The organism is Streptomyces sp. XD-27 (genome assembly GCF_030553055.1).
In the GTDB taxonomy this organism is placed as follows: Bacteria; Actinomycetota; Actinomycetes; order Streptomycetales; family Streptomycetaceae; genus Streptomyces.
This window is the reverse complement of sequence record NZ_CP130713.1, coordinates 4,793,738-4,846,374: the sequence shown is the minus strand read 5'-3', so window position 1 is coordinate 4,846,374 and position 52,637 is coordinate 4,793,738. Positions and strand designations below refer to the sequence as shown.

Genomic DNA, 52,637 nt, shown 5'->3' with positions numbered 1-52,637 from the left:
CCACCGGCACCGTCGCGGCGCCCTTGGCCCGTACCGACTCCAGCGCCAGCTCGGGCAGGACCGCGACCCCGAGCCCGGCGGCCACCAGGCCGATCACCGCCGGGTAGTCGTCCGTCGCGAAGTCGATCCGCGGGGTGAAGCCCGCTCCCTCGCAGACCTCCACCAGGTGGCGGCGGCAGCGCGGACAGCCCGCGATCCAGGATTCCCCGGCCAGTTCCGCGATGCCCACCGCACCGCCCCCGGCCAGCCGGTGCGTCTCCGGGACGACGCCCACCAGCCGGTCGGCGAGCAGCGGGCGCACCACCAGGTCGTCCCACTCCGCCTCCGCCGCCGGATCCGATCCGCGCACCTCCGGGTACCGGAAGGCGAGGGCGATCTCGCAGTCGCCGGCCCGCAGCATCTCCGCCGAACGCGGCGGTTCGGCCTCGACCAGCGAGACCCGGGTGCCGGGGTGCGCGGCCCGCATCCCGGCCAGCGCGCAGGGCACCAGCGTCGAGCTGCCGCTGGGGAAGGAGGCCAGCCGGACCCGGCCCGCCCGCAGCCCGGCGAGCGCCGCGACCTCCTCCTCGGCGGCGGTCAGTCCGGCGAGGATGCCCGCCGCGTGCCGCACGAGCGCCTCGCCCGCCTCCGTCGGCCGCATCGCGCGGCCCGTACGCACCAGCAGCGGCGTGCCGACGGACTGCTCCAGGGCCTTCATCTGCTGGCTGACGGCGGGTTGTGTGCAGCCCAGTTCCCGCGCCGCGGCGGAGAAGGAGCCGGTGGCGGCCACAGCGCGCAGCACCCGGAGATGACGAGCCTCGATCACGCATCGAGCATAAGCCGTGCTTGGAGTCAGCGGCGAAATCTCGGTCGACCCTTTGGCCCGGGTCCCTTACCGTGCTCCTATGCAGCTGCTCTCTGTGAACCTCGGCCGCCCGCACTCCGCCGACTACACCAGCATCGAGTTCACCGGCATCGACAAGCGCCCGGTCACCCGTTCGGTGGCGGTGGCCGCGCCCGGCCCCAAGGGGACGGCCGGCAGCGGCGTCGCGGGAGACGCGGTGTGCGACCTGCGCCACCACGGCGGGGACGACCAGGCCGTGTACGCCTTCGCCCGCGAGGACCTGGACGACTGGGAGAAGGCCCTGGGGCGCGAGCTGCCCAACGGCGTGTTCGGCGAGAACCTCACCACCCTCGGACTGGACGTGAACAGCGCGCTGATCGGCGAGCGCTGGCGGATCGGCCGCGATGTGATCCTGGAGATCACCTCGCCGCGCATCCCGTGCCGTACGTTCGCGGGCTGGCTCGGCGAGAGCGGCTGGATGAAGCGGTTCACCCAGGCGGCCGCGCCCGGCGCGTATCTGCGGGTCGTCGAGCCGGGCGAGATCCGGGCCGGGGACCCGGTCGAGATCGTGCACCGGCCGGACCACGAGGTGACGGTGTCCTTCCTGTTCCGCGCGGAGACAACGGAGCGGACGCTGCTGCCGAGGGTCCTCGCGGCCGGTTCCTCACTGCACCCCGAGGCGCTGGAGAAGGCCCGGGAGTACGTGGCCAAGTACGGGGCTCACCCGGAGGTCTGACGCGGCTTCCGGATGCCGGTCGCCACCGCTGTGGTTAGCGTGCGTTTTATGACGACTGCACTGATCACGGGATCGACTTCGGGTATCGGCGCCGCCTTCGCGCGCCGTCTGGCGTCCGACGGGTACGACCTGGTGCTCGTCGCGCGCCGCGAGCAGCAGCTCCGGGAGCAGGCCGCCGAGCTGCACGACCGGCACCGCGTGGAGGCGGAGGTGCTCCGCGCCGACCTGGCCGAGGACGACGGGATCACCGCGGTCGAGAAGCGGCTGGGGGACACCAAGCGCCCGGTCGACCTGCTGGTGAACAACGCGGGCTACGCCAACCGCGGCACCTATCTCGACGTCCCCCTGACGGACGAGCTGAGAATGCTCAAGGTGCACTGCGAGGCGGTGCTGCGGCTGACGACGGCGGCCGTCGACCCGATGAAGGAACGCGGGAACGGCGGGGTCATCAGCGTCGCGTCCACCGGTGCGTTCCTGCCGCGCGGTACGTACGGGGCCAGCAAGGCATGGATCGTGCAGTTCATGCTGGGTGCGCCCGCGGACTTCAAGGCGCGCGGGGTGCGGATGATGGCGGTGTGTCCCGGCTACGTGCGGACGCAGTTCCACGAGCGGGCCGGGATGGTCATGGCCGAGGTGCCGAACTGGATGTGGCTGGAACCGGAGCAGGTCGTCTCGGCCGCACTCAAGGACTTCGCGAAGGGCAAGGCGCTGTCCGTCCCGGCTCTGCGGTACAAGGCGATGCTGGGCATGTTCAAGATGGCGCCGCGCGGTGCGATGCCCCGGCTGTCGCCCAACCACGGCCGCTACTACGGCAACCGGAACGAGAAGTAGCCCACGGCAGCCCGGCCCGGAAACGGCTGAGGCCCGACCTCCCGGAAAGGGAGGCCGGGCCTCAGCCGTGTCGTACGGGCCCTGACTCGAGGTCAGGGCGCGAGGACCCGAGAACTAGTGCGCGTGGCCGTGACCGTGGCCGTGGCCCGCCTCGGCCTCCTCCTCCGCCGGCTTCTCGACCACGAGCGTCTCGGTGGTGAGCAGCAGGGAGGCGATGGACGCAGCGTTCTCCAGCGCGGAGCGGGTGACCTTGACCGGGTCGATGACGCCGGCCTTCACCAGGTCGCCGTACTCGCCGGTGGCGGCGTTGAAGCCCTCGCCCTTGGCCAGCTCGGCCACCTTGGCGGTGATCACGTAGCCCTCGAGGCCGGCGTTCTCGGCGATCCAGCGCAGCGGCTCGACCGCGGCGCGGCGGACCACCGCGACACCGGTGGCCTCGTCGCCGGACAGGCCGAGGTTGCCCTCCAGCACCTTGACGGCGTGCACCAGCGCGGAGCCACCGCCGGAGACGATGCCCTCCTCGATCGCGGCGCGCGTCGCGGAGATGGCGTCCTCCAGGCGGTGCTTCTTCTCCTTGAGCTCCACCTCGGTGGCGGCACCGACGCGGATCACGGAGACGCCGCCGGCCAGCTTCGCGAGGCGCTCCTGGAGCTTCTCGCGGTCCCAGTCGGAGTCCGTGGCCTCGATCTCGGCCTTGATCTGCGCGACCCGGCCCTGCACGTCGTCCGTGTTGCCCGCACCGTCGACGATGGTGGTGTCGTCCTTGGTGACGGTGACACGGCGGGCGGTGCCCAGCACGTCCAGACCGGCCTGGTCGAGCTTGAGGCCGACCTCCTCGGCGATGACGGTGGCACCCGTGAGGGTGGCGATGTCACCGAGGATCGCCTTGCGGCGGTCGCCGAAGCCCGGGGCCTTGACGGCCACCGCGTTGAAGGTGCCGCGGATCTTGTTGACGACCAGCGTGGACAGCGCCTCGCCGTCGACGTCCTCGGCGATGATCAGCAGCGGCTTGGAGCCACCGGCCTGGATGACCTTCTCCAGCAGCGGCAGCAGGTCCTGGATGGAGGAGATCTTGCCCTGGTGGATCAGGATGTACGGGTCGTCGAGGACGGCCTCGAGGCGCTCCTGGTCGGTGACGAAGTACGGCGAGAGGTAGCCCTTGTCGAAGGCCATGCCCTCGGTGAAGTCCAGCTCCAGGCCGAAGGTGTTGGACTCCTCGACGGTGATGACACCGTCCTTGCCGACCTTGTCGATCGCCTCGGCGATCAGCTCGCCGACCTGCTGGTCCTGGGCGGACAGCGCGGCGACGGCGGCGATGTCGGACTTCTCGTCGATCGGGCGGGCGGTCGCGAGGAGGTCCTCGGAGACGGCCTTGACGGCGGCGTCGATGCCCTTCTTCAGGGCGGCCGGGGAGGCGCCCGCGGCGACGTTGCGCAGGCCCTCGCGGACCAGCGCCTGGGCCAGCACGGTGGCGGTGGTGGTGCCGTCACCCGCGATGTCGTTGGTCTTAGTCGCCACCTCCTTGACGAGCTGGGCGCCCAGGTTCTCGTACGGGTCCTCGACCTCGACCTCGCGGGCGATGGTGACGCCGTCGTTGGTGATGGTCGGGGCGCCGAACTTCTTGTCGATGACGACGTTGCGGCCCTTGGGGCCGATCGTCACCTTCACGGTGTCGGCAAGCTTGTTGACGCCGCGCTCAAGGGCACGACGGGCGTCCTCGTCGAACTTCAGAATCTTCGCCATGGGAGCGATTCAGTCCTCTCGTTGCGATCCCCGGCCGCCCTGGCAGCGGCCGCCATCGCGCGAAACGAACTGCGCCCCTGCCCCGTCCGTGTCAGAGCGGGAACCAGGGGCGCACTTCAAAAGCAAACTTCGGTGAATTACTTCTCGATGATCGCGAGCACGTCGCGGGCCGAGAGGACGAGGTACTCGTCGCCTTCGTACTTCACCTCGGTGCCGCCGTACTTGCTGTAGAGCACGACATCGCCGACCTTGACGTCGAGCGGCAGGCGCTCGCCGTTCTCGAAGCGGCCCGGGCCCACGGCCAGGACAGCGCCCTCCTGGGGCTTCTCCTTGGCGGTGTCCGGAATGACCAGGCCGGAGGCCGTGGTCTGCTCGGCGTCGAGCGGCTGGACCACGATGCGGTCCTCAAGCGGCTTGATGGCAACCTTGGAGCTGGTGGTCGTCACGATCCGACCTCCCCCTTCGGAGATCTCACGGGGTTAACTGATCTAGAGGTGGCGACCAGGTCGATCCGTCGTCGCGGGTGCCGGATCTGCCCGTCGCTGTGTTGGCACTCCCTGGTGCGGAGTGCCAGCCCTGAGACTAGGACGCGGTTAGCACTCAGTCAACTAGAGTGCCAACCCGCCGGGCGCGTCGGCGTCGCCGCGCGCCCCCCTGCGCACGCCGCAGCCGACTCCTCGTGCCCCGTTCCCCAGGGAAACGGCCCGGTCCGCGGCCGGGTTCCGGACGGGGAGAATGAGGGAGTGGATGTTGACGCCTTCGACCGACTGCTCTCCCCCGAGGGGCAGGAGCTGCTGGCCGCGCTCCGGGACTACGACCCGGCCCGCGAGCTGGCCACCGCCACCCGGCTGCGCCGCGACCACCCGGCCGAGCTGGTCTCGGCGGCGCTGACCCAGGCGCGGCTGCGACAGCGCGCGGAGGCGAAGTTCGGCGCGGACGCGTACCGCATGTACTTCACCCCCGACGGGGTGGAGCAGTCCACGCGCGCGTCGGTGGCCCGGTACCGCGCCGAGCGCTTCGCCGACCACGGGCCGGTGGAGGTCCTCGACCTGTGCTGCGGCATCGGCGGCGACGCCCTCGCGCTCGCCGCGCGCGGCTTCGTCGTCCCCGCCGTCGACCGCGACCCGCTGACCTGCGCGGTCGTACGGGCGAACGCCGAGGCGCTCGGGGTCTCCGAGCTGCTGCACGCCGTCTGCGCGGATGTCACGGCGTACGCGGACGCCACGGCTTACGAGGCCGTGTTCATCGACCCCGCCCGGCGCGGCGGCCGGGGCCGGATCTTCGACCCGGAGGCGTACTCCCCACCGCTGTCCTGGGCCGTGGAAACAGCCCGCGCGGTCGACTTCGGCGCCATCAAGATCGCGCCCGGCATCCCGCACGAGGCGATCCCCGACGACGCCGAGGCGGAGTGGATCTCGGACGGCGGGGACGTGAAGGAGGCCGTGCTGTGGTTCGGCGCCGAGCCGGGCGTGCGCCGGGCGACGCTGCTGCCCCAGGGCGTGTCGCTCACCGGCCGCGGCCTGCCCGACCCGGACGTGCGCCCCGTGGGCCGCTACCTGTACGAGCCGGACGGCGCCGTGATCCGCGCGCATCTGGTCGCCGAGGTGGCGGAGGAGGTCGGCGGCGGGCTGATCGACGCCACGATCGCGTACGTGACGGCGGACGAGCTGACGCCGACCCCGTACGCGTCGGCCTACGAGATCACCGACGTGCTGCCGTTCAACGTCAAGCGGCTGAAGGCGCTGCTGCGGGAGCGCGGCGTGGGCGTGGTGACGGTGAAGAAGCGCGGGTCGGCGGTGGAGCCGGAGGAGCTGCGCAGGAAGCTGAAGCCGGCGGGACCGAACTCCTGCACGGTCATCCTGACCCGTGTCGCGGGCGCGCCGACCATGCTGCTGGGGCACCCGGTCAGCCGGTGAGGCGGCGGGCCACCAGGCGGTAGTAGTCGACCGACTTGAGCAGGCCCAGGGCTCCTGTGGTGGTGAGTATGCCGGTGATGGCCAGGACCGCGGGGTACATCGCGTCGGAACCGGATCCGGAGACGACCAGGGTGCCGGCCAGGGCGAGGCCCGCGCAGCACAGCACCAGGGACGGCAGGAACCAGAAGAGCGCGCGGGCGGGGGTGTGCCAGGCGGTGACCGCCACCGCGTCACCTGCCGCGGCCTCGTCGTGCAGGCGGTCCCTGGCGTCGGCCTCCTCGCGTATCCCGTCGGCCAGTATGAGGACCGAGGGGACGGTCAGCGCCAGGGCGATGCCCAGCAGCACCGCGCCGACGACGACGCCGAACGGCTCGCCTTCCGCCATGTAGCCGAAGCCCGGCACGGCCAGGACGCAGCCCAGGACCAGCAGGGCCGTCAGCAGCCACAGGCCCAGGGCCCGGCCCGGGGCCAGGTATCTCCGCGCCAGCTGCGGCAGCTCCGGTGGCTGCGGCGCGGCGGGGGGTCGCGGTGCGGGCTCGATCAGGGGGGCGGTCACCGTTCAAGTGTCCACCCCGGCCCGGGGGCACCCGCGGGTGGGGCGTCAGACCTGCTCGAACCGCCAGCGGTGCACGGCCCGGCGGGCCAGGTCCTCGGGGGGTTCCGGGAGCTCCGGGAGCTCGGCGTCGTACGCGGCGTCCCACCAGGTGACGACCAGCACGCGGTCCTCGGGCGCGCGGAACGTCTCACGGCGCGACGGGGCGGGGGCCAGCTCCTGCCGCCTGGCCCACTCCAGCAGCTCCACGCCCCGGCCCTGCGCCGCGCGCGCCTCCCACATCAGCGCGACGGTCATGAGTAGAGGTTGTCCTTGCTGAGCTCATGGAAGTGGTCGTGATCGTGCTCGTGGCCGGGGACGTGGGGGTCGGTCACCGGCAGCGACGAGTCCGCCGACAGGTCCCACGACGACGCGGGCCGGTTACGGGCCACCATCTCCGCGCCGAGCGCCGCCACCATCGCCCCGTTGTCCGTGCACAGCTTCGGCCGCGGCACGCGCAGCGTGATGCCCGCGTCCTCGCAGCGCCGTTCCGCCATCGCCCGCAGCCGGGAGTTGGCCGCCACGCCGCCGCCGATCATGAGGTGGTCGACGCCGTTGTCCTTGCAGGCGCGGACGGCCTTGCGGGTGAGCACGTCCACGACCGCCTCCTGGAAGGACGCGGAGACGTCGGCCACGGGCACGTCCTCGCCCGCCGCCCGCTTGGCCTCGATCCAGCGTGCCACCGCCGTCTTGAGGCCGGAGAAGGAGAAGTCGTACGCCGGGTCGCGCGGACCGGTCAGGCCGCGCGGGAAGGCGATCGCGGCCGGGTCGCCCTCGCGCGCGATCCGGTCGATGACGGGGCCGCCGGGGAAGCCGAGGTTCAGCACCCGGGCGATCTTGTCGAACGCCTCGCCCGCCGCGTCGTCGATGGTGGAGCCGAGGGGGCGGACGTCGCTGGTGATGTCCGGGGCCAGCAGCAGGGACGAGTGGCCGCCGCTGACCAGCAGCGCCATCGTCGGCTCGGGCAGCGCGCCGTGTTCGAGCTGGTCGACGCAGATGTGCGACGCCAGGTGGTTCACCCCGTACAGCGGCTTGCCCAGCGCGTACGCGTACGCCTTGGCCGCCGAGACGCCGACCAGCAGGGCGCCCGCGAGCCCGGGGCCCGCGGTCACCGCGATGCCGTCCAGGTCGGAGGCGGCGACCCCGGCTTCCTTCAGGGCGCGCTGGATGGTGGGGACCATCGCCTCCAGATGCGCGCGGGAGGCGACCTCGGGGACCACGCCGCCGAAGCGCGCGTGCTCGTCGACGCTGGAGGCGACGGCGTCGGCGAGCAAAGTGTGGCCGCGCACGATGCCGACGCCGGTCTCGTCGCAGGAGGTCTCGATGCCGAGAACGAGAGGTTCGTCAGCCATGGGTGTGGGTTCCTTGTGTTCCGTGCGTTCCTGGGGTGGGACCGGGCGTGGTGCCGGAGGGGGCGCCGGGCGTGGCGGCGGAGGTGGGGCCGGGCGTGGCGGCGGTCGTCAGCCGCATCACCAGGGCGTCCACGTTCCCCGGCTGGTAGTAGCCCTTGCGGAAGCCGATCGGCTCGAAGCCGAAGCGCTCGTAGAGGCGCTGCGCGCGGGTGTTGTCCACGCGCACCTCCAGCAGCACCTCATGGCACTCGAAGGCGGTCGCGGCCTGGAGCAGGGCGGTCAGGAGCCGGGCGCCCAGGCCCGTACCCCAGTGGTCGCGGGCGGCGCCGATGGTCAGCACGTCGCCGGTGCCGTCGATCGCGGAGAGCCCGGCGTAGCCGACGATGCGGGCCTCCCCGTCCTCGGCCTCCTTGTCGGCGATCTCCTCCGCGACGACGTAGCGGCGGTTCGCGTCCGGGCCGCGGGCGTGGGCCAGGTCGGACCAGAACATGCCGCGCGACCAGGCGTCCTCGGGGAACAGGTCGTGTTCGAGCACCAGCACCGGTTCGATGTCCCACCAGCGCATCTCGCGCAGTACGACGGTCACTTCGGGGTGACCACCTTGTAGTTGGCGGGCACCTGGGCGTCGGGGCGGCGCAGGTACAGCGGGCGGTCCGGCAGGAAGCCGCCCGACGCCACCGACTCCCCGGCGGCCAGCTTCTCCGCCGCCAGAGCGGCCAGCGCGGCCGCCGACTGGTGTTCGGGCATGCCCGCGGGGACCTCGCCGAAGGCGTCCGGGTACAGCAGCGCGCCCGCGCCGACGGCGGGCAGCTCGGCGATCCCGGGGAATCTCCCGGCGATCTCGGCGGGGCGGTCCACGGCGGGCTCGGTGGCGCGCGTGCGCGGGTCGTCGTACCGCGCCCAGTACACCTCCTTGCGGCGCGCGTCCGTCGCGACGACGAACGGCCCGGTCAGGCCCGCCTGCCCGGCGGCGTACGCGATGCCGTCCAGCGAGCACAGCCCGTGGACGGGGACGCCGAGCGCCGCCCCGAAGGTGGCGGCCGTGACCAGGCCGACGCGCAGCCCGGTGTAGGGGCCGGGCCCGACGCCGACGACGACGCCGGTCACCTCGGCCAGGGTGTGCCCCGTCGTCCGCAGGACGCGGTCCACGGCGGGCAGCAGCAGCTCGCCGTGGCGCCGGGCGTCGGTCCGACTCGACTCGGCGACGACCTGCGTGCCGTCGTGGAGGGCGGCGGTGACGGCGGGGGTGGCGGTATCAAGGGCGAGCAGCAGCACGGGACCAGCCTACGGCGCCCGGCGGGCCGCCGGTCCCGCCCTCTCCCCCACGGCCGTCCGGGCGACCCCAACGGGCTGGATTTTCCGGCCCGTCCGGCACTTGAGGACCGGAACCGCAAGGGGTGGAGTGCTACGGTCGCGGTGACGGGACGCGGGATACGGGAATACGGTCATACGAAAGGTGGCACAGCCGTGGCACGCAGCAGCACCGGGACCGCCGTGGCCGCACTCACCGCGGCGGCGATAGCCGCCGTCGGCTTCCTGGCGTACCAGGCCAACGCGACCGCCCCGGACCATCCCACCCAGACCCGCTCGGACTCCCGCAGCAGCGGCCCCAAGGAGGGCGGCAAGGAGAAGGAAGGGCGGGACCCGAAGAAGGTGCCCGCCGACTCGGGCACCGGCCGGCGCGTGGTCTACGCGCTGGAGGCGAAGCGGGTGTGGCTGGTCGGCGCGGACGAGCGGCCGCTGCGCAGCTTCAAGGTCGCGCCCAGCTCGGTGGACCCGGAGCCCGGCGCGTACGGCGTCACCTCGCGGTCGGCGGGCCTGGTCGGCTCGGACGGGGTGCAGGTCGAGCACGTCGTGATCTTCCACCAGGCGAGCGGGATAGTGTTCGGGTTCAGCTCGGCGCTGGACGGCTCGACACCCAATCCGAACGCGCGGAAGAGGACGGGCGGCATCCGGCAGAGCCGTGAGGACGGCTCGGCGATGTGGGACTTCGCGACGAACGAGACCAAGGTCGTCGTCGTCCCGTAACCGGTCCCGGCAGCCGTCGCTGCGCGCGAACCGCTCGTCAGCGTGACCCGGCGTCGGCGTTACACGGCGTCAGCGTCACGCATGCAAGCCTTACGCGGCGTCCCGTTCCTCGTCGTGGTCGCGGCACTCGTCGACCGGCTCCGACTGCTCCTCCGGTGGCGTGGAGACCGCGTTCGCCGCCGCGCAGGACGCCAGCAGATCACGCATCGACGGCTGCTCGCCTCGCCGGATCGGCACGGCGGCGGGGGGCTTCTGCGCCGACATGGATGCCTCCTGTTCGGAGTCGAGAGTTAGGCACGCCTAACCCGCTCTCTCACTCCATGTGACCACGCTCGGTACCGCGCGCGCAACATCTTGCCGACGGCTCGTCGGAAACTATGAGAGAGCTGTTCGGGTGTCGCCGGCCGTCACCCGGCCAGGACGGAGAGGTCCGCCGTCGCCCAGCGCGCGCCGACGCCGGTCACCGCCACCTCGCGTACGTCGTCCGGGCTCGGGTCGGTCACGTGCGCCGCGTCCGCACTCGCGGCGGCGGCCGCGTCCGAGCCCACCGCGCGCGCGATGACGACGTGCAGGCGGTCCTCCGAGAGCTCCTCGACCTTGCCGTCGCCCCACTCGACGGCCACCACCGAATCCGGCAGCGACACGTCGAGGTCGAGGTCCTCCATCTCGTCCAGGCCGCCGCCGAGGCGGTACGCGTCGACGTGGACCAGCGGCGGACCGTCGACGAGGGACGGGTGGACGCGGGCGATGACGAAGGTCGGCGAGGTGACGGCGCCGCGGACGCCCAGCCCCTCGCCGAGGCCGCGGGTGAGCGTCGTCTTGCCCGCGCCGAGCTCGCCGGTGAGCAGCACCAGGTCGCCGGGGCGCAGCAGCTTCGCGAGCCTGCGGCCCAGGTCCCGCATCTCCTCGGCCGTACTGACCGAGAACCGGGCCGTGACGGCCGCGGCGGTGGGGACGGGGGTGGCGAGCGTCGGTGCGGTGCGCGGGTCCTTCATACCCGCCGATGGTACGGGGACGAGGCGGCGCGCGGGGCCGCACCGGCTCCCGCCGCCTGCGCGGCGCCCACGCCCGCCCGGGCGAGGAGGTCGGCCAGGTGCGCGTCCACCACCTCGGGGTGCTCCAGCATCACCAGGTGCCCGGCGTCGGGGACGATGACCAGCTCCGCGCCCGGCAGGGCCTCCGCGATCGCCTCGCTGTGCCCGCTGGGGGTGATCTGGTCCTTGTCGCCCGCGAGCACCAGCACCGGCAGCCCGTCGAAGACGGCCAGCGCCTCCGACTTGTCGTGCTCGACGAACGCCGGGTAGAACTCCGCGACCACGTCGATCGGGGTCGCCTCGATGAGCCGCTCCGCGAAGCGCGCCACCGCCGGGTCCACGTCTTTCGACCCGAACGAGTACCGCTTGACCAGCCCGGCGAAGAGGTCGGCGGTGGCCCGGCGGCCCCGTTCGACGAGCTCCGTCTGCGAGCCGAGGGCCCTCAGCAGGCCGGGCAGGACGCGGCGGACCGCCTTCACCCCGGCCACCGGCAGCCCGAAGCTGACCTCGGCGAGCTCGCCCGCCGAGGTGCCGACGAGGGCGACGCCCGCCACGCGCTCGCGCACCAGCTCCGGGTACTGCGCGGCCAGCGCCATCATCGTCATGCCGCCCATGGAGTGGCCCACCAGCACCAGCGGGCCCTCGGGCGCCGCCGCGTCGATGACGGCCTTCAGGTCGCGGCCGAGCTGGTCGATGCTGACCGGGTCGCGCGTGTCGAGCTGGGTGTGGCCGCGCCCGGACCGGGCGTGGCTGCGCTGGTCCCAGTAGACGGCGCGGACCTGGCCGCGCAGCGCCGCGCGCTGGAAGTGCCAGGAGTCCTGGCCGAGGCAGTAGCCGTGGCTGAACACCACCGTGGGCGGGGCGGGGGCGGCGGCGCGGCGGCCGAAGAGCCGGGTGGTGAGGGACGGCGCGGGCGGCTCCGGCGCCGGGGCCTCCTCGACCTCGTAGTGCAGCTCGGTGCCGTCGTCGGCGACCGCGGTGCCCGGGGTACCGCGGAGCGTGCCGAACGGGCCCTCCGCGTCCAGGGCCAGTCGCGCCTTCCGCCGTACGTCGCGGCCGACCGTCAGCCGCTCCAGCGCGACACCGGCCGCCGCGCCCGCCGCGACGACGCCCAGCGCGGCACCGGCGAGGCCCGCGCCGCGCCGCCAGCCGCCGCCGTTCACCGCCGGTGCCCCGGCCGTGGTCTCGCCCATGCCCTTCACGTCCCCATGCTCGCGTGCCGTGCCCCGTGCCGTACCCAGTGCGCCTGGGTTCTGCCCCGTGCCCTGCCCGTGCCCAGTGCGCCCATGCCTCGAACAGCCGCCTCGGGCATGCGCCTCGGACGAGCCTCACGACGCCCCGTGCCGACGCCCGTGTCGGCGGACGTCTCAGCGCTCGTCGACGTAGACGCGCGGCACCCGGGCGCCGATCCGGGTGACGATCTCGTACGCGATCGTACCGACGGCGCGGGCCCAGTCCTCGGCCGTCGGCTCACCCCGGTCGCCGGGGCCGAAGAGCACCGCCTCGTCGCCGGGCGCGGCGCTGTCGCCGCCCAGGTCCACGACGAACTGGTCCATCGCCACCCGGCCCGCGATGGTCCGCCACTTGCCCGCGACGAGCACCGGGCCGGTGCCCGAGGCGTGGCGCGGGATGCCGTCCGCGTAGCCGACGGGCACGAGGGCGAGGGTGGTCTCGCCGGGGGTGGTGTAGTGGTGGCCGTAGGAGACGCCGTGGCCGCCCGGCACCCGCTTGACCAGGGCGAGGGCGGCGGTGAGCGTCATGACCGGGCGCAGGCCGAAGTCGGCGGGGTCGCCGATCTCGGGGCTCGGCGAGACGCCGTAGCAGGCGATCCCGGTCCGTACGAGGTCGAAGTGCGACTGCGGGAGGGTGAGCGTCGCCGGGGAGTTGGCGAGGTGCCGGACCTCCGGGGCGACGCCCTGGCCCTCGGCGTACGCGGTCATCTCCCGGAACGCGGTGAGCTGGGCCTCGATGGACGGGTGCCCCGGCTCGTCGGCGCAGGCGAAGTGCGACCACAGGCCGGTGACGCGGACGGTGCCCTCGGCCTCGGCGGCGCGGGCGGCGGCGACGAGCTCGGCCCAGTCGGCGGGCTGGCACCCGCTGCGCCCCAGCCCGGTATCGGCCTTGAGCTGGATCCGGGCGGTACGGCCGGCGGCGCGGGCGGCGGCGGTGACCTCGCGCAGCGCCCACATCCCGCTGACCGACACGTCGATGTCCGCCTCGATGGCCTCCCGCCAGGGGCCGCCCGGCGTCCACAGCCAGCACATCAGCCGTCCCCGGTCGCCCGCGGCCCGGAGCGCGAGCGCCTCCTCGGGGGTCGCGGTGCCCAGCCACGCCGCCCCGGCCTCCCGCGCCGCGCGGCCGCAGCGGACCGCGCCGTGCCCGTACGCGTCCGACTTCACCACGGCCATCAGCTCGGCGCCCGACGCCCGCTCCCGCAGCGCCCGGACGTTGGCCCGCAGCGCGGCCAGGTCGATCTCGGCACGGGCGCGCGGGGCGGGCGCGCCCGGGGTGGCCGGCGCGCCCGGGGCGGCGGCCGCGCCGGCGACGGAGGCGGAGGCGCTACCTCCGGAGTTCGTAGTCATCCCCGCCAGTGTCTCAGGGCGCGGCCGGGATCCGGGCCCGGGCGTCCGGGCGGGCCCCGGACCAGGTGCTCCACCTTTCGATCACCCCGGGTGGGCATGACAGCGGTCACGCGGGGCGCCGGGGCGACAACTCCTTCAAGACCCGCTGAGCCTCGCCGAGTTTCTTGGGGCCTACCCCGGCAGCCCATTGGAGACACTGGTGCCCATGAGGACCGGATACCGCGTCGAGACCGTACGGGCCGCCGAGCGGGCGCTGATGGCCCGTCTGCCGGAGGGCACGCTGATGCGGCGGGCCGCCGCCGGGCTGGCGGCCGTCTGCGCCGAACTGCTGGGCCGGGTCTACGGGGCACGGGTCGCGCTCCTCGTCGGCAGCGGCGACAACGGCGGCGACGCGCTCTACGCGGGCGCGCTGCTGGCCCGGCGCGGCGCCGGGGTCACCGCCGTGCTGCTCGCGCCGGAGCGGGCACACGCGGGCGGACTGCGGGCCCTGCGCGGGGCGGGCGGCCGGAGCGTCCCCGCCGACTCGCTCGACGCCCTCACCGCCGTCGGCCGCGCCGACCTCGTCGTCGACGGCATCGTCGGCATCGGCGGCAAGGGCGGGCTGCGCCCCGACGCCGAGCGCCTGGTGCGGGCCGTACGGGGCGTCCTCGTCGCCACCGACCTGCCCAGCGGCGTGGACGCCGACAGCGGCGAGACGCCCGGCGCCGCCGTCCGCGCCGATGTGACGGTCACCTTCGGCACGTACAAACCGGGCCTGCTGATCGACCCCGCGCGCGAGTACGCCGGGGCGCTGCGGCTGGTCGACATCGGGCTCGCACCATGGCTGCCGCCGACCGCGGACGTGGAGGCGCTGCACCACGCGGACGTCGCCGAGCTGCTGCCGCGACCGGCGGCGGAGAGCGACAAGTACCGGCGGGGCGTGGTCGGCGTGGTCGCCGGTTCGGCGCGCTACCCCGGTGCCGCGGTGCTCGCGGTCGCGGGCGCGCTGCGCGGCGGCGCCGGTGCGGTGCGGTACGTCGGCCCGGCGGCGGACGCGGTGATCGCCCGGTTCCCCGAGACGCTCGTCCACGCCGGGCCGCCGCACAAGGCGGGCCGGGTACAGGCGTGGGTGGTCGGCCCCGGGCTCGGCGACGGCGCGGTCGCACGGCAGGCGCTGGAGGACGTCCTGGCCTCCGACGTGCCCGTACTCGTCGACGCCGACGGGCTGCGGCTGCTGCCGCCCGACCTGGCGCGGACGGCGCCGACGCTGCTCACCCCGCACGCCGGAGAGGCGGCGGCGCTGCTGGGCACCTCGCGCGAGGACGTCGAGGCCAACCGGCTGCGGTCGGTGCGGGCGCTGGCCGACCGCTTCGCCGCGACCGCGCTGCTCAAGGGTTCCACGACGCTGGTCGCCGCCGCGGACGGCGGCCCGGTACGGGTCAACCCGACGGGAACCGGCTGGCTGGCGACGGCGGGCAGCGGGGACGTGCTGTCCGGCCTGACGGGCTCGCTGCTGGCCACGGGCCTGAACCCGCGCGAGGCGGCGTCGGCGGGCGCGTACCTGCACGGCCTGGCCGCCCGCCGCGCGACGGGCCGCCCGGGCGCCCCGATCACCGCGTACGAGGTGGCCACCGCCCTCGCCGACGCGTGGGCCGAGGTCGCCTCGGCCTGACCGCGCGGGCCGCGACCCTGGGGTGCCCCGTCTCGGGGGCTCTCCCCTGCCCCGCCCCTTCCCGAAACGGGGGCTCCGCCCGGAGCCCTTCGCCGCCACCGGCGGTCGGCCGCCGAACGGCGGGAGGGGACGCGCCGGGGCACGGCACCGGCACCGGCACCGGCACCTGGGACAGCAGCCCACGTCGGCAGGCGCTACGGCTACCCCTCCGCGATCACCACCGCCGACGCGACCCCCGCGTCATGGCTCAGCGAGACGTGCCAGTGCCGTACGCCCAGTTCCGCCGCGCGCGCGGCCACCGTGCCGCGGACGGCGAGTCGCGGGCGGCCGCTGTCCTCCGTCACCACCTCGGCGTCCGTCCAGTGCAGGCCGCCCGGCGCGCCCAGGGCCTTGGCCACGGCCTCCTTCGCGGCGAAGCGGACGGCCAGCGACGCGATGCCGCGCCGCTCGCCGCTCGGCAGGAACAGCTCCCGTTCCAGGAACAGCCGCTCCGCCATGGACGGCGTCCGCTCCATCGCGTCCGCGAAGCGGTCGATCTCGGCGACGTCGATGCCGACCCCGATGATCACGCGCCTGCTCCCGTACCCGTACCCGTCCCCGTCCCCGTACGCGCTCCCGGCCTCACTCCACCGTCACCGACTTCGCCAGGTTCCGCGGCTGGTCCACCTCGTTGCCGCGGGCCGTGGCCAGCTCGCACGCGAAGACCTGGAGCGGCACGGTCGCCACCAGCGGCTGGAGCAGGGTCGGGGTGGGCGGGATCTCGATCAGGTGGTCGGCGTACGGGGCCACCGCCGCATCGCCGCGCTCGGCGATGACGATCGTGCGGGCGCCGCGGGCCCGGATCTCCTGGATGTTGGAGACGATCTTGTCGTGCAGGACGGACCGCCCGCGCGGCGACGGCACCACGACCACCACCGGCAGGTCCTCCTCGATGAGCGCGATCGGGCCGTGCTTCAGCTCGCCCGCCGCGAAGCCCTCGGCGTGCATGTACGCCAGCTCCTTGAGCTTGAGCGCGCCCTCCAGGGCCACCGGGTAGCCCACGTGGCGGCCCAGGAACAGCACGGTGTTCTTCTCCGCCAGGGTGCGCGCGAGCTCCCGTACCGGCTCCATCGTCTCCAGCACCTGGTCCACCTGGGTGCCGATCTCCGACAGCTCGCGGATCACCGCCTGGACCTCGTCGCCCCACTTGGTGCCGCGTACCTGGCCGAGGTACAGGGCCACCAGGTAGCAGGCGACGAGCTGGGTGAGGAACGCCTTGGTGGAGGCCACGGCGACCTCCGGGCCCGCGTGCGTGTACAGCACGGCGTCCGACTCGCGCGGAATCGTCGAGCCGTTGGTGTTGCAGATGGCGAGCACCTTCGCGCCCTGCTCGCGGGCGTGCCGCAGCGCCATCAGCGTGTCCATCGTCTCGCCGGACTGCGAGATGGCGACGACCAGGGTGCGGGAGTCCAGGATCGGGTCCCGGTAGCGGAACTCGCTGGCCAGCTCCGTCTCGCACGGGATGCGCGTCCAGTGCTCGATGGCGTACTTGGCGATCATGCCCGCGTGGTACGCCGTACCGCACGCCACGATGACGACCTTGTCGACCTCGCGCAGCACGGAGACCGGGATGCGGATCTCGTCCAGCGACAGCGAGCCCGAGGCGTCGATCCGGCCCAGCAGCGTGTCGGCCACGGCCTTCGGCTGCTCGGCGATCTCCTTGAGCATGAAGTAGTCGTAGCCGCCCTTCTCGGCGGCGGAGGCGTCCCAGTCCACGTGGTAGTGCCGGACGTCGGCGGGCGCGCCGTCGAAGTCGGTGACGGTCACCCCGTCCCGGCGCAGCTCGACGACCTGGTCCTGACCCAGCTCGATGGCCTCGCGGGTGTGCGCGATGAACGCGGCGACGTCGGAGGCGAGGAACGCCTCGTCCTCGCCGACACCGACCACCAGCGGCGAGTTGCGGCGCGCGCCGACCACCACGTCGGGGGCGTCGGCGTGCACGGCGACCAGCGTGAACGCGCCGTCCAGCCGGCGGCAGACCTGCCGCATCGCCTCGGCGAGGTCGCCGCAGGAGGAGAACGACTCGGCCAGCAGGTGCGCCACGACCTCGGTGTCGGTCTCGGACGCCAACTCGTGCCCGCGGTCGGTCAGTTCGGCGCGCAGGGCGGCGAAGTTCTCGATGATGCCGTTGTGGACGACCGCGACCCGCCCGGCGTTGTCCAGGTGCGGGTGGGCGTTGGCGTCCGTCGGCCCGCCGTGGGTGGCCCACCGGGTGTGGCCGATGCCGGTGCCGCCGGTGGGCAGCGGCCGGTCGGCCAGCTCCTTGTCCAGGTTGGCGAGCTTGCCCGCCTTCTTGGCGGCGGCGAGCCCGCCGTCCGCGAGGACCGCCACCCCGGCCGAGTCGTAGCCGCGGTATTCGAGCCGCTTGAGGCCGGCGAGGACGACATCGAGGGCGGACTGCCCTCCCACATAACCAACGATTCCGCACATGGACGCAGCGTACGGCTCGCCCCGGTGCCGGATGACCACCGCCCTCGTGTCGTCCGCGGGTGCATAATGCGCGCGTGCGGCCCATGGCCGAATCCGTCGCGTCCGCTTGGGGGAAATGTGCGCCGCTCCACCGTCACCGCCGGCACCAGCACGCTACTCGCCGCCGCCCTGCTCGCCTCCGTCGCGGCCTGTTCCGCGGGCGGGGACGACGACGGGGCCAAGCCGAAGAGCACGCCGACGCCCTCGGAGCGACCGGTGAAGGTGCCCGACACGCCCGTCAGCAGGGCTGCCGCCAAGAGCGCGGACGGCAGCGCCCGGATCGACGAAACGATTCGGCTCACCAGCCAGGGCAGCACGCTCACCATCTCCGTCGCGGGCCCCTTCGACATGGCCGGCGACAAGGGGAAGCTGTCCGTGGAGTCCCCCGGCGGGGAGATCGACCACGTGGACGAGATCTTCGGCGGCGGGAAGGTCTACCTGCGGCCCCTGGACGACCTCGGCAAGAAGAAGTGGGCGGTCGTCGACCGCGACCAGGCCAAGGCGCACTTCATGCTCCGGGCTCCGCTCAACGACCCCGAGCACGTGCTGCGCCAGATCTCGACCATGCGCCATGTGGCCGAGAAGGGCAGCGAGAAGATCGGCGGGGCCGCCACCACCCGCTACACCGGCACGCTCGACCACGCCACACTGTCGATGCGGCTGGAGGCCACCACCCGCGGCAAGCTCGACGCGCTCCGGCAGAAGCAGGGCAAGGACCTGCCCGTGGTCGCCGACGCGTGGGTGGACGGCAAAGGGCGGCTGGTGCGGGCCCGGATGTCCTGGCACATGGGCGACATGACGGGGCGGATCACGATGGACCTGTCCGGCTTCGGCGTCAAGGTGAAGGCCCCCGTACCGGATTCCTCCGCCACCGTCCCGGTCGAGGCGCCCGAGGGGCTCCTCCTGGGCTGACGGCTCGGGCCGACGGCTTGGGCCGACGGCCGGCGGCCCTACAGCCGCGCCCGGTACGCCCGCATCGCCAGCGGGCAGAACACCACGGTGATCCCGGCCGCCCACGTCAGCGACCACAGCACCGGACCCGCCAGCTCGCCGCCGATGAGCAGGGCCCGGAACGCGTCCGACAGATGGGTCACCGGGTTCACGTCCACCCACGCCTGGAGCCAGCCCGGCATGGTCTCCACCCGTACGAACGCGCTGCTGGTGAACGTGATCGGGAAGATGAGGGTGAACGCGAAGACCTGCACCTTCTCCGGGTCGCCCGCCAGCATGCCGATGAGCACGGCCGTCCACGACACCGCGGCCGCGAAGGTGACCAGCATCAGCGCCGCGAACACCAGGCCCCCGGCGCCCTGGTGGATGCGGAAGCCCAGCAGCGAGCCGAGGCCGATCATCAGCAGCATCGCCCACAGCTGCTTGCACAGGTCGGCCGCGATCCGGCCCATCAGCGGCGCGGACCGGGCGATGGGCAGGCTGCGCAGCCGGTCGAAGACGCCCTTGGTGAGGTCGGAGTTGAGCGCCATGGCCGTGTACATGCTCATGAACAGGGTGTTCTGGACGATGATCCCGGACAACGCGTACTGGAGGTAGGCGTGCGGCGACCCGGCCATCTGCCCGCCGAAGACATAGGCGAACAGGGCGACGAACATGATCGGCGTGATGCTGTAGTCGACCAGCTCCAGCGGGTTGTGCTTGACGGACACCAGGCTTCGCCAGGCCATCGTGCCGGTCTGGCGCAGCGCGGCCAGCGGACGCACCCGACCGCCCGCGGACAGCGGTGCGGTGGCCGGCACGGCCGGCGCGGCGGTCACGGCGCGCGCTCCACCGCCTCGTAGGGCCCCCGGAGTCATCCCCCGAGCCATCTCCCGAGTCGGCACGTCCGGAGTCGGCGCCTCCGGCGTCGCCCCTCTCGGGGCGGCACCCCCAGAGGCGTCGGACCGGTCGTTCTCCGGCTCCGGGCGGTGCCCCGTGAGCGCCAGGAACACCTCGTCCAGGCTGGAGCGGCGCAGCGCCAGTTCCGCCACCGCGATGTCCGCCTGGTCCAGCCGTCGCACCACGGCGGGCATCAGCGCGGGGTCGCCCACCGGGGCGGTGACCAGCTCGCCCTCGATCCGGGTCTGCGGGCCCGCCGCCTCGGTCAGCAGCCCGTGCGCGGCCGCGAGGTCGGCCACGTGCAGCGGCCGCACCTCCAGTACCTGCCCGCCGACCTGCCGCTTGAGCTCGTCCGAGGTGCCTTCGGCGATCACCCGGCCCTTGTCGATCACCACGATGTCGTCGGCGAGCCGGTCCGCCTCGTTCAGATACTGGGTGGTCAGCAGCGCCGTCATGCCCTCGGCGACCAGCCCGCGCAGCATGTTCCACAACTCGCCGCGGCTGTGCGGGTCGAGTCCGGTGGTCGGTTCGTCGAGGAAGAGCACCCGCGGCCGGCCGACCAGGCTCGCCGCGAGATCCAGCCGTCGCCGCATACCGCCGGAGTACGTCTTCGTGGCCCGGCCCGCCGCCTCGCTCAGCTGGAACCGCTCCAGCAGCTCGGCGGCGCGCCTGCGGGCGGCGCGCCGCGACATGCCCAGCAGGCGGCCGATCATCAGCAGGTTCTCCGTGCCGGTGAGGTTCTCGTCCACGGCCGCGTACTGCCCGGTGAGCCCGACCATGGACCGGACCAGGCCCGCCTCCCGCTGCACGTCGTGCCCGCCGACCTCCGCCCGCCCCGCGTCGGGCCGCAGCAGCGTGGCGAAGATCCGCACCGCGGTCGTCTTGCCCGCGCCGTTGGGCCCCAGCAGGCCGAGCACGGTCCCCGTGCGGACCGCCAGATCCACCCCGGCCAGCGCCTCGGTCTTCTTGAACCGCTTGACCAGGCCCTCCGCCTGTATCGCGTACGTCATGGACGGGACCTCCCGCATACCGACCGCACCGACCGCCAGGGCCGCACCCCTCCACTGTGACCCACACCACGGGCATTCGGCGCGCCAAGCGGAGCTGCGCCGTCGGAGTGAACCGGCCTCCTGGGCGCTCCCCGGGCGTGACCGACCCCACGCCCCACTGCCTCCGCGCAGCCCCGACAATGAAGGGGTGATCAGCTCTCCAGCGCGCACGGCGCAGCGGCGCACCGAGTCGAGTCCGTACGTGGACCTGTCACGCGCGCAGTGGAGCGCGCTGAGAGAAAAGACCCCGCTGCCGCTGACCGCCGCGGAGGTGGAGCGGCTGCGCGGCCTGGGCGACGTCATCGACCTCGACGAGGTGCGGGAGGTGTATCTGCCGCTGTCCCGGCTGCTGAACCTGTACGTCGCCGCCACCGGCAGCCTGCGCGGCGCGCTGAACACCTTCCTCGGCGGCACCACGAAGGGCAGCGGCGCCCAGCCCGGCACGCCGTTCGTCATCGGGGTCGCGGGCAGCGTCGCGGTCGGCAAGTCCACCACCGCCCGACTGCTCCAGGCGCTGCTGGCCCGCTGGCCCGAGCACCCGCGGGTGGAGCTGGTCACCACCGACGGCTTCCTCTACCCCAACGCCGAGCTGCACCGGCGCGGGCTGATGTCCCGCAAGGGCTTTCCCGAGTCCTACGACCGCAGGGCGCTGACCCGCTTCGTGGCCGACGTGAAGGCGGGCAAGGAGGAGGTGTCCGCGCCGGTCTACTCGCACCTGATCTACGACATCGTGCCGGGCGAGCGGCTGACCGTGCACCGCCCCGACATCCTCATCGTCGAGGGCCTGAACGTGCTCCAGCCCGCGCTGCCGGGCACCGACGGCCGCACCCGGGTCGGCCTCGCCGACTTCTTCGACTTCAGCGTCTACGTGGACGCGCGGACCGAGGACATCGAACGCTGGTATCTCGGCCGCTTCCGCAAGCTGCGGGAGACCGCCTTCCAGGACCCGTTCTCGTACTTCCGCAAGTACACCCAGGTCTCGGAGGAGGAGGCGCTGGACTACGCCCGGATGATCTGGCGCACCGTCAACCGCCCCAACCTGGAGCAGAACGTCGCGCCGACCCGGGGCCGGGCGGCGCTGGTGCTGCGCAAGGGCCCGGACCACAAGGTCCAGCGCCTGTCGCTGCGCAAGTTGTGACCGCTGCGCAAGCTGTGACCCGCGCGCCGGACGGGCCCGTGAGAGCCCGCCCGGCGAGAGGAAGCTAGCCCAGCGCGGACTTCACCGTGTCGGCGAGCCGCCCGGCCACCGACCGGGCCTGGTCGATGTCCTGCGCCTCGACCATGACCCGGACCACCGGCTCGGTGCCGGACGGCCGCAGCAGCACCCGGCCGGTCGCGCCCAGTTCCCGCTCCGCGTCCTGGACCGCGGCGCTCAGCTCGGCGGACGAGCCGACCCGGGACTTGTCCACGTCCGGCACGTTGATGATGACCTGCGGGAGCCGCTCCATGACCCCGGCCAGCTCGGCGAGCGGGCGGCCGGTGGCGGCGACCCGGGCCGCCAGCATCAGTCCGGTCAGCGTGCCGTCGCCGGTGGTGGCGTGGTCCAGCACGATGACGTGCCCGGACTGCTCGCCGCCCAGCGCGTAGCCGTGACGCTTCATCTCCTCCAGCACATAGCGGTCGCCGACCGCCGTCTGCACCAGCTCGACGCCCTCGCGCTCCATCGCCAGCCGGAAGCCGAGGTTGGACATGACGGTGGCGACCACGGTGTTCTGGCGCAGGCCCCCGGCCTCCCGCAGGGCGAGCGCGAGCACGGCGAGGATCTGGTCGCCGTCGATCTCGGCGCCGGTGTGGTCCACGGCCAGGCAGCGGTCGGCGTCCCCGTCGTGGGCCACGCCCAGGTCGGCGCCGTGCTCGACGACGGCCCGCTTGAGCTGGTCCAGATGGGTGGAACCGCAGCCGTCGTTGATGTTGAGGCCATCCGGGTCGGTGCCGATGGTGACGACCTCGGCACCGGCGCGCGCGAACGCCTCCGGGGAGACGCGGGACGCCGCGCCGTGCGCCCCGTCGATGACGACCTTCAGACCGTCAAGACGGTTGGGCAGTACGCCGATCAGGTGCGCGACGTAGTTGTCGAAGCCCTCGTCGTAGGTCCGGACCCGGCCCACGCCCGCGCCGGTCGGCCGGTCCCACGGCTCGCCGGAGGCATGCGCCCGGTAGGTCTCCTCTATACGGTCCTCGAGCTCGTCGGCGAGCTTGTGGCCGCCGCGCGCGAAGAACTTGACACCGTTGTCCGGCATCGCGTTGTGGCTGGCGGAGAGCATCACGCCCAGGTCGGCGCCGAGCGCCCCGGTCAGGTAGGCCACGGCCGGGGTCGGCAGCACGCCCACCCGCAGGACGTCCACACCCGCGCTCCCGAGCCCCGCCACCACGGCGGCCTCCAGGAACTCCCCGGACGCGCGTGGATCCCGTCCGACCACCGCCAGCGGCCGATGGCCCTCGAACGTGCCCACTTCGGCGAGTACATGCGCCGCCGCGACCGACAGGCCGAGCGCCAGCTCCGCCGTCAGGTCGGCGTTGGCGACGCCGCGCACACCGTCCGTACCGAAGAGTCGTCCCACTGCTGTCCTCCGAGTTGCGCGGGGGTACGGGTAGCCCCCGGGAGAAAAGGTGTCGTGCTGTGAACCGGGGCCTTACGTACAGGTATACGCTCCCCGGCCGCGATAGCCGAACGCCCCGGCAGCACGGGAGTGCCGCCGGGGCGTCGGCGTAGCGCGGGAAAGCCGCGATTAGCGCTTGCTGTACTGCGGCGCCTTACGGGCCTTCTTCAGACCGGCCTTCTTACGCTCGGTGGCGCGGTCGTCGCGGGTCAGGAACCCGGCCTTCTTCAGCGGGCCGCGGTTGTTGTCCACGTCCGCCTCGTTCAGGGCGCGGGCGATGCCCAGACGCAGCGCACCGGCCTGGCCGGAGACGCCGCCACCCGCGATGCGGGCGATGACGTCGTAGCGGTCGTCGAGCTCCAGAACCTTGAAGGGCTCGTTGACTTCCTGCTGGTGCACCTTGTTGGGGAAGTACTCCTCAAGGGTGCGACCGTTGATCTTCCACTGGCCGCTGCCCGGCACGATGCGGACGCGGGCCACGGCGTTCTTGCGACGGCCGGTGCCGGCGCCCGGCTGCGGCTCGCCGAAGCGACCCGCGAGCGACTCGCTGGAGTACTCGGTCGCCTCGGACTCGAAGGTGTGGTCGCCCTCGTACTCTTCGACCGGGGTCTCGGCGGTGATCTCAGCCACGATTCTCCTCAGATTTCTTTCGTCTAGAAGTGGTGGCCGGGACTACTGCGCGACCTGGGTGATCTCGAACGGGACCGGCTGCTGAGCACCGTGCGGGTGCTCGGAGCCTGCGTAGACCTTCAGCTTCGAGAGCATCTGACGGCCCAGGGTGTTCTTCGGGAGCATGCCCTTGACGGCCTTCTCGACAGCCTTCTCGGGGTTCTTGTCGAGCAGCTCGTCGTAGCGGACGGACCGCAGACCACCCGGGAAACCGGAGTGGCGGTAGGCCAGCTTCTGGGTCCGCTTGTTACCGGACAGGTGCACCTTGTCGGCGTTGATGATGATGACGAAGTCACCCATGTCGACGTGGGGCGCGTACACCGGCTTGTGCTTGCCCCTCAGGAGGGACGCGGCCGTCGAGGCCAGACGGCCCAGGACGACGTCCTGGGCGTCGATGACGTGCCACTGGCGCTGGACATCGCCGGGCTTGGGGCTGTACGTACGCACGGTCGTAGCCTTCGCTTCTTCAGTGAGATGGGTCCTGACAAGGCCACCCGGACGATCACGACAGCCTTGGCCGCACTGCGGTGACGCAAACCGAGTGGTAGCCGCTGGTCATCGGCCCGGTGGACCGGCGTAACGGCCTCTCACGTGAGAACGAGCAAGCCAATACGCATAACGAACTGGCAGAATACCGGCCCGCCCCCGGACGGGTCAAAACGGGTCGCACACCAGCGCGCCCGACCTGCTGTTCCCCTCGTACGCCACCCGCCGCACGTCACCGCACGCGATCGACCCGGGCCTCGTCCCACACCGGCTCCGGGACCTCCCGGACCCGGCCGTCCGCGCCGAAGACCAGGAAGCGGTCGAAGGACCGGGCGAACCAGCGGTCGTGCGTGACGGCCAGCACCGTGCCCTCGTACCGCTCCAGCCCCTCCTGGAGCGCCTCGGCGCTCTCCAGGTCCAGGTTGTCCGTCGGCTCGTCCAGCAGCAGCGCCGTCGTCCCCGCCAGCTCCAGCAGGAGGATCTGGAAGCGGGCCTGCTGGCCGCCGGACAGGCGCTCGAAGGCCTGGTCGCCCTGGCGCTCCAGCTCGTAGCGGCGCAGGGCGCTCATCGCGGCGCCGCGGTCCTTGGCGTGCTCGGTCCACAGGATGTCGACGAGGGTGCGGCCCTCCAGCTCGGGGTGGGCATGGGTCTGGGCGAAATGGCCGGGGACGACGCGGGCGCCGAGCTTCCACGCGCCGGTGTGCGCGACGGGATTTTCGGTGTCCCCCGCCAGCAGCCGCAGGAAGTGGGACTTCCCGGAGCCGTTGCTGCCGAGCACCGCGACCCGTTCCCCGTAGAAGACCTCCAGGTCGAAGGGGCGCATCAGGCCGGTCAGCTCCAGCCCCTGGCAGGTGACGGCGCGCACGCCGGTGCGGCCGCCCGCCAGCCGCATCGTGATCTCCTGCCGGCGCGGCGGCTCCGGCGGCGGCCCGGCCTCCTCGAACTTGCGCAGCCGGGTCTTCGCGGCCTGGTAGCGGGAGGCCATCTCGTCGCTGCGCGCCGCGTACTGCCGCATGTCCAGGACCAGCCGCTTGAGCTGCGCGTGCTTCTCGTCCCAGCGCCGCCGCAGCTCCTCGAACCGCTCGAAGCGCTCCCTGCGGGCCTCGTGGTACGTACCGAAGCCGCCGCCGTGCACCCACACCTCGCTCCCGGCGGGGCTCGGCTCCACGCTGATGATCTTCTCCGCGGCGCGGGCGAGCAGCTCCCGGTCGTGGGAGACGAACAGCACCGTCTTCTTCGTCTCGCGCAGCCGCTCCTCCAGCCAGCGCTTGCCGGGGACGTCCAGATAGTTGTCCGGCTCGTCCAGCAGCAGCACCTCGTCGGGGCCGCGCAGCAGGGACTCCAGGACCAGCCGCTTCTGCTCGCCGCCGGAGAGCGTGCGCACCTGGCGCCACTGGGCCCGCTCGTACGGCACGCCCAGCGCGGCGGTGGTGCACATGTCCCACACCGTCTCGGCCTCGTAGCCGCGGGCCTCCGCCCAGTCGCTGAGCGCCTGCGCGTAACCCATCTGCGCGGCCTCGTCGTCCCGCGTCATGATCGCGTGCTCGGCGCGGTCGACGGCCGCGGCGGCCTCCCGGATCCGCGGCGGCGCCACGGAGACCAGCAGGTCGCGCACCGTGCGTTCGTCCCGTACGGACCCGACGAACTGCGGCATCACGCCGAGCCCGCCGCTGACCGTCACCGTGCCGCCGTGCGGCCGCAGCTCTCCCGCGATCAGCCGCAGCAGGGTCGTCTTGCCCGCGCCGTTCGCGCCGGCCAGCGCGACCGCTGCACCCTCCCCGACTCTGAACGACACATCGCCCAGCAGTGCCCGCCCGTCCGGCAGGAAGTACTCCAGATGTGCCGCTTCGACATGCCCCATGAGGGGGGATTCTTCCGGGGCACCCGGCCCGTGACCAACCGGTTTAAGATGCGCGCCATGAGCTTTGGGCAAGGGGGGCCGTACGGGCCTGGGGGGTCTCAGCCGCCGACACCGCCGACGTCGTCGACGCCGGACTGGGCGGCGCTCGCCGACGACACCGCCCGCCGCGGCCGGCGCCGCAAGTGGCTGCTGATCGGCGGCGGCGTCCTCGCCGCGGGGGCCGTCGCGGCGATCGTGGCCACGGCCGTGGTCAGCAGCGACGGCAAGGGCGGCGCCTCGGACCAGGCCGGCGGGCTGCCGACGCCGCAGAAACTGCCGAGCGAGTCCGTGACGCCGGAGCCGAGCTTCTCGCACGTGGCCCCGCCCGCCCCGCCCGACCCGGTCGACATCCTCTCCAGCGCGAAGAAGGACAAGGCCCCGCTCAGCGACCGCACGCTCTTCCCCGACGCGAAGGCGACCGCGAACGACCGCACGTACGACAAGGGGCTCACCAGCGCCACCAAGAGCTGCGCGACGGCGGCGCAGGGTGCGCTCGGCGGCGTGCTGACGCAGAACGGCTGCCGCCGGTTCTTCCGCGCGACGTACGCCAGGGACGGCGTCGCGGTCACCGTCGGCATCGCCGTGTTCGACGACAAGGCGGCGGCCGAGAAGGCGAAGAAGCAGGCCAGGCCGAACGTCGCGTCGCTGCCCGGCGGCGGCGTGCCCGCCTTCTGCCGCAAGGCGGACTGCATCGCCAGCGCCAACGCGATCGGCCGCTACGCCTACTTCACGATCTCCGGCTACACCTCCGGCAAGGGCGTGGCGTCCTCCAGCGATCCCAAGGCGTCCCAGGCCGGGCGGGACGTCTCCGACTACGCCTTCCGCCGCATCCTGGCGCGCGGCAACGCCCAGGCGTCGGCGGTGGCCGCCGCGGGCGCCTCGTAGGGGCCTTTCAGGCCGGTCGTAGGGCTTTTTCAGCCGGTCGTACGGCTTTCGGCCGGGCCCAGCGCGCCGCCGTCCGGGGCCGGGTCCGCGGCCAGGTCGCGCAGGGCGAGGTAGGCGCGCTGGATGAACCTGCCGTCCAGCGTGGGCGAGGTGTTCGCCACGGCCGCGAGCGCCACGTCCCGCTGCGGGCTGAACCCGACGAGCGAGGTGAAGCCCCGCGTACCGCCGGAGTGGAAGTACACGTCGTGGCCGGGCCGCCGCCGGATGTTCCACAGCAGGCTGATCCGGTCGCCGCCGGCGCGTACGGCGACCCGGGGGCGGGCCACGTCGGCGAGCGCGGCGCGCAGCGAGCGGGGGGCGCCGTCCGCCGCGGCGTCCGGGGCGAGCAGCGCCTCCAGGTAGCGCAGCAGGTCGTCGCCGCTGGAGCGGACGGCACCGGCGGCGGCCAGGCCCGGGATGCGCCAGCTCGGGCGGGGGCGGCCGTGCCAGTAGCCCGTGGCCTGGCTCTCGTCGTCGGCGCAGCCGGTGCGGTACAGGGCCAGCGGGGTCAGGACGCGGGCGGCGAGCAGGTCGGGGAACTCGGCTCCGGCGGCGCGGGCGAGCAGCAGCCCGAGGAGTCCGGCCCCGAAGTTGGAGTACCGCACCCGGGTGCCGGGGTCCGGCGACGGCCGGGTACGGGCGAGAGCCGCCAGCAGGTCACCGGTGCCGAACCCGGCGTAGGGGTTGGCACACCAGCGGGGCACCGCCCGCCGCAGGAAGCCCCGCGGCAGCCGGGGCAGGCCGGAGGTGTGGGTGGCCAGGTGCAGCAGGGTGATCCGGCCGCCCGTGTCGTGCGGTACGGAGCCGCGCGGCAGGAAGCGGGCGATGGGGTCGGTGTAGCGGACCTCGCCCCGGGCGGCCATGTCGGCCAGCAGCAGCGCGGTGTAGGTCTTGGTGACGGAACCGAGCTCGAAGCGCGTGTGCCGGTCGGCGGGCGCGGCGGCACCGGCGCCGTCGTACACGGTGGTGCGGTCATACGCGGTGGTGCCGTCGTACGCGGTGGTGCCGTCGTACGCGGTGGTGCCGTCGTACGCGGTGGTGCCGTCGTACGCGGTGGTGCCGTCGTACGCGGTGGTGCCGTCGTACGCGGTGGTGCCGTCGTACGCGGTGGTGCCGTCGTACGCGGTGGTGCGGTCGTGCGCAGTGGTGCCGGTGACGGCCACCACCCGCCGTCCGGCCTGGCGCGCGGCGACCACGACGGCGCTGGCCCCGGGCGCGGCGGCGACGAGCGCGGCCAGCAGCCGCCCCCCGGCACCACCGCCGACCGGGTCCGCCACCCCTTCGCCGCCCGGGTCCGCCACGCGTCCGCCGACCAGGTCCTCCCCTCCCCCACCGACCGGGCCCGCCGCACGGACGGGACTCGGGTCCGCGCGACGGCCGGGGTCAGGCCGGGCCGCGGCGCCCGGTCGAGCGCCGCCCGGCGTCGGGGCGCCCTCCGGGGCCCTCATGCCGGGCCGCCGGGCCCCGCCCCCCGGTCGGGCGCGCCGGTGCCCGGGGCCGGCGTTCCGGCCAGGGTGCGCGAGACGGCGATGGTGCCCGCGACGGCCGCGACGACGGCGGTGTGCTGGTGGTCGTTGAACCGCTGCTCCGGGTCCTCCGCGACCGGCTCGCCGTCCCGCGGCAGCAGCCCGTCCTCGTGCTGGACCTCCGCCAGCAGCGCCCAGTTCTCCGGGTCGCAGACGGGTTCCCGCAGACAGCACCCGACGATCATCAGCTCGGCGAGCAGGTCCCACTGGGCGACCTCCCGCCAGATGTCGATCCATACGGGCACCCAGGTCGACAGGTAGCGGGAGATCTGCCGGGGCAGCCCTTCCGGGCGGGCGCCCCAGTCCGTGAGGTGGAAGACCGTGTGCGTCACGGAGTACGCGGTCATCCAGTCGATGGCCCAGGGCTCGGGGGTGGCGCCGAGCCAGGTGGCCTGGGTGAGCCGCATCCAGTCGACGTCGTAGTCGATCCGCGCCACACGGGCCGCGTTGGCGACCGCCAACTTGCGGTTGGGCATGTGCTCGATGGCGCGTACGGAGCGCAGCCCGGCGTTGTGCCGCAGCAGGCGCTCCATGCCCTCGTGGCGGTAGCCGGAGCGCGCGAAGTGGGCGTACGTCTCCAGCGGGTCGGTCATCAGCTGGTGGCGCAGCTGGCGTTCGTAGAGCATGTCGCCCTCGCGCAGTTGCACCCAGCTGAAGTCCAACAGCTCCCGCGCGGCCTGCATTTCGGCGCTGCCCGCGGCGGACTCCCGCAGGACGAGGGAGCCCGCGAGCGCGGTCTCCCCGAGCGGCTTGTACACGCTGTTGGGGTCGCCCAGGTCGGCGGTGGTGTCCGGCGGCAGCGCGCCGAACTCGCGGTGCGTGTGCAGCCAGCCGAGCGCCCTGGCGGCGACCTGGTGGGCGATGGAGGTGACGGGCGCCGTCATACGTTCTCCCTCCTCGGGTGGTCTCCCAGCAACGCGCGTGCCACCGCGAGGTCGAGGGCGAGGCGCGGGCCGTCGCCGGTGTGCAGCGCGATGTGGTCGAGATACGTCGCGGGGTCGAGCGGCAGGGGGACGTCTTCGCGGTGGAGTACCGCGAGCCACCGGGCCAGTCGGGCGGCGGTCGGGTAGTCGCGGCGGAGCAGGGCGCGGGTGGCGCCGCGGGCCAGCGCGACCGGGTTGCGCAGGGCGGCGTCCCGTACCGGGCCGTCCACTCCGGGCAGGCTCAGCGGCGACAGCCGGGCCATCGTGCCCGCCCACGGCTGCCAGGGGTCCGCGTCGGTGAGCGCGGGGCAGCTCTCGGGCGGGGCGAGTTGGGGCGCGGCGGCGCCGTGCCGGACGAGCAGCCGCGCGGTGGCCCAGTCGCGCCAGGCGACGGCCCAGTCCTCGACGGGACCCCGCGGCGGCGGCGACGCGTAGACGGGGGCGGGGAAGACGGCGGCGGCCTGGCTGATGGCGGCCGCGTCCTGCGGGTGCACCACCGCACCGGTCAGGGCGTGCGGGGCCAGGACGTCCGCGCCGAGGACCCGTACGGCGGCGAGCGCGGCCTTCGGATCGGCGCTGTCCTCCACGAAGTCGGCGAGCACAGCCGTGCCCTCGACACCCGGGAGGGCATCGAGGACACGACGTGCCAAGGCGGCGGTCGCTTCGGCGTAGACCGCACGAGCGGTCCCTTCAGCGGAGCCCATCAGCGGCGCCCCGTCGCAGGAGCCGGCCTACCGTGCGGGCGTCGAGTGACGCCGACTCGCTCAGCACTCACTTGTCCCTCGGCTCCTTGGGAGACTTCGGCGACAGCAGCAGGAGCAGCAGCAGTGCGCCCTTGGCCTCCGGGGAGTAGAGCGGAGCGTCGCTGATCGTGGTTTCCGGCTCCACCATCAGCGCGTGAGTGGCCTTCATTTCGGGGGGGTCTGCGATGAGGGTTGTCCTCTGAGCAAGCATCAATGCCTCCTCATATCGGCACTTTCGCTCGGCGAGCGAAGCTGACGTGACAAGAAGCTACGCCAATGTCCGATATGTCGCACTTTCTGTCACGCTCGGTGACTACCTCGAAGTGACGCAGGGTGTCCGGCGCGCCGTCGCGCACCGGACACCCCAGTGATCGTCACCGCCCAACGGCCCGCGTCATCCACCTAACTGACGTGACGTCAGGATTCCTGCGGGCGGCCGTCAGCCCGCGTTCTTGGCGATCGCCTTCTCCAGCTTGGCCACCTGCGCGGTCACCAGCTCCTGCGGGACCTGCGACTTCATCGGGTCGAGCATGTTGAAGCCCAGGAGCACCGTCACATGAGCTCCGGAGCGCACCGCCTTGACGCTGAACTTGAGGCCGTCGCCGGACATGTCGAACGCCAGCGCCTCGTCACCCAGCTTCGCCGCCGGCTGCGCGGTCACCGCCGTGAACTTCTGCTTCTCGCCGGAGCCGTCGGTGGCGGTGAAGCCGCCCTTGCACCCCTCCACGGCCTTCTTGAGGTCGGCGATCGTCTTCTCGGCGCCGCCAGCGGCGTAGGAGGAGACCCGCAGCATGCCGGAGAAGCTCTCCTTGGTCTTCAGGTCCCCCTTGCCGAGGGTCCGGTAGACCGAATCAGCCGGTTCCGGGGAGTACTTCGAACCCATCAGCGCCACCGCCGGCTGGCACACGGCCTTGTCCGACTTCGCCGCGTCGCCCTCCGCCAGCTCCGCCTTCGTCATCTCCTTGATCGCGTAACCCTTGGCCTTGACGTCGGCCTTGGCCAGGACGGCCTGCTCCAGCTCGGCCTTGCCCAGCGTCTTGTGCGTCTCGGTGGCGGCCGGCTTCTGCGAGCCCCTGCCGGCCGGCTTGTCGTCCTTGGAGTCCTCACAGGCCGTCGCCGTGCCCAGGGTCGCCGCCACCGCGGCCGCCAGCACGACCCGCGCCACCGACTTGTTCACATTCCCGCGCATTCCAGATCGCTCTCTCACTCAGGTGGTCCGCGCCTTCCAGGAGCGGGCAGACGCTGCCGACCAGTGATTACTGGACCGCCCGACGGCCCCGGGAGTTGTCCGGTCCCCGGTCACGACACCGTCACGATCCGGCCAGGCACCGCGGTTCTGCCGGAAAAGAACCAGTCCGACCCCCCGACGACCGAAAACACCCGGAGGTTGCCCCTCCGCCCCCGGATGTGGCGCTTCCCCCAACCCGTGGCGAAACAGGCAACCTTCGCCGCTCCTGCCGGTCTTACCGACCGACCGGACACCGTCCCGCCCCCGCCCGGACGCCGACCGGACACCGACGGGACACCCGGAACCGGCCACCCGGCACCGGCCAACCGTCAGGACAACCCCAGGCAGCCCGAGGCTCCGGAGAGGAGAGCGCGCCACACCGCACCACGGCGCGGCACACGACGATGAAGATCTCTTTCCTTCTGCACAACGCCTACGGCATCGGCGGCACCATCCGCTCCACGTTCAACCTCGCGAGCGCCCTGGCGGCCCGGCACACCGTGGAGATCGTCTCCCTGATGCGTACGGCCGAGTCGCCCAGCCTCCCGCTGCACGACGCCGTGACGATCGTCCCGCTGATCGAACGGCGCGCGGGCGCCCGGGGCAGCGACGCCCGCGACCCCGGGCTGTCCCGTCCCACCGCCCACGTCCCCGCGGCCGAGGCGAACGGCACCAAGAACTTCAACGCCCTCACCGACGAGCGCGTCGCCGCGTATCTGGCCGCCACCGACGCGGACGCCGTCATCGCGACCCGCCCCGGACTGGTGATCTACCTCGCCGAGTTCGGCAGCGACCGCTATCTGCGGATCGGTCAGGAGCACCGGCTCCACGGCACCCACAAACCCGACATCCGCGCCGCCTGCGACGCCGCCATCCCCCGCCTGGACGCCTTCACCTCGGTCTCCGAGGCCGACGCGGCCACCCACCGGGCCAAGCTGCCCGGCATCGACACCCGGCTGGTCGGCATCCCCAACGCCGTCCCCGCCACCCCGGTCGAGCCCTCCGACGGCAGCGCGAAGCTCGTCGTCGCCGCCGGCCGGCTCATCCCCGTCAAGCGGTACGACCTGCTGGTCGACGCCTGGTCCACCGTCGCCGCCCGGCACCCCGAGTGGCGTTTAAGGCTCTATGGCCGCGGCCCGCAGCAGGCGGCGCTGCGCAAGCAGATCGACGCCCTCGGCCTGGCCGGGCACATCACGCTCATGGGGGCCCACTCCCCCATCGAGACCGAGTGGGCCAAGGGATCCATCGCGGCGGTCACCTCCCGCGAGGAGTCCTTCGGCATGACGATCGTGGAGGCGATGCACTGCGGGGTACCGGTCCTCGCGACCGACTGCCCGCACGGCCCCGGCGAGATCATCACGGACGGCGAGGACGGGCTGCTGGTCCCCAACGGCGACCGCGACGCCATCGCCGCGGGGCTCCTCAGGCTGATCGAGGACGACGAGCTGCGCCGCACCATGGGCCGTGCCGCCCGCACCGCCGCCCAGCGCTACGCCCCCGAGCGGGTCGCCGCCACGTACGAGCGGCTCCTGGTCGAGCTGTACGAGCAGCGCGGAACCGCCCCCGCCGACCGGCGCCCGCCGCGCGCCCCCCGGCAGCCGCTGGCCACGACCCTGAAGTCGGCGGTCAAGCAGCTGATCCGCAGGCAGCCCCCGCTGCGCCCGGTGGCGTCCTGCCGGGCCGACGCCGAGGGGAACCTGACCGTCCTCGTCGAGCCCGCGGGACTGCACGGCAGCGACCTGGAACTCACCGTCACCCGGCGGGGCCACGGCGACCGGATACGCCTCCCGCTCCGGCGGCCGGACGCCGTCCAGGGCGCGGACGGGCCCTGGACGGCCGTGCTCGACCGCGCGGCGCTCTCCCGCGCCGAGGGCGGCACGCCCTTCGCCGAGGGCCGCTGGGACCTGCACGTGGTACGCCCCGGTGACCGCGCCCGCCGGCGCGTCGTCTCCCGCTACGCCGAGGGGCGCGGCCTGGTGACCCTGGAACCGCTGCCCGGCGCCCCGTTCGCCTGGTGGGTCCCCTATCCCACCGTCGACGGCTACCTCGCGGTACGCGCCTGGCACCGCCCCGCCCACGCGGAGGCCCGCGACGTCCACGCGACGGCGGAGGAGCTCACCGTGGAGGGCACGCTGCACGGGGGCGCCACCCGGCTGGGCGAGGGCGCCGTCGCCGTCGCCACCCCGCGCAAGGGCGCGGACGGCCCGGTCACCGCGCCGGTCACCCTCCTGGCCGACGGGCGCTTCCGGTTCACGCTCCCGTACAAGGAGTTCCAGGGACGGGGCGTATGGGACCTGTCACTGCGCGAGGGCGCCCAGGACCCGGCCGAGCCGATCCGCGTCGCCCGCCTCATCGGCGACATCGTCGACCGCAACAAGACCGACCTGTACCCGCTGGCCGGCGGCTTCCGCCCATACTTCACGACGGCGAGCAACCTGGCGATCACGACGGCGGCGGCGGGCTGAGGCGCGGCCTGGGGACCCGGGGCTCCGCCCCAGCCCCCGGGCCGTGGTTCGGGAAGGGGCTCCGGCGGCGGAGCCGCTGAGGGACGCTGTGGGGACAAGCCCGCCGCAGGCGTCAGTGGCAGCCCGCGCACCCCGGCAGGCTCCGCTTGTTGCGGGCCTCGCGGTTACGGGCCGCGAGCTGGTCGTCGGCCGGGTAGCCGACCTCCTCCAGCGTCAGCCCGTGCGGCCGCACCACATGCACCGCGGAGTCCCGGACCCCGGCGGCCAGCACCGTGCCCGGCCAGTCCACCGGCCGGTGCCCGTCGCCCACGAAGAGCAGCGCGCCGACCAGCGAGCGCACCATGTTGTGGCAGAAGGCGTCGGCCCGCACGGTCGCCGTGACGACGCCGTCCGCCCCCCGCTCCCAGCTCAGGTTCTGCAGGGTGCGGATGGTCGTCGCGCCGTCGCGCTTCTTGCAGTACGCCGCGAAGTCGTGCTCCCCCAGCAGCGGCTGGGACGCGGCGTTCATCGCGGCGACGTCCAGCGGCCAGTCGTGCCACAGCACGTGGCCGCGCAGCAGCGGGTCGACCCCGCCGGGGTGGTCCACCACCCGATAGGCGTAACGCCGCCAGATCGCCGAGAACCGCGCGTTGAAGCCGGGCGGGGCCGCGGCGACCCGCCACACCCGTACGTCGTGCGAGAGCCGCCCGGCCAGCCGGCGCAGCAGCTTGTCCTCGTGCTCGGCCCACAGCTCCTCGGGCAGGTCGACGTGCGCGACCTGGCCGCGCGCGTGCACGCCGGCGTCGGTGCGGCCCGCGACCGTCAGCTCATGGGTCTCGGAGGAGCGCGTCACCGTGCGGATCGCGTCCTCCAGCTCGCCCTGCACCGTGCGCCGACCGCGCTGCTTGGCCCAGCCGGAGAAGTCCTTGCCGTCGTAGGACAGGTCCAGCCGGACCCGTACGTATCCGGGCGCCGGATGGTCGCTCACGTGATGATCCTTTCCCTGCGGAACATGCGGAACGGGCCCGCTCCCAGAAACTGGGTGCGGGCCCGTACCTCAGCCTTGAGGCAGCTCAGGCTCAGGCGTCCTTGGACTCTTCGGCCGGGGCCTCGGCGGCCTCGTCCTTGGTCAGGTCCGCCTTCGTCTCCTCGGCCTCCTTGACCGCGCGCTTGGTCGCGGCCTCGGCCTCGGCGACGGTCGCCTTCTTGGCGATCTCACCCTCGACCAGCTCGATGACCGCCATCGGGGCGTTGTCGCCACGGCGGTTACCGATCTTGGTGATCCGGGTGTAGCCACCCGGACGCTCGGCGTAGCGCGGAGCGATCTCGGTGAAGAGCGTGTGGACGATGCTCTTGTCCGTGATCTGCTGGAGCACCAGGCGACGGTTGTGGATGTCGCCCTTCTTCGCCTTGGTGATGAGCTTCTCCGCGACCGGACGCAGGCGGCGGGCCTTCGCCTCGGTCGTGGTGATGCGGCCGTGCTCGAACAGCGACTTCGCGAGGTTCGCGAGGAGCAGACGCTCGTGCGCGGCGCTGCCGCCCAGACGGGCACCCTTGGCGGGCTTCGGCATGGGATTTCTCCTTGTGATCTGCACCGGCCGTGTCAGGTACCGGTGTCAGTTACCGCAGGACTGATGCCCTACGGGGGTGTGGGCGGCCGGAGCCGCCCACAAGACCGGGGGTATGGGGGCCGGAGCCCCCACACCGTCAGTACTGCTCGGTCTCGACGAACCCGGCGTCGCCCTCGTCGTCGGCGCCGAAGGCGTCCGCCGCGGCGGTCGGGTCGAATCCGGGCGGGCTGTCCTTGAGCGCCAGGCCCATGCCGGCCAGCTTCGCCTTGACCTCGTCGATCGACTTCGCACCGAAGTTGCGGATGTCGAGCAGGTCCGCCTCGGAGCGGGCGACGAGCTCACCCACGGAGTGGATGCCCTCGCGCTTGAGGCAGTTGTAGGAGCGGACCGTGAGCTCCAGCTCCTCGATCGGCAGCGCCAGGTCGGCGGCGAGCGCGGCGTCCGTCGGGGACGGGCCCATGTCGATGCCCTCGGCGTCGACGTTCAGCTCGCGGGCCAGACCGAACAGCTCGACCAGGGTCTTGCCGGCGGACGCCATGGCGTCGCGCGGCCGCATGGCCTGCTTGGTCTCGACGTCGACGATCAGCTTGTCGAAGTCGGTGCGCTGCTCGACACGGGTCGCCTCGACCTTGTAGGTGACCTTGAGCACCGGCGAGTAGATGGAGTCGACCGGGATCCGGCCGATCTCCTGGCCCACCTGCTTGTTCTGGACGGCGGAGACGTAGCCGCGACCGCGCTCGACGGTCAGCTCCATCTCCAGCTTGCCCTTGCCGTTCAGCGTGGCCAGGACCAGGTCGGGGTTGTGCACCTCGACACCGGCCGGCGGGGCGATGTCGGCGGCGGTGACCAGGCCCGGACCCTGCTTGCGCAGGTACATCACGACCGGCTCGTCGTGCTCGGAGGACACGACCAGCTGCTTGATGTTGAGGATGAGGTCGGTGACGTCCTCCTTGACGCCCGGCACGGTGGTGAACTCGTGCAGGACCCCGTCGATCCGGATGCTGGTGACCGCGGCACCGGGGATCGAGGAGAGGAGCGTACGACGCAGGGAGTTGCCGAGGGTGTAGCCGAAGCCCGGCTCCAGCGGCTCGATCACGAACCGGGAACGGTACTCGTCCACGACCTCTTCGGTCAGGGAAGGACGCTGAGCGATCAGCATGAGGTATTGCCTCCAGTCTTCGGCGCCCGCTATTTGACGCCGTAGCCACCGGGCGGAAGCCCGATATCACTACCCAAGGGTACGGGCGGTACGGCCGAAAGCCGTACCGCCCGAGACCGCGAACCCCTACTACTTCGAGTAGAGCTCGACGATCAGCTGCTCCTGCACCTGGGTGTCGATCACCTGGCGCTCGGGCAGGTTGTGCACGAGGATCCGCAGCCGGGACGGAATGGCCTCGAGCCACGCCGGCACCGTGCGCTCGCCCGCCTCGGCCTGAGCCACCTGGAAGGGGGTCAGGGTCCGGGACTTCGGGCGGACCTCGATGATGTCGTTCACGGCGACGCGGGCCGACGGGATGTCGGTCTTCACGCCGTTGACGGTGAAGTGGCCGTGCCGCACCAGCTGACGGGCGTGGTCCCGGGACTTGGCGAAGCCCGCCCGGTACACCACGTTGTCAAGGCGGCTCTCGAGGATGCGAAGCAGGTTCTCACCGGTCTTGCCGGTCTTCTGGTTCGCCTCCGCGTAGTAGCCACGGAACTGCTTCTCCAGGACACCGTAGATACGCGCCGCCTTCTGCTTCTCACGCATCTGGAGGAGGTACTCGCTGTCCTTGGTGCGCCCGCGCCCGTGCTCACCCGGGGGGTAAGGACGGATCTCGATCGGGCACTTCGCGCTCTCGCACTTGCTCCCCTTGAGGAAGAGCTTCTGCTTCTCCCGACGGCAACGCTTGCAGTCGGCCCCGGTGTAACGCGCCATTGTTTATTTGTCTCCTAGATCAGCGGGGTGATCAGACCCGGCGCCGCTTCGGAGGGCGGCACCCGTTGTGCGGGGTCGGCGTCACGTCCTGGATCGAGCCCACCTCGAGGCCGGTGGCCTGGAGCGAGCGGATCGCGGTCTCACGGCCGGAGCCCGGACCCTTGACGAACACGTCGACCTTGCGCATGCCGTGCTCCTGCGCGCGGCGGGCGGCCGACTCGGCGGCCATCTGCGCGGCGAACGGGGTCGACTTGCGCGAGCCCTTGAAGCCGACGTGGCCGGCCGAGGCCCAAGAGATCACGTTCCCGGTCGGGTCGGTGATCGAGACGATGGTGTTGTTGAACGTGCTCTTGATGTGAGCGTGCCCGTGGGCGACGTTCTTCTTCTCCTTGCGGCGCACCTTCTTGGCGCCGGCCTGACGGCCCTTCGGAGGCATAAGCTTCGCTATCTCCTGTGGAGGTGGTCGGTCCTACAGCTGGACCGCTGAATGTGCGGAGATCCGGAGGTGACCCCCGGAAGACCGCAGTGCGTCCGCTGTGGACTACTTCTTGCCCGGCTTCTTCTTGCCGGCGATGGCGCGACGCGGGCCCTTGCGGGTGCGGGCGTTGGTGCTGGTGCGCTGGCCGTGGACCGGCAGGCCACGACGGTGACGCAGACCCTGGTAGCAGCCGATCTCGACCTTGCGGCGGATGTCGGCCTGAACCTCACGACGGAGGTCACCCTCGGTCTTGATGTTGGCGTCCACGTACTCGCGGATCTTGACCAGGTCCTCTTCGGCCAGGTCGCGAACGCGGGTGTCCGGGTTGACGCCGGTGGCGGCGAGGGTCTCCTTGGCCAGGGTGCGGCCAATACCGAAGACGTAGGTGAGGGCGACCTCCACACGCTTTTCGCGCGGGATGTCAACACCTGAAACGCGTGCCATTCAATGGCTCCTGTTGGTGTTCGGGGGTCTTCCGCAGAACCGCTCCCGACTGCGCCCTGCCCCTACGGGCAGTGCGGCGCTTTCCCGGGTCTCCGGCCCCCGCCGGAGGTGTCGCCAGCCGCGGCTGGACGGGCTCTGCGTATGTACGTGTTTCTTGCGTCGCGCGAAGAACTGCGAGGTGCAGGTCGGCGTGCGTCAGCCCTGGCGCTGCTTGTGGCGCAGGTTGTCGCAGATGACCATGACCCGACCGTGGCGGCGGATCACCTTGCACTTGTCGCAGATCTTCTTGACGCTCGGCTTGACCTTCATGGGATGTGAGGTTCTCCGGGTCGTGAGATCTACTTGTAGCGGTAGACGATCCGTCCGCGGGTGAGGTCGTACGGAGACAGCTCCACGACCACCCGGTCATCGGGCAGGATGCGGATGTAGTGCATGCGCATCTTGCCGCTGATGTGCGCGAGGACCTTGTGACCGTTCTGCAGCTCCACCTTGAACATAGCGTTCGGCAGAGACTCGATCACGGTGCCCTCGATTTCGATGGCGCCTTGCTTCTTGGCCATGTCCTGCTTTCGGGATCGGCTACCTTGATCAGCTCACGGCATGCCGAAGGGCATACGTGAGCCGACGTGTCAGTCTACGTCAGGGAATCCCGAAACACGAATCCGGGGCAGCATGCCCGGTTCGGAAGATCATTAAGCCAGAGGGTGCGGCTCATCAGGCCAGGGGGTCGGGCGCGGCCTCGATGCCGTACTCCGCCAGCTTCGCCTTGCCGCCGTCCACGGCGGTCAGCACCAGCGGGCCCTCCTCGGTCAGCGCCACCGAGTGCTCCCAGTGGCTGGACCAGGTGCCGTCGTCCGTCTTCACGGTCCAGTCGTCCGCCAGGACGTGGGTCTTCGCCGTGCCGAGGCTGACCATCGGCTCGATCGCGATGCAGAAACCGGGCACCAGCTTCGGCCCCTTGCCGCGCTTGCGCGAGACGTAGTTCAGCAGGTGGGGGTCCATGTGCATCTCGCTGCCGATGCCGTGGCCGCCGTAGTCCTCGATGATCCCGTACTTCCCGGAGGCGGGCAGCGGCTGCCGGCGGATGTAGCCCTCGATGGCCCGGGAGATGTCGACGAGCCGGTTGCCCTTGCGGACCGCGGCGATCCCGGCCCACATCGACTCCTCGGTGACCCGGCTCAGCTCATGCAGCTCCGGAGCGTGACCGGTGCCCACGAAGGCGGTGAAGGCGGCGTCCCCGTGCCAGCCGTCGATGATCGCGCCGGCGTCGATCGAGATGATGTCGCCGTCCTTGAGCACCGTCTCCCGGTCGGGGATGCCGTGCACCACGACCTCGTTCACCGAGGTGCAGATGGTGGCGGGGAACCCGCCGTACCCCAGGAAGTTCGACTTCGCGCCGTGGTCGGCGATCACCTTGCGGGCGACGTCGTCCAGGTCCTTGGTGGTGGCACCCGGTACGGCGGCCTCCCGGCACGCCTGGTGGATGGCCGCGACGACCAGCCCGGCCGCACGCATCTTCGCGATCTGCTCCGGGTTCTTGATCTCCACCATGGGGGTGCCTTCCAACGCTCGCTGGTGTTCTGCGGTCCGGCGCCCGCCGGACGCGGCCTTCCTCAACAGTACGGCCGCGACACCCCGAGGGGCACCGCGGCCGTCCGGCCGACGTGGGGGCTCAGGCCGCCTGGCCCTTGTCCTTGTCCGGCAGGGCCTCCATGGCCCGCTCGGTCACCTCGGCGACCTTGCCCAGCGCCGAGATCGTCACGACCAGGTCCTGGGCCTTGTAGTAGTCGATGATCGGCTCCGTCTGGGTGTGGTACACGTCCAGGCGGTTGCGCACCGTCTCCTCGGAGTCGTCGGCGCGCTGGTAGAGCTCGCCGCCGCAGATGTCGCAGACACCCTCCTGCTTCGGCGCGGAGTACGTCACGTGGAAGACGTGGCTGGAGTCGTTGCGGCAGATGCGGCGACCGGCGATCCGCTTGACGACCTCGTCCTCGGGGACCTCCAGGTCCAGCACCGCGTCCAGCCTCATGTCCTCGGACCGCAGCATCTCGTCCAGCGCCTCGGCCTGCGAGACGTTGCGCGGGAAGCCGTCGAGCAGGAAGCCGCCCGCGGCGTCCGGCTGGGACATCCGGTCCTTGGCCATGCCGATGGTGACCTCGTCCGGGACCAGGTCGCCGGCGTCCATGTACGCCTTGGCCTGCTTGCCCAGGTCGGTGCCCTGGCTGATGTTGGCCCGGAAGAGGTCGCCCGTGGAGATGTGCGGGATGGAGAGGTTCTTGGCGAGGTACGCAGCCTGCGTACCCTTGCCAGCCCCAGGAGGCCCGACGAGGACGATTCGCATCAGCGGAGGAACCCTTCGTAGTGTCGCTGCTGAAGCTGGCTCTCGATCTGCTTCACGGTCTCCAGGCCGACGCCCACGATGATGAGGATGCTGGTACCGCCGAACGGGAAGTTCTGATTGGCCTCGAGCGTCACCAGCGCCACCGTGGGCACCAGGGCGATCAACCCCAGGTAGAGAGAGCCGGGCCACGTGATGCGGTTCAGCACGTAGCTCAGGTACTCCGCGGTGGGACGACCCGCCCGGATACCCGGGATGAAGCCACCATACTTCTTCATGTTGTCGGCAACTTCTTCGGGGTTGAAGGAGATGGCCACATAGAAGAACGCGAAGAACACGATCAGCAGGAAGTACGTGACGATGTAAACGGGGTGGTCGCCCTTGGTGAAGTTCCGCTCGATCCAGTTCGCCCAGTCCGCGTTGGACCCGCTGAACTGCACGACCAGGGCCGGAATGTAGAGAAGCGACGACGCGAAGATGACGGGAATCACACCCGCCTGGTTGACCTTCAGCGGAATGTAGGTCGACGTCCCGCCGTAGGAACGGCGGCCGATCATGCGCTTCGCGTACTGCACCGGAATCCGGCGCTGCGCCTGCTCGACGAAGACCACCAGGCCGACCATGGCCAGACCGCAGGCGATCACCAGGCCGAACTCCAGCCAGCCGTCCATGATCTTGCCGGACTGCTTGATGCCCCACAGGCCGGCGGGGAAGCCCGCGGCGATGGCGACGAACATCAGGATGGACATGCCGTTCCCGATGCCGCGGTCGGTGATCAGCTCACCCAGCCACATGACCACCGCGGTGCCCGCGGTCATCGTGATGACCATCGTGACGGTCGCGAAGATGGACCGGTCCGCGACGATCTCCCCGGTCACGGAGCAGCCGGAGAAGAGCGAGCCGCTGCGGGCCGTGGCCACCAGACCGGTGCCCTGGAGGATCGCCAGCGCCACGGTGAGATAACGGGTGTACTGCGTGATCTTCGCCTGACCGGCCTGCCCCTCCTTCTTGAGGGCTTCGAGGCGCGGAATGACCACCGTCAGCAGCTGGAGGATGATGCTCGCCGTGATGTACGGCATGATCCCGAGCGCGAAGATGGTGATCTGCAGCAGCGCACCACCGCTGAACATGTTCACCAGGCCGAACAGACCCTGATTGGCCTTGGCCTCGTCCATGCACGTCTGGACGTTCTTGTAGTCGATACCCGGCACCGGGATGTGGGTCCCGAACCGGTACAACAGGATGATGCCCAGCGTGAACAGCAGCTTCTTGCGCAGGTCGGGCGTCTTGAACGCCCGGGCGAACGCGGTGAGCACGGTGCCTCCTGCGGCTCCCGCGTGCATAGCGCGAGAGGTGACGGTCTTGAGGATCGACGAATAGAAAATCAGCCAACAACCGCGCGGACACAGGCCGCGCGGAAGGTAACAACGCACGCCACCTTACCGGCGACCACGCCTCCCTTGGAACGACCAACCGGGGATGCCCCATTTCAGGGACATCCCCGGCCGGTTGCGCATCAAGCTCAGACGAGCTCGGTGACGGTGCCGCCGGCGGCGGCGATCTTCTCCTTGGCGGAGCCGGAGACCTTGTCCACGGTCACCTGCAGCGCCACGGTGATCTCGCCGGTGCCCAGCACCTTGACGAGCTCGTTCTTGCGCACCGCGCCCTTGGCGACCAGGTCGGCCACCGTGACCTCGCCACCCTGCGGGTAGAGCGCGGCCAGCTTGTCCAGGTTCACGACCTGGTACTCGGTGCGGAACGGGTTCTTGAAGCCCTTCAGCTTCGGAAGGCGCATGTGGAGGGGCATCTGCCCACCCTCGAAGCGCTCCGGAACCTGGTAACGGGCCTTCGTACCCTTGGTACCACGACCAGCGGTCTTACCCTTGGACGCCTCACCACGACCGACACGGGTCTTGGCGGTCTTGGCGCCCGGGGCGGGCCGGAGGTTGTGAACCTTCAGCGGCTTGCTCTCCGCCATGTCAGTCGACCTCCTCGACCGTCACGAGGTGGCGGACGGTCTGCACCATGCCGCGGATCTCGGGGCGGTCCTCCTTGACAACCACGTCGTTCAGGCGCTTGAGCCCGAGCGAACGCAGGGTGTCGCGGTGGTTCTGCTTGCTGCCGATGTACGACTTCGTCTGCGTGACCTTGAGGCGAGCCATTACGCACCCACCCCGGCACGCGCCCGCAGCAGAGCGGCGGGAGCGACGTCCTCGAGCGGCAGGCCACGACGGGCGGCGATCTCCTCGGGACGCTGCAGCCCCTGGAGCGCCTCCACCGTGGCGTGCACGATGTTGATCGGGTTCGACGAACCGAGCGACTTGCTCAGCACGTCGTGGATGCCCGCGCACTCCAGCACGGCGCGCACCGGGCCACCGGCGATCACACCGGTACCGGGGGAAGCCGGCTTGAGCAGGACGACGCCCGCAGCCTTCTCGCCCTGGATCGGGTGCGGAATGGTGCCGGCGATCCGGGGGACCTTGAAGAAGTGCTTCTTGGCCTCCTCAACGCCCTTGGCGATGGCGGCCGGCACCTCCTTGGCCTTGCCGTAACCGACACCCACGGTGCCGTCACCGTCGCCCACCACGACCAGCGCGGTGAAGCTGAAGCGACGACCACCCTTCACAACCTTGGCGACGCGGTTGATCGCGACAACACGCTCGACGTAGGCGGTCTTCTCGGCAGCAGCGCCGCCGTCCCGCCGGTCCTTACGGTCCCGCCGCTCGCCGCCACCGGCGCCGCCACCGCGGCGCTGGGGTCCAGCCATTGGAATTACCTCTCTCTGTTACGTCCGCTAGCTCCGGAACCGGGGCTTAGAACTTCAGCCCGGCCTCGCGGGCGGCGTCCGCCAGAGCGGCGATGCGCCCGGCGTACTGGTTGCCACCGCGGTCGAACACGACGGCCTCGACACCGGCGGCCTTGGCACGCTCGGCGACCAGGGCACCGACCTTCTTCGCCTGGGCGCTCTTGTCGCCCTCGCCACCGCGGATCGACGCGTCCAGGTGCGACGCCGAGGCCAGCGTGTGGCCCGCGATGTCGTCGATGACCTGGGCGGTGATACCGCGGTTGGACCGCGTCACGACCAGACGGGGACGCTCCGGCGTGCCATTGATCCGCTTACGGACGCGGATGTGGCGACGCTTGATCGCGGCACGCTTGTAGGCGTCACCCTTGGCGATCTTCACACCGTATGCCATGGCTTTACTTACCAGCCTTTCCGACCTTGCGGCGGATGACCTCGCCCGCGTACTTCACGCCCTTGGCCTTGTACGGGTCGGGCTTCCGCAGCTTGCGGATGTTCGCGGCGACCTCGCCGACCTTCTGCTTGTCGATGCCCTCGACGCTGAGCTTGGTCGGGGACTCGACCTTGAAGGTGATGCCCTCGGGGGCCTCAACGACGATCGGGTGGCTGTAGCCCAGGGCGAACTCCAGGTTGGAGCCCTTCGCCTGGACGCGGTAACCGACACCGCTGATCTCGAGCGCCTTGCTGTAACCCTGGGTCACGCCGGTGATCATGTTCGCCACCAGCGTGCGGGACAGGCCGTGCAGGGCCTTGTTCTGACGCTCGTCGTTCGGGCGCAGCACCTGCAGGGTGCCGTCCTCGCCCTTGGTGACCTCGATCGGCGCGGCAACGGTGTGCGTGAGGGTGCCCTTGGGACCCTTCACCGCAACCGTGCGACCGTCGATGGTGACGTCCACACCAGCGGGAACCTGGATGGGGAGCTTGCCGATTCGCGACATGAGCTTTTCCTCCGTTCCCGACTACCAGACGTAGGCGAGGACTTCCCCACCCACGCCCTTCTTCTGCGCCTGCTGACCGGTCAGGAGACCGTGGGACGTGGAGATGATCGCCACGCCCAGGCCGCCGAGGACCTTCGGCAGGTTGGTGGACTTTGCGTAGACCCGCAGGCCCGGCTTCGAGATCCGCTTGATGCCGGCGATCGAGCGCTCGCGGTTCGGGCCGAACTTCAGCTCGAGGACGAGGTTCTTGCCGACCTCGGCGTCCTCGACCTTCCAGCCGGTGATGTAGCCCTCCTGCTGGAGGATTTCCGCGATGTGCGACTTGATCTTGCTGTGCGGCATCACGACGGTGTCGTGGTACGCCGAGTTCGCGTTACGCAGACGCGTGAGCATGTCTGCGATCGGATCAGTCATGGTCATGAGTTGGCCTTCGGCCTCTCTCGCCGGGGTTTCCTGTATGCGCCATCCCTCTCCCCGCTCAGTAGCGGGACGGGTGCGGCGCGGGGACCTACGGCGTAGTAAGTCGGTCAGGGCGGCGGGCGCCCAACCCCACAAGCCTACGGCATGTGAAGAAGGGCCCCCACCGACCAGATGCTTACCGAGAGCCTCCGGTGATTCCCAAGTAGGGAATTACCAGGAGCTCTTGGTCACGCCCGGCAGCTCGCCACGGTGAGCCATCTCACGAAGGCACACGCGGCACAGGCCGAACTTGCGGTAGACGGAGTGCGGACGGCCGCAGCGCTGGCAGCGGGTGTACGCGCGCACACCGAACTTCGGCTTGCGGGCGGCCTTGGCAATAAGAGCCTTCTTCGCCACGGCTCACGCCTCCTTGAACGGGAAGCCGAGGTGACGAAGGAGGGCGCGGCCCTCGTCGTCGTTGGTCGCCGTGGTCACCACGGTGATGTCCATACCCCGGACGCGGTCGATCTTGTCCTGGTCGATCTCGTGGAACATGACCTGCTCCGTGAGACCGAAGGTGTAGTTGCCCCGGCCGTCGAACTGCTTCGGCGACAGACCGCGGAAGTCGCGGATGCGCGGCAGCGCGAGCGACAGCAGGCGGTCCAGGAACTCCCACATGCGGTCACCGCGGAGGGTGACGTGGGCACCGATCGGCTGGCCCTCACGCAGCTTGAACTGCGCGATGGACTTACGGGCCTTGGTGACGGCGGGCTTCTGACCGGTGATCGTGGTGAGGTCGCGGATGGCGCCCTCGATCAGCTTGGAGTCGCGGGCGGCGTCGCCCACACCCATGTTGACCACGATCTTGGTCAGACCCGGGATCTGCATGACGTTCTCGTACGAGAACTCCTCACGCAGCTTGCCGGCGATCTCTTCGCGGTAGCGCGTCTTGAGACGCGGCGCGTTGGTGGTGGCAGTCATCAGATGTCCTCACCGGTCCGCTTGGCAACGCGGATCTTGTTGCCCTCGTCGTCGAAGCGGTACCCGACGCGGGTGACGACCTTGTTGCCGTCCTTCTCCACCACGAGCTGAACGTTGCTCACGTGGATCGGGGCCTCGACCGTGATGATGCCGCCGGTCTTGGAGCCACGGGCGGTCTGACCGGCCTTGGTGTGCTTCTTGACCCGGTTGACACCCTCGACCAGGACGCGGTCCTCGCGGGGGTAGGCCTCGATGACCTTGCCCTGCTTGCCCTTGTCCTTACCGGTGATGACCTGGACCAGGTCGCCCTTCTTGATCTTCATCGGTTACAGCACCTCCGGCGCGAGCGAGATGATCTTCATGAACTTCTTCTCGCGCAGCTCACGGCCCACCGGGCCGAAGATACGGGTGCCGCGGGGGTCGCCATCGTTCTTGAGGATGACGGCCGCGTTCTCGTCGAAGCGGATGTACGAGCCGTCCGGGCGGCGGCGCTCCTTGACGGTGCGCACGACGACAGCCTTGACGACGTCGCCCTTCTTCACGTTGCCACCGGGGATCGCGTCCTTGACGGTGGCGACGATGACGTCACCGATGCCCGCGTAGCGGCGACCGGAACCACCGAGAACACGGATGCAAAGGATCTCCTTCGCACCAGTGTTGTCGGCGACACGCAGTCGCGACTCCTGCTGGATCACGTCTATCTCCTGATCGTCTGCCGGTTCCCCGCGGGGGCTTCAGCTGAAGCCCCCGCGGAGCCTGGCGGAACTGTCCTGAAGGGAAACCCCTCCGGGAATTACTTGGCCTTCTCGAGGATCTCGACGACGCGCCAGCGCTTCGTCGCGGACAGCGGCCGGGTCTCCATGAGGAGGACGCGGTCGCCGACACCCGCGGCGTTCTGCTCGTCGTGCGCCTTGAGCTTGTTGGTACGGCGGATGACCTTGCCGTACAGCGCGTGCTTGACGCGGTCCTCGACAGCGACGACGACGGTCTTGTCCATCTTGTCGCTGACGACCAGACCCTCACGGGTCTTGCGGAAACCGCGCTCGTTCGTCTCAGTCACATTCTTCTCGCTCATCAGGCGCTCTCCACCGTCTCGATGCCGAGCTCGCGCTCCCGCATCAGGGTGTAGATCCGGGCGATGTCCTTGCGGACGGCCTTCAGCCGGCCGTGGTTCTCAAGCTGTCCGGTCGCCGCCTGGAAGCGGAGGTTGAACAGCTCTTCCTTGGCCTCACGAAGCTTCGCAACGAGGTCCTCGTTGTTCAGCTCACGCAGCTCGGACGCCTTGGTACCGGCCGCCATCACGACTCACCTGCCTCGCGCCGCACGATCCGGCACTTCATCGGGAGCTTGTGAGCAGCGCGGGTGAGCGCCTCACGCGCAATCTTCTCGTTCGGGTAGGACAGCTCGAACATCACCCGACCGGGCTTGACGTTCGCGATCCACCACTCCGGCGAACCCTTACCGGAACCCATGCGGGTCTCGGCAGGCTTCTTGGTCAGCGGACGGTCCGGGTAGATGTTGATCCAGACCTTGCCGCCACGCTTGATGTGGCGGGTCATCGCGATACGAGCCGCCTCGATCTGGCGGTTGGTGACGTACGCCGGCGTGACGGCCTGGATGCCGTACTCGCCGAACGCCAGCTCCGTGCCGCCCTTGGCCATGCCGGACCGCTTCGGGTGGTGCTGCTTGCGGTGCTTGACCCTGCGAGGGATCAGCATGTCGGTCAGGCCTCCGTTCCGGTGCTCTCAGCAGCCGGAGCAGCGGCAGCGGCCTCGGCCTTGGGGGCCTCGGCAGCGGCACTCTGCTGCTGCGGCTTACGGCCGCGGCCACCGCGCTCGCCACCACGGCGCTGCGGGCGGTCGCTGCCACCACGCGACGGGCGGTTGCCGGCGCGGGCGGCGGCGTTCTCGGCGCGGACCTCGGCGATGTTCTTCACGTCGCCCTTGTAGATCCACACCTTGACGCCGATGCGGCCGAAGGTGGTCTTGGCCTCGAAGAAGCCGTACTCGACGTTCGCGCGGAGGGTGTGCAGCGGCACACGGCCCTCGCGGTAGAACTCCGAGCGGGACATCTCGGCGCCGCCGAGACGGCCACCGCACTGGATCTTGATGCCCTTGGCGCCCGCCTTCATGGCCGACTGCATGCTCTTACGCATGGCGCGGCGGAAGGAGACACGGGAGGACAGCTGCTCGGCGACGGCCTGGGCCACGAGCTGAGCGTCGACCTCGGGGTTCTTGACCTCGAGGATGTTCAGCTGGACCTGCTTGCCCGTCAGCTTCTCCAGGTCGCCGCGGATGCGGTCGGCCTCGGCGCCGCGGCGGCCGATGACGATGCCCGGACGAGCGGTGTGGATGTCCACCCGCACGCGGTCACGGGTGCGCTCGATCTCCACCTTGGAGATACCGGCGCGCTCCATGCCGGACGTCATCATCCGACGGATGGCGACGTCTTCCTTGACGTAGTCCTTGTACAGCTTGTCGGCGTACCACCGGGACTTGAAGTCCGTGGTGATGCCGAGCCGGAACCCGTGCGGGTTAACCTTCTGGCCCATTACCGGGTTCCTTCCTTGCTGCTGACGACCACGGTGATGTGGCTGGTCCGCTTGCGGATCCGGTAGGCACGGCCCTGGGCGCGCGGACGGAACCGCTTCAGGGTCGGGCCCTCGTCGACGTACGCCTCGCTGATGAACAGCGTGGAGGCGTCACTGTGGTCGTAGTTGTGCGCGGCGTTGGCAATGGCGCTGTCCAGCACCTTGCCCACCGGCACGCTCGCGGCCTGCGGGGCGAAACGCAGGACCGCCTGAGCCTCCGTGGCATCCATGCCACGGATGAGGTCCACCACGCGGCGGGCCTTCATGGGCGTGACGCGGATGTACCGCGCCTGGGCCCTGGCTTCCATGGTTGTCCCTTCGGTGTCAGTCATAGTCTTCGCACTCCGCCGATCAGCGACGACGCGACTTGCGGTCGTCCTTCTCGTGGCCGCGGAAGGTGCGGGTCGGCGCGAACTCGCCGAGCTTGTGGCCGACCATCGACTCGGTGACGAACACCGGGACGTGCTTGCGGCCGTCGTGCACCGCGATCGTGTGGCCGAGCATGGCCGGGACGATCATCGAGCGGCGGGACCAGGTCTTGATGACGTTCTTGGTGCCGGCTTCGTTCTGGACATCCACCTTCTTGATCAGGTGGTCGTCGACGAAGGGCCCCTTCTTGAGACTGCGCGGCATCTAAACCCGCTCCTAGCGCTTCTTGTTCGTCTTGCGGCGGCGGACGATGTACTTGTTGCTCGCCTTCTTGGGAGAACGAGTACGACCCTCCTTCTGACCCCACGGCGAGACCGGGTGGCGACCACCGGAGGTCTTGCCCTCACCACCACCGTGCGGGTGGTCGACCGGGTTCATGACCACACCACGCACGGTCGGGCGGACGCCCTTCCAGCGCATACGGCCGGCCTTGCCCCAGTTGATGTTCGACTGCTCGGCGTTGCCGACCTCGCCGACGGTGGCGCGGCAGCGGACGTCGACCAGGCGGATCTCACCCGACGGCATACGAAGGTGGGCCATGGAGCCCTCCTTCGCCAGCAGCTGCACGGAGGCACCCGCGGAGCGGGCGAACTTCGCGCCGCCGCCGGGCCGCAGCTCGATGGCGTGGATGGTCGTACCGACCGGGATGTTGCGCAGCGCCAGGTTGTTGCCGGGCTTGATGTCGGCGCCGGGGCCGTTCTCAATCCGGTCGCCCTGGTTCAGACCACGCGGCGCGATGATGTAGCGCTTCTCGCCGTCCGCGTAGTGCAGCAGCGCGATGCGCGCGGTGCGGTTCGGGTCGTACTCGATGTGAGCGACCTTCGCCGGGACGCCGTCCTTGTCGTGACGACGGAAGTCGATGACGCGGTACGCACGCTTGTGACCGCCACCCTGGTGGCGAACAGTGATGCGACCGGCGTTGTTACGACCGCCCTTGCTGTGCAGCGGGCGGACCAGCGACTTCTCCGGCGTGGACCGCGTGATCTCGACGAAGTCGGCGACGCTGGAGCCACGACGGCCCGGGGTCGTCGGCTTGTACTTGCGGATACCCATTTCTCAGTCCTCGTCCGATTCCGGACGACTCGGACTCCGTTAGGAGACCGGGCCGCCGAAGATGTCGATACGGTTGCCCTCGGCAAGGGTCACGATGGCGCGCTTGGTGTTGGCGCGCTTACCGAAACCGGTCTTGGTGCGCTTGCGCTTACCCTGCCGGTTGATCGTGTTGACCCCGGTGACCTTGACCGAGAAGACCGCCTCGACGGCCTGCTTGATCTGGGTCTTGTTCGCACGCGGGTCGACGATGAACGTGTACTTGTTCTCGTCCAGCAGCGCGTAGCTCTTCTCGGAGACGACCGGCTTGACGAGGATGTCGCGCGGGTCCGAGTAGGTCTTGCTGGTGATCGTGGCCTCAGACATCAGGCCTCGCTCCCTTCAGTCTGAGCGGCCTTGGGGCCAGACACGAAGGACTCGAAAGCGGCCTGGGTGAAGACCACGTCGTCGGAGACGAGCACGTCGTACGTGTTCAGCTGGCCCGGCTCCAGGATGTGCACCTGGGGCAGGTTGCGGGCAGACAGCCACGCGGCCTCGTCCGAGCGCTCGACGACCAGGAGCAGGTTCTTGCGCTCGCTGATCTTGCCCAGCAGGGACTTGGCGGCCTTGGTGGAGATGTCGCCGTCCACCACGCCGGTCACCACGTGGATGCGGTCGTGGCGCGCCCGGTCGGAGAGGGCACCGCGCAGGGCGGCGGCCTTCATCTTCTTCGGGGTGCGCTGGCTGTAGTCGCGCGGCACGGGACCGTGCACGACGCCACCGCCGGCGAACTGCGGCGCGCGGGTCGAACCCTGGCGGGCGCGACCGGTGCCCTTCTGGCGGTACGGCTTCTTGCCACCGCCGCGGACCTCGCCGCGAGTCTTCGTCTTGTGCGTGCCCTGGCGGGCAGCGGCCAGCTGTGCGACGACGACCTGGTGGATCAGCGGAACGCTGACCTGCGCGTCGAAGATCTCCGCGGGGAGCTCGACGGTCCCGGCCTTGTCGCCTGCCGGCGAAAGGATGTCAATGGTGCTCATCGGTTACCTCAGGCCCCCTTGGCCGCGGTACGGACCAGGACGAGGCCGCCGTTCGGACCAGGAACCGCGCCCTTGATGAGCAGCAGGCCCTTCTCCGCGTCAACGGCGTGGACGGTCAGGTTCTGGGTGGTGACCCGCTCGTTGCCCATGCGGCCGGCCATGCGCAGGCCCTTGAACACGCGGCCCGGGGTGGCGCAGCCACCGATGGAGCCCGGCGAGCGGTGCTTGCGCTGGGTGCCGTGGCCGGCGCCGAGGCCGCGGAAGCCGTGGCGCTTCATGACACCGGCGGTGCCCTTGCCCTTGCTGGTGCCGGTCACGTCGACCTTGACACCGGACTCGAACACCTCGGCGGTGACCTCCTGGCCGAGCGTGTACTCGCTGGCGTCAGCGGTACGCAGCTCCACCAGGTGGCGGCGCGGGGTGACGTCGGCCTTGGCGAAGTGGCCCTTGAGGGGCTTGTTCACCTTGCGCGGGTCGATCTCGCCGAAGGCGATCTGGACGGCGTTGTAGCCGTCCGTGTCAGCGGTACGGACCTGGGTAACGACGCAGGGACCGGCCTTGACGACGGTCACCGGGACGACGCGGTTGCTCTCGTCCCAGACCTGCGTCATGCCGAGCTTCTCGCCCAGGACGCCCTTGATCTGCTTAGCCATCTCGCGCGTCACCTCAGAGCTTGATCTCGATGTCGACGCCCGCCGGCAGGTCGAGACGCATCAGCGAGTCAACCGTCTTCGGCGTGGGGTCGAGGATGTCGATGAGGCGCTTGTGCGTGCGCATCTCGAAGTGCTCGCGCGAGTCCTTGTACTTGTGCGGCGACTTGATGACGCAGTACACGTTCTTCTCAGTGGGCAGCGGCACCGGGCCCGCGACCGACGCACCAGTGCGGGTCACCGTCTCGACGATCTTCTTCGCCGAGGAGTCGATGACCTCGTGGTCGTAGGCCTTGAGCCGGATGCGGATCTTCTGTCCCGCCATGGCTACTTCGTAGTCCTGTCTCTCGTAACGCTCTGGAACCCGGTGCGTTCGCGTCTTTCTCCGACCCACGCGGTCGGGCGTGTCGCGCCCCTTCTCGTAAATCTCCCTGGAGAGATTCCCTGGAAGGGGGCCGTGGGGGAAAGACACCCACCGGGTGCCTGGCTGGGGCCCCGCTGACACTTCCCGGAAGATTCCCGTACTTCCGCCCCTGACAAGGGGCGACGAGTACTGCGGGACTCGCTTCCAGTCCTCCCGGCGGGAGGCGCGCAGCATCGGCACTCAACCGAGCAACCTGGACAGTGTGCCACATGGGCCGGAACCCGCGCCAATCGCGGCCGAAGAAGGTACCCGCCCGAGCGCGCTTGTCAAACCAGCCCGCCCCGGGGTCGCCTTGATCATTTCGTGATCGATCAATATCACGCCTCCAGGCAACCTGTGAAGATCGCGGACCGTCTTTATCACATGGAAGCAGCCGGGGACTGCGTGCTGCACAACGGGACGGGGTCACCCAGATGGCTGAAGATCTCCGGGGCGATGCCCCCACACCGCCGAGCGGCGCGCCGCGGTGCGCGCCCACCCGCCGCCACACCCT

General features: G+C 71.1%; 66 protein-coding genes and 1 pseudogene (2 of these 67 running past the window's edge). 10 read left to right on the top strand and 57 right to left on the bottom strand.

What is annotated here, in order from left to right:
- On the bottom strand, nt 1-805 hold the 5' portion of the coding sequence (locus tag Q3Y56_RS21045; protein ID WP_304463413.1) for a LysR family transcriptional regulator. Its footprint begins 107 nt before the window's first position; the window shows 805 of its 912 coding nt (coding positions 1-805); it begins with the start codon at nt 803-805; its stop codon lies off the left edge, out of view.
- 79 nt (nt 806-884) lie between these two features.
- Here Q3Y56_RS21045 and Q3Y56_RS21040 point away from each other — a divergent pair, with 79 nt between their 5' ends.
- Together Q3Y56_RS21040 and Q3Y56_RS21035 are read left to right on the top strand one after the other, a co-directional pair.
- Entirely contained in the window at nt 885-1,559 is a 675-nt protein-coding gene (locus Q3Y56_RS21040) for an MOSC domain-containing protein (protein WP_304463412.1), read from the top strand.
- Nucleotides 1,560-1,607: 48 nt separating this feature from the next.
- Complete coding sequence (locus tag Q3Y56_RS21035; protein WP_304463411.1) at nt 1,608-2,390, top strand: SDR family oxidoreductase; 783 nt, start codon at nt 1,608-1,610, stop codon at nt 2,388-2,390.
- A gap of 114 nt (nt 2,391-2,504) precedes the next feature.
- On the opposite strand, the gene groL is transcribed toward Q3Y56_RS21035, so the two are convergent.
- Both groL and groES read right to left on the bottom strand, forming a co-directional pair.
- Nucleotides 2,505-4,133 carry a chaperonin GroEL gene (gene groL / locus Q3Y56_RS21030; protein ID WP_304463410.1) on the bottom strand — a complete coding sequence of 543 codons (1,629 nt, stop codon included), beginning with the start codon at nt 4,131-4,133 and terminating at the stop codon, nt 2,505-2,507.
- Between the two features lie 137 nt (nt 4,134-4,270).
- Nucleotides 4,271-4,579: a co-chaperone GroES gene (gene groES / locus Q3Y56_RS21025; protein WP_189305749.1), complete on the bottom strand. Its 309-nt coding sequence runs from the start codon at nt 4,577-4,579 to the stop codon at nt 4,271-4,273.
- A 297-nt stretch (nt 4,580-4,876) separates the two neighbouring features.
- Between groES and Q3Y56_RS21020 the strand changes: the two genes are divergently transcribed.
- Nucleotides 4,877-6,049: an SAM-dependent methyltransferase gene (locus Q3Y56_RS21020; RefSeq protein ID WP_304463409.1), complete on the top strand. Its 1,173-nt coding sequence runs from the start codon at nt 4,877-4,879 to the stop codon at nt 6,047-6,049.
- On the opposite strand, the gene Q3Y56_RS21015 is transcribed toward Q3Y56_RS21020, so the two are convergent.
- The 5 genes from Q3Y56_RS21015 to tsaB are packed head-to-tail and all read right to left on the bottom strand — an operon-like array spanning nt 6,039 to nt 9,268.
- Complete coding sequence (locus Q3Y56_RS21015) at nt 6,039-6,605, bottom strand: hypothetical protein (protein WP_304463408.1); 567 nt, start codon at nt 6,603-6,605, stop codon at nt 6,039-6,041. The two genes, Q3Y56_RS21020 and Q3Y56_RS21015, sit on opposite strands and share 11 nt — an antisense overlap.
- 45 nt (nt 6,606-6,650) lie before the next feature.
- A complete protein-coding gene (locus Q3Y56_RS21010) occupies nt 6,651-6,899 on the bottom strand; it encodes a hypothetical protein (RefSeq protein ID WP_304463407.1) in 249 nt (82 codons plus the stop codon).
- Nucleotides 6,896-7,993, bottom strand: coding sequence for a tRNA (adenosine(37)-N6)-threonylcarbamoyltransferase complex transferase subunit TsaD (tsaD, locus tag Q3Y56_RS21005; protein ID WP_304463406.1), 1,098 nt, complete (start codon nt 7,991-7,993; stop codon nt 6,896-6,898). Before tsaD ends, Q3Y56_RS21010 begins: the two co-directional genes overlap by 4 nt.
- The gene (rimI, locus tag Q3Y56_RS21000) at nt 7,986-8,558 is read right to left on the bottom strand and encodes a ribosomal protein S18-alanine N-acetyltransferase (RefSeq protein WP_304465711.1); all 573 of its coding nucleotides are present in this window, start codon (nt 8,556-8,558) and stop codon (nt 7,986-7,988) included. Before rimI ends, tsaD begins: the two co-directional genes overlap by 8 nt.
- A 17-nt stretch (nt 8,559-8,575) precedes the next feature.
- Nucleotides 8,576-9,268 (bottom strand): tRNA (adenosine(37)-N6)-threonylcarbamoyltransferase complex dimerization subunit type 1 TsaB, encoded by a 693-nt coding sequence (tsaB, locus tag Q3Y56_RS20995; RefSeq protein WP_304463405.1) that lies wholly within the window; start codon nt 9,266-9,268, stop codon nt 8,576-8,578.
- A 192-nt stretch (nt 9,269-9,460) separates the two neighbouring features.
- On the opposite strand from tsaB, the gene Q3Y56_RS20990 reads away from it, so the two are divergent.
- Complete coding sequence (locus Q3Y56_RS20990; protein WP_304463404.1) at nt 9,461-10,021, top strand: hypothetical protein; 561 nt, start codon at nt 9,461-9,463, stop codon at nt 10,019-10,021.
- 90 nt (nt 10,022-10,111) lie between these two features.
- Here Q3Y56_RS20990 and Q3Y56_RS20985 read toward each other — a convergent pair whose 3' ends face one another.
- The 4 genes from Q3Y56_RS20985 to alr all read right to left on the bottom strand — a co-directional run bounded on the left by Q3Y56_RS20985 (nt 10,112) and on the right by alr (nt 13,637).
- The gene (locus tag Q3Y56_RS20985; protein ID WP_304463403.1) at nt 10,112-10,285 is read right to left on the bottom strand and encodes a hypothetical protein; all 174 of its coding nucleotides are present in this window, start codon (nt 10,283-10,285) and stop codon (nt 10,112-10,114) included.
- A 143-nt stretch (nt 10,286-10,428) separates the two neighbouring features.
- Complete coding sequence (gene tsaE / locus Q3Y56_RS20980) at nt 10,429-11,016, bottom strand: tRNA (adenosine(37)-N6)-threonylcarbamoyltransferase complex ATPase subunit type 1 TsaE (protein ID WP_369696771.1); 588 nt, start codon at nt 11,014-11,016, stop codon at nt 10,429-10,431.
- Nucleotides 11,013-12,248 (bottom strand): alpha/beta fold hydrolase, encoded by a 1,236-nt coding sequence (locus Q3Y56_RS20975; RefSeq protein WP_304465709.1) that lies wholly within the window; start codon nt 12,246-12,248, stop codon nt 11,013-11,015. The genes tsaE and Q3Y56_RS20975 overlap by 4 nt, the downstream gene beginning before the upstream one ends.
- Nucleotides 12,249-12,422: 174 nt before the next feature.
- Entirely contained in the window at nt 12,423-13,637 is a 1,215-nt protein-coding gene (gene alr / locus Q3Y56_RS20970) for an alanine racemase (RefSeq protein ID WP_304463402.1), read from the bottom strand.
- Between the two features lie 205 nt (nt 13,638-13,842).
- Between alr and Q3Y56_RS20965 the strand changes: the two genes are divergently transcribed.
- Entirely contained in the window at nt 13,843-15,288 is a 1,446-nt protein-coding gene (locus Q3Y56_RS20965) for an NAD(P)H-hydrate dehydratase (protein WP_304463401.1), read from the top strand.
- 200 nt (nt 15,289-15,488) lie between these two features.
- On the opposite strand, the gene Q3Y56_RS20960 is transcribed toward Q3Y56_RS20965, so the two are convergent.
- Complete coding sequence (locus Q3Y56_RS20960; protein WP_304463400.1) at nt 15,489-15,857, bottom strand: holo-ACP synthase; 369 nt, start codon at nt 15,855-15,857, stop codon at nt 15,489-15,491.
- A 52-nt stretch (nt 15,858-15,909) separates the two neighbouring features.
- Complete coding sequence (gene glmS / locus Q3Y56_RS20955; protein WP_304463399.1) at nt 15,910-17,757, bottom strand: glutamine--fructose-6-phosphate transaminase (isomerizing); 1,848 nt, start codon at nt 17,755-17,757, stop codon at nt 15,910-15,912.
- A 117-nt stretch (nt 17,758-17,874) separates the two neighbouring features.
- Here glmS and Q3Y56_RS20950 point away from each other — a divergent pair, with 117 nt between their 5' ends.
- Nucleotides 17,875-18,708: a hypothetical protein gene (locus Q3Y56_RS20950; protein ID WP_304463398.1), complete on the top strand. Its 834-nt coding sequence runs from the start codon at nt 17,875-17,877 to the stop codon at nt 18,706-18,708.
- A 38-nt stretch (nt 18,709-18,746) separates the two neighbouring features.
- On the opposite strand, the gene Q3Y56_RS20945 is transcribed toward Q3Y56_RS20950, so the two are convergent.
- Entirely contained in the window at nt 18,747-19,475 is a 729-nt protein-coding gene (locus Q3Y56_RS20945; protein ID WP_369696861.1) for an ABC transporter permease, read from the bottom strand.
- A 228-nt stretch (nt 19,476-19,703) separates the two neighbouring features.
- Nucleotides 19,704-20,636 (bottom strand): annotated as a pseudogene (locus Q3Y56_RS20940) (ATP-binding cassette domain-containing protein); the annotation flags it as partial.
- A 187-nt stretch (nt 20,637-20,823) separates the two neighbouring features.
- Between Q3Y56_RS20940 and coaA the strand changes: the two are divergent.
- Entirely contained in the window at nt 20,824-21,813 is a 990-nt protein-coding gene (gene coaA, locus Q3Y56_RS20935) for a type I pantothenate kinase (RefSeq protein WP_304463397.1), read from the top strand.
- A 64-nt stretch (nt 21,814-21,877) separates the two neighbouring features.
- Here coaA and glmM read toward each other — a convergent pair whose 3' ends face one another.
- The 4 genes from glmM to Q3Y56_RS20915 all read right to left on the bottom strand — a co-directional run bounded on the left by glmM (nt 21,878) and on the right by Q3Y56_RS20915 (nt 26,291).
- The gene (gene glmM, locus Q3Y56_RS20930; protein WP_304463396.1) at nt 21,878-23,236 is read right to left on the bottom strand and encodes a phosphoglucosamine mutase; all 1,359 of its coding nucleotides are present in this window, start codon (nt 23,234-23,236) and stop codon (nt 21,878-21,880) included.
- A gap of 168 nt (nt 23,237-23,404) precedes the next feature.
- Nucleotides 23,405-23,905 carry a 30S ribosomal protein S9 gene (gene rpsI / locus Q3Y56_RS20925; RefSeq protein WP_304463395.1) on the bottom strand — a complete coding sequence of 167 codons (501 nt, stop codon included), beginning with the start codon at nt 23,903-23,905 and terminating at the stop codon, nt 23,405-23,407.
- Between the two features lie 42 nt (nt 23,906-23,947).
- Entirely contained in the window at nt 23,948-24,391 is a 444-nt protein-coding gene (gene rplM, locus Q3Y56_RS20920) for a 50S ribosomal protein L13 (RefSeq protein ID WP_304463394.1), read from the bottom strand.
- Nucleotides 24,392-24,662: 271 nt separating this feature from the next.
- Nucleotides 24,663-26,291, bottom strand: coding sequence for an ATP-binding cassette domain-containing protein (locus tag Q3Y56_RS20915; RefSeq protein WP_304463393.1), 1,629 nt, complete (start codon nt 26,289-26,291; stop codon nt 24,663-24,665).
- Nucleotides 26,292-26,348: 57 nt separating this feature from the next.
- On the opposite strand from Q3Y56_RS20915, the gene Q3Y56_RS20910 reads away from it, so the two are divergent.
- The gene (locus Q3Y56_RS20910) at nt 26,349-27,215 is read left to right on the top strand and encodes a hypothetical protein (RefSeq protein ID WP_304463392.1); all 867 of its coding nucleotides are present in this window, start codon (nt 26,349-26,351) and stop codon (nt 27,213-27,215) included.
- Nucleotides 27,216-27,244: 29 nt separating this feature from the next.
- On the opposite strand, the gene Q3Y56_RS20905 is transcribed toward Q3Y56_RS20910, so the two are convergent.
- The 5 genes from Q3Y56_RS20905 to Q3Y56_RS20885 all read right to left on the bottom strand — a co-directional run bounded on the left by Q3Y56_RS20905 (nt 27,245) and on the right by Q3Y56_RS20885 (nt 31,635).
- Complete coding sequence (locus Q3Y56_RS20905) at nt 27,245-28,555, bottom strand: serine hydrolase (protein ID WP_304463391.1); 1,311 nt, start codon at nt 28,553-28,555, stop codon at nt 27,245-27,247.
- A 143-nt stretch (nt 28,556-28,698) separates the two neighbouring features.
- Nucleotides 28,699-29,664, bottom strand: coding sequence for a hypothetical protein (locus Q3Y56_RS20900; protein ID WP_304463390.1), 966 nt, complete (start codon nt 29,662-29,664; stop codon nt 28,699-28,701).
- Entirely contained in the window at nt 29,661-30,407 is a 747-nt protein-coding gene (locus Q3Y56_RS20895; RefSeq protein ID WP_304463389.1) for a hypothetical protein, read from the bottom strand. The genes Q3Y56_RS20900 and Q3Y56_RS20895 overlap by 4 nt, the downstream gene beginning before the upstream one ends.
- A 67-nt stretch (nt 30,408-30,474) precedes the next feature.
- Nucleotides 30,475-30,615: a hypothetical protein gene (locus Q3Y56_RS20890; protein WP_304463388.1), complete on the bottom strand. Its 141-nt coding sequence runs from the start codon at nt 30,613-30,615 to the stop codon at nt 30,475-30,477.
- Between the two features lie 270 nt (nt 30,616-30,885).
- Nucleotides 30,886-31,635: a hypothetical protein gene (locus Q3Y56_RS20885; protein ID WP_304463387.1), complete on the bottom strand. Its 750-nt coding sequence runs from the start codon at nt 31,633-31,635 to the stop codon at nt 30,886-30,888.
- Nucleotides 31,636-32,078: 443 nt separating this feature from the next.
- On the opposite strand from Q3Y56_RS20885, the gene Q3Y56_RS20880 reads away from it, so the two are divergent.
- Entirely contained in the window at nt 32,079-34,139 is a 2,061-nt protein-coding gene (locus Q3Y56_RS20880; protein ID WP_304463386.1) for a glycosyltransferase family 4 protein, read from the top strand.
- A 112-nt stretch (nt 34,140-34,251) separates the two neighbouring features.
- Here the strand turns inward: Q3Y56_RS20880 and truA are convergent, their stop codons facing one another.
- From truA to rpsJ, 32 genes are all read right to left on the bottom strand, one after another.
- Nucleotides 34,252-35,106, bottom strand: coding sequence for a tRNA pseudouridine(38-40) synthase TruA (truA, locus tag Q3Y56_RS20875; protein WP_304463385.1), 855 nt, complete (start codon nt 35,104-35,106; stop codon nt 34,252-34,254).
- A 91-nt stretch (nt 35,107-35,197) separates the two neighbouring features.
- Nucleotides 35,198-35,689 (bottom strand): 50S ribosomal protein L17, encoded by a 492-nt coding sequence (gene rplQ / locus Q3Y56_RS20870; protein ID WP_304463384.1) that lies wholly within the window; start codon nt 35,687-35,689, stop codon nt 35,198-35,200.
- 136 nt (nt 35,690-35,825) lie between these two features.
- Entirely contained in the window at nt 35,826-36,848 is a 1,023-nt protein-coding gene (locus Q3Y56_RS20865; protein ID WP_304463383.1) for a DNA-directed RNA polymerase subunit alpha, read from the bottom strand.
- Nucleotides 36,849-36,977: 129 nt separating this feature from the next.
- Nucleotides 36,978-37,604, bottom strand: a complete 627-nt coding sequence (gene rpsD, locus Q3Y56_RS20860) for a 30S ribosomal protein S4 (RefSeq protein WP_304463382.1) — start codon at nt 37,602-37,604, stop codon at nt 36,978-36,980.
- A 31-nt stretch (nt 37,605-37,635) separates the two neighbouring features.
- Complete coding sequence (rpsK, locus tag Q3Y56_RS20855; RefSeq protein WP_014144338.1) at nt 37,636-38,040, bottom strand: 30S ribosomal protein S11; 405 nt, start codon at nt 38,038-38,040, stop codon at nt 37,636-37,638.
- Between the two features lie 105 nt (nt 38,041-38,145).
- Nucleotides 38,146-38,526 (bottom strand): 30S ribosomal protein S13, encoded by a 381-nt coding sequence (gene rpsM / locus Q3Y56_RS20850; protein WP_304463381.1) that lies wholly within the window; start codon nt 38,524-38,526, stop codon nt 38,146-38,148.
- Between the two features lie 195 nt (nt 38,527-38,721).
- Nucleotides 38,722-38,835 (bottom strand): 50S ribosomal protein L36, encoded by a 114-nt coding sequence (gene rpmJ, locus Q3Y56_RS20845; RefSeq protein WP_003956441.1) that lies wholly within the window; start codon nt 38,833-38,835, stop codon nt 38,722-38,724.
- Between the two features lie 29 nt (nt 38,836-38,864).
- Nucleotides 38,865-39,086 carry a translation initiation factor IF-1 gene (gene infA, locus Q3Y56_RS20840; RefSeq protein WP_003956442.1) on the bottom strand — a complete coding sequence of 74 codons (222 nt, stop codon included), beginning with the start codon at nt 39,084-39,086 and terminating at the stop codon, nt 38,865-38,867.
- A gap of 154 nt (nt 39,087-39,240) precedes the next feature.
- Nucleotides 39,241-40,077: a type I methionyl aminopeptidase gene (gene map, locus Q3Y56_RS20835; RefSeq protein ID WP_304463380.1), complete on the bottom strand. Its 837-nt coding sequence runs from the start codon at nt 40,075-40,077 to the stop codon at nt 39,241-39,243.
- Nucleotides 40,078-40,198: 121 nt separating this feature from the next.
- A complete protein-coding gene (locus Q3Y56_RS20830; RefSeq protein WP_304463379.1) occupies nt 40,199-40,867 on the bottom strand; it encodes an adenylate kinase in 669 nt (222 codons plus the stop codon).
- The gene (secY, locus tag Q3Y56_RS20825; RefSeq protein WP_304463378.1) at nt 40,867-42,180 is read right to left on the bottom strand and encodes a preprotein translocase subunit SecY; all 1,314 of its coding nucleotides are present in this window, start codon (nt 42,178-42,180) and stop codon (nt 40,867-40,869) included. Before secY ends, Q3Y56_RS20830 begins: the two co-directional genes overlap by 1 nt.
- Nucleotides 42,181-42,386: 206 nt before the next feature.
- The gene (gene rplO, locus Q3Y56_RS20820) at nt 42,387-42,842 is read right to left on the bottom strand and encodes a 50S ribosomal protein L15 (RefSeq protein WP_304463377.1); all 456 of its coding nucleotides are present in this window, start codon (nt 42,840-42,842) and stop codon (nt 42,387-42,389) included.
- A 1-nt stretch (nt 42,843) separates the two neighbouring features.
- A complete protein-coding gene (gene rpmD, locus Q3Y56_RS20815; protein ID WP_030890715.1) occupies nt 42,844-43,026 on the bottom strand; it encodes a 50S ribosomal protein L30 in 183 nt (60 codons plus the stop codon).
- Nucleotides 43,026-43,631, bottom strand: coding sequence for a 30S ribosomal protein S5 (gene rpsE / locus Q3Y56_RS20810; protein WP_304463376.1), 606 nt, complete (start codon nt 43,629-43,631; stop codon nt 43,026-43,028). Before rpsE ends, rpmD begins: the two co-directional genes overlap by 1 nt.
- Before the next feature lie 46 nt (nt 43,632-43,677).
- Complete coding sequence (gene rplR, locus Q3Y56_RS20805; protein WP_304463375.1) at nt 43,678-44,061, bottom strand: 50S ribosomal protein L18; 384 nt, start codon at nt 44,059-44,061, stop codon at nt 43,678-43,680.
- Nucleotides 44,062-44,065: 4 nt separating this feature from the next.
- Nucleotides 44,066-44,605, bottom strand: coding sequence for a 50S ribosomal protein L6 (gene rplF / locus Q3Y56_RS20800; RefSeq protein ID WP_304463374.1), 540 nt, complete (start codon nt 44,603-44,605; stop codon nt 44,066-44,068).
- 21 nt (nt 44,606-44,626) lie between these two features.
- Complete coding sequence (gene rpsH / locus Q3Y56_RS20795; protein ID WP_304463373.1) at nt 44,627-45,025, bottom strand: 30S ribosomal protein S8; 399 nt, start codon at nt 45,023-45,025, stop codon at nt 44,627-44,629.
- 210 nt (nt 45,026-45,235) lie between these two features.
- On the bottom strand, nt 45,236-45,421 hold the full coding sequence (locus Q3Y56_RS20790) for a type Z 30S ribosomal protein S14 (RefSeq protein WP_003956452.1): 186 nt from the start codon (nt 45,419-45,421) through the stop codon (nt 45,236-45,238).
- A gap of 3 nt (nt 45,422-45,424) precedes the next feature.
- The gene (gene rplE, locus Q3Y56_RS20785; RefSeq protein ID WP_304463372.1) at nt 45,425-45,985 is read right to left on the bottom strand and encodes a 50S ribosomal protein L5; all 561 of its coding nucleotides are present in this window, start codon (nt 45,983-45,985) and stop codon (nt 45,425-45,427) included.
- A complete protein-coding gene (rplX, locus tag Q3Y56_RS20780) occupies nt 45,985-46,308 on the bottom strand; it encodes a 50S ribosomal protein L24 (protein ID WP_304463371.1) in 324 nt (107 codons plus the stop codon). The genes rplE and rplX overlap by 1 nt, the downstream gene beginning before the upstream one ends.
- Before the next feature lie 3 nt (nt 46,309-46,311).
- Nucleotides 46,312-46,680, bottom strand: a complete 369-nt coding sequence (gene rplN / locus Q3Y56_RS20775) for a 50S ribosomal protein L14 (RefSeq protein ID WP_055718836.1) — start codon at nt 46,678-46,680, stop codon at nt 46,312-46,314.
- 98 nt (nt 46,681-46,778) lie between these two features.
- Nucleotides 46,779-47,060: a 30S ribosomal protein S17 gene (gene rpsQ, locus Q3Y56_RS20770; protein ID WP_019888756.1), complete on the bottom strand. Its 282-nt coding sequence runs from the start codon at nt 47,058-47,060 to the stop codon at nt 46,779-46,781.
- Entirely contained in the window at nt 47,060-47,284 is a 225-nt protein-coding gene (gene rpmC, locus Q3Y56_RS20765; RefSeq protein WP_065963002.1) for a 50S ribosomal protein L29, read from the bottom strand. Before rpmC ends, rpsQ begins: the two co-directional genes overlap by 1 nt.
- On the bottom strand, nt 47,284-47,703 hold the full coding sequence (rplP, locus tag Q3Y56_RS20760; protein WP_065963000.1) for a 50S ribosomal protein L16: 420 nt from the start codon (nt 47,701-47,703) through the stop codon (nt 47,284-47,286). Before rplP ends, rpmC begins: the two co-directional genes overlap by 1 nt.
- Nucleotides 47,704-47,708: 5 nt before the next feature.
- On the bottom strand, nt 47,709-48,536 hold the full coding sequence (gene rpsC / locus Q3Y56_RS20755) for a 30S ribosomal protein S3 (protein WP_304463370.1): 828 nt from the start codon (nt 48,534-48,536) through the stop codon (nt 47,709-47,711).
- Nucleotides 48,536-48,883 (bottom strand): 50S ribosomal protein L22, encoded by a 348-nt coding sequence (rplV, locus tag Q3Y56_RS20750; RefSeq protein ID WP_304465707.1) that lies wholly within the window; start codon nt 48,881-48,883, stop codon nt 48,536-48,538. The genes rpsC and rplV overlap by 1 nt, the downstream gene beginning before the upstream one ends.
- 43 nt (nt 48,884-48,926) lie before the next feature.
- Entirely contained in the window at nt 48,927-49,208 is a 282-nt protein-coding gene (gene rpsS / locus Q3Y56_RS20745) for a 30S ribosomal protein S19 (RefSeq protein WP_014178772.1), read from the bottom strand.
- 12 nt (nt 49,209-49,220) lie between these two features.
- Nucleotides 49,221-50,057, bottom strand: a complete 837-nt coding sequence (gene rplB / locus Q3Y56_RS20740) for a 50S ribosomal protein L2 (protein ID WP_304463369.1) — start codon at nt 50,055-50,057, stop codon at nt 49,221-49,223.
- Between the two features lie 39 nt (nt 50,058-50,096).
- Nucleotides 50,097-50,420 (bottom strand): 50S ribosomal protein L23, encoded by a 324-nt coding sequence (gene rplW / locus Q3Y56_RS20735; protein WP_304463368.1) that lies wholly within the window; start codon nt 50,418-50,420, stop codon nt 50,097-50,099.
- The gene (gene rplD, locus Q3Y56_RS20730) at nt 50,420-51,070 is read right to left on the bottom strand and encodes a 50S ribosomal protein L4 (protein WP_304463367.1); all 651 of its coding nucleotides are present in this window, start codon (nt 51,068-51,070) and stop codon (nt 50,420-50,422) included. Before rplD ends, rplW begins: the two co-directional genes overlap by 1 nt.
- A gap of 8 nt (nt 51,071-51,078) precedes the next feature.
- Nucleotides 51,079-51,723 carry a 50S ribosomal protein L3 gene (rplC, locus tag Q3Y56_RS20725; protein WP_304463366.1) on the bottom strand — a complete coding sequence of 215 codons (645 nt, stop codon included), beginning with the start codon at nt 51,721-51,723 and terminating at the stop codon, nt 51,079-51,081.
- Nucleotides 51,724-51,736: 13 nt separating this feature from the next.
- Nucleotides 51,737-52,045, bottom strand: coding sequence for a 30S ribosomal protein S10 (gene rpsJ / locus Q3Y56_RS20720; protein WP_003948644.1), 309 nt, complete (start codon nt 52,043-52,045; stop codon nt 51,737-51,739).
- A 512-nt stretch (nt 52,046-52,557) separates the two neighbouring features.
- Between rpsJ and Q3Y56_RS20715 the strand changes: the two genes are divergently transcribed.
- Nucleotides 52,558-52,637 carry the 5' portion of a PIG-L family deacetylase gene (locus tag Q3Y56_RS20715; protein WP_304463365.1) on the top strand. 2,083 nt of this gene lie beyond the right edge of the window, so only the first 80 of its 2,163 coding nucleotides appear in the window; its start codon is at nt 52,558-52,560; its stop codon lies off the right edge, out of view.

Excerpts from the sequence above, each read along its gene's own strand:
- rimI (WP_304465711.1), bottom strand. The coding sequence starts at position 8,558 with ATGCGCTGGTGGGACATCGAACCGGTGCTGGTGCTCGAACACGACCTG.
- rplW (WP_304463368.1), bottom strand. The coding sequence starts at position 50,420 with ATGTCTGAGGCCACGATCACCAGCAAGACCTACTCGGACCCGCGCGAC.
- tsaD (WP_304463406.1), bottom strand. The coding sequence starts at position 7,993 with ATGGCTGACGAACCTCTCGTTCTCGGCATCGAGACCTCCTGCGACGAG.
- Q3Y56_RS20915 (WP_304463393.1), bottom strand. The coding sequence starts at position 26,291 with ATGGGGCATGTCGAAGCGGCACATCTGGAGTACTTCCTGCCGGACGGG.
- rpsC (WP_304463370.1), bottom strand. The coding sequence starts at position 48,536 with ATGGGCCAGAAGGTTAACCCGCACGGGTTCCGGCTCGGCATCACCACG.
- Q3Y56_RS20910 (WP_304463392.1), top strand. The coding sequence starts at position 26,349 with ATGAGCTTTGGGCAAGGGGGGCCGTACGGGCCTGGGGGGTCTCAGCCG.
- groL (WP_304463410.1), bottom strand. The coding sequence starts at position 4,133 with ATGGCGAAGATTCTGAAGTTCGACGAGGACGCCCGTCGTGCCCTTGAG.
- Q3Y56_RS20945 (WP_369696861.1), bottom strand. The coding sequence starts at position 19,475 with ATGGCCTGGCGAAGCCTGGTGTCCGTCAAGCACAACCCGCTGGAGCTG.
- Q3Y56_RS20895 (WP_304463389.1), bottom strand. The coding sequence starts at position 30,407 with ATGGGCTCCGCTGAAGGGACCGCTCGTGCGGTCTACGCCGAAGCGACC.
- infA (WP_003956442.1), bottom strand. The coding sequence starts at position 39,086 with ATGGCCAAGAAGCAAGGCGCCATCGAAATCGAGGGCACCGTGATCGAG.
- rpsK (WP_014144338.1), bottom strand. The coding sequence starts at position 38,040 with ATGCCTCCGAAGGGCCGTCAGGCCGGCGCCAAGAAGGTGCGCCGCAAG.
- rplE (WP_304463372.1), bottom strand. The coding sequence starts at position 45,985 with ATGACTGCCACCACCAACGCGCCGCGTCTCAAGACGCGCTACCGCGAA.
- rpmJ (WP_003956441.1), bottom strand. The coding sequence starts at position 38,835 with ATGAAGGTCAAGCCGAGCGTCAAGAAGATCTGCGACAAGTGCAAGGTG.
- Q3Y56_RS20965 (WP_304463401.1), top strand. The coding sequence starts at position 13,843 with ATGAGGACCGGATACCGCGTCGAGACCGTACGGGCCGCCGAGCGGGCG.
- rplO (WP_304463377.1), bottom strand. The coding sequence starts at position 42,842 with ATGGCGGAGAGCAAGCCGCTGAAGGTTCACAACCTCCGGCCCGCCCCG.
- Q3Y56_RS20885 (WP_304463387.1), bottom strand. The coding sequence starts at position 31,635 with ATGCGCGGGAATGTGAACAAGTCGGTGGCGCGGGTCGTGCTGGCGGCC.
- glmS (WP_304463399.1), bottom strand. The coding sequence starts at position 17,757 with ATGTGCGGAATCGTTGGTTATGTGGGAGGGCAGTCCGCCCTCGATGTC.
- Q3Y56_RS20865 (WP_304463383.1), bottom strand. The coding sequence starts at position 36,848 with ATGCTGATCGCTCAGCGTCCTTCCCTGACCGAAGAGGTCGTGGACGAG.
- Q3Y56_RS21040 (WP_304463412.1), top strand. The coding sequence starts at position 885 with ATGCAGCTGCTCTCTGTGAACCTCGGCCGCCCGCACTCCGCCGACTAC.
- rpsD (WP_304463382.1), bottom strand. The coding sequence starts at position 37,604 with ATGGCGCGTTACACCGGGGCCGACTGCAAGCGTTGCCGTCGGGAGAAG.
- Q3Y56_RS21035 (WP_304463411.1), top strand. The coding sequence starts at position 1,608 with ATGACGACTGCACTGATCACGGGATCGACTTCGGGTATCGGCGCCGCC.
- rplX (WP_304463371.1), bottom strand. The coding sequence starts at position 46,308 with ATGAAGATCAAGAAGGGCGACCTGGTCCAGGTCATCACCGGTAAGGAC.
- tsaE (WP_369696771.1), bottom strand. The coding sequence starts at position 11,016 with ATGAAGGACCCGCGCACCGCACCGACGCTCGCCACCCCCGTCCCCACC.
- Q3Y56_RS20985 (WP_304463403.1), bottom strand. The coding sequence starts at position 10,285 with ATGTCGGCGCAGAAGCCCCCCGCCGCCGTGCCGATCCGGCGAGGCGAG.
- Q3Y56_RS20830 (WP_304463379.1), bottom strand. The coding sequence starts at position 40,867 with ATGCGAATCGTCCTCGTCGGGCCTCCTGGGGCTGGCAAGGGTACGCAG.
- rpmC (WP_065963002.1), bottom strand. The coding sequence starts at position 47,284 with ATGGCGGCCGGTACCAAGGCGTCCGAGCTGCGTGAGCTGAACAACGAG.
- rplR (WP_304463375.1), bottom strand. The coding sequence starts at position 44,061 with ATGGCATACGGTGTGAAGATCGCCAAGGGTGACGCCTACAAGCGTGCC.
- rpsE (WP_304463376.1), bottom strand. The coding sequence starts at position 43,631 with ATGGCTGGACCCCAGCGCCGCGGTGGCGGCGCCGGTGGCGGCGAGCGG.
- map (WP_304463380.1), bottom strand. The coding sequence starts at position 40,077 with ATGGTGGAGATCAAGAACCCGGAGCAGATCGCGAAGATGCGTGCGGCC.
- Q3Y56_RS20890 (WP_304463388.1), bottom strand. The coding sequence starts at position 30,615 with ATGAAGGCCACTCACGCGCTGATGGTGGAGCCGGAAACCACGATCAGC.
- Q3Y56_RS20880 (WP_304463386.1), top strand. The coding sequence starts at position 32,079 with ATGAAGATCTCTTTCCTTCTGCACAACGCCTACGGCATCGGCGGCACC.
- rplF (WP_304463374.1), bottom strand. The coding sequence starts at position 44,605 with ATGTCGCGAATCGGCAAGCTCCCCATCCAGGTTCCCGCTGGTGTGGAC.
- rpmD (WP_030890715.1), bottom strand. The coding sequence starts at position 43,026 with ATGGCTCGCCTCAAGGTCACGCAGACGAAGTCGTACATCGGCAGCAAG.
- rpsM (WP_304463381.1), bottom strand. The coding sequence starts at position 38,526 with ATGGCACGCGTTTCAGGTGTTGACATCCCGCGCGAAAAGCGTGTGGAG.
- rplV (WP_304465707.1), bottom strand. The coding sequence starts at position 48,883 with ATGGAAGCCAGGGCCCAGGCGCGGTACATCCGCGTCACGCCCATGAAG.
- rpsS (WP_014178772.1), bottom strand. The coding sequence starts at position 49,208 with ATGCCGCGCAGTCTCAAGAAGGGGCCCTTCGTCGACGACCACCTGATC.
- rplC (WP_304463366.1), bottom strand. The coding sequence starts at position 51,723 with ATGGCTAAGCAGATCAAGGGCGTCCTGGGCGAGAAGCTCGGCATGACG.
- Q3Y56_RS20900 (WP_304463390.1), bottom strand. The coding sequence starts at position 29,664 with ATGACGGCGCCCGTCACCTCCATCGCCCACCAGGTCGCCGCCAGGGCG.
- rpsJ (WP_003948644.1), bottom strand. The coding sequence starts at position 52,045 with ATGGCGGGACAGAAGATCCGCATCCGGCTCAAGGCCTACGACCACGAG.
- rpsH (WP_304463373.1), bottom strand. The coding sequence starts at position 45,025 with ATGACCATGACTGATCCGATCGCAGACATGCTCACGCGTCTGCGTAAC.
- rplB (WP_304463369.1), bottom strand. The coding sequence starts at position 50,057 with ATGGGTATCCGCAAGTACAAGCCGACGACCCCGGGCCGTCGTGGCTCC.
- Q3Y56_RS20975 (WP_304465709.1), bottom strand. The coding sequence starts at position 12,248 with ATGGGCGAGACCACGGCCGGGGCACCGGCGGTGAACGGCGGCGGCTGG.
- alr (WP_304463402.1), bottom strand. The coding sequence starts at position 13,637 with ATGACTACGAACTCCGGAGGTAGCGCCTCCGCCTCCGTCGCCGGCGCG.
- rplP (WP_065963000.1), bottom strand. The coding sequence starts at position 47,703 with ATGCTGATCCCTCGCAGGGTCAAGCACCGCAAGCAGCACCACCCGAAG.
- rplQ (WP_304463384.1), bottom strand. The coding sequence starts at position 35,689 with ATGCCGAAGCCCGCCAAGGGTGCCCGTCTGGGCGGCAGCGCCGCGCAC.
- rplD (WP_304463367.1), bottom strand. The coding sequence starts at position 51,070 with ATGAGCACCATTGACATCCTTTCGCCGGCAGGCGACAAGGCCGGGACC.
- Q3Y56_RS21010 (WP_304463407.1), bottom strand. The coding sequence starts at position 6,899 with ATGACCGTCGCGCTGATGTGGGAGGCGCGCGCGGCGCAGGGCCGGGGC.
- rpsQ (WP_019888756.1), bottom strand. The coding sequence starts at position 47,060 with ATGAGCGAGAAGAATGTGACTGAGACGAACGAGCGCGGTTTCCGCAAG.